This window comes from Rhizobium sp. 3T7 (assembly GCF_020166565.1).
GTDB lineage: Bacteria > Pseudomonadota > Alphaproteobacteria > Rhizobiales > Rhizobiaceae > Rhizobium.
Window position 1 is genome coordinate 57,672 of sequence record NZ_JAIQXS010000020.1, and the last position, 55,948, is coordinate 113,619.

The following is a 55,948-nucleotide window of genomic DNA, read 5'->3' on the forward strand; positions in this document are numbered from 1 at the left end:
GATCTTTGGCTGGAGTTCCTGGTCGCCGACCAGGTCCCGCACCACCTTGATGGCGAAATCCTCGGTCACCTCGGGTGCTGGCTGGTTGATGTCGTAGCCCCAGACGATCAGCCATTCGTGCCAGGGCCGGACCATGCGCACCAGCCCCATGCCGATGCCGCCGACATCGGCACCGGGCTGCAACACCCAATAGAGCACCGAGGGACGGTGGGCGACATGCCGCGACAGATCGGCCTCGAACAGGATGTTCATCGAGCCGCCGACACCCATCCTGCCCTCGAATGGCAGTTGTTCCTGTTCGGCAACCCGCGAATTGCCACCATCGGCGCCAATCAGGAACTTGGAGCGGACGGTAAATTCCTTGTCTGTCAATCGATCGAGGCAGATGGTCGTGACGCCATCGGCATCCTGCTCGTGGCTGATATACGCACATGACATGCGCGCCTGTGTGCCACGCGAACAGGCCGTCTTGAAAAGCAGCGGCTCCATGAAGGTCTGCGGCAGGTCGTTCATCAGGCTCGGCGAGGAGAGTTGATGCTCGGCGCGAGACAACGGATGCTTGCCCCAGCTTTTCATGCGGCCGATTTCTTCGCCCGTCAAAGAGGTGCAGAACACATTCTCACCCATCAGGTCCTGCTCGGCGGCAAACATGTAGGCTTCGTCCTCGACATCGCGGCCGAGATCGCGCAACACCTCCATCGTGCGCTGATTGGTGATGTGCGCTCGCGGCGTGTTGGCAAGCCACCGGTAGCGATTAATCACCATGTTCTCGACGCCGTAGGTCGACAGCAGTGCCGCGGTCGCAGAACCCGCGGGGCCGGTTCCGATGATGAGTACATCCGTTGTGATATCAGCCATTTGGCCCTCCCATTTGCTTGTGTTCAAGGGGTCCACCTTTGAGAATTCGGCGAACCGGAAAAAGCTGGATGCCGGTGCGGTCGGAAAACAGGCCCCAAAGCCCGCGCGGCGCAAACAGCATCGTGACGATGGCGACCAGGCCGAGAATCAAAAGATACCAGGAGCCATAGCCGGCAAGCAGGTTCTGCAGCAGAAAGAAGACGATGACGCCGATGATCGGCCCTTCGACCGTGCCGATGCCGCCGATGACGACGATGAAGATCACGTAGGCCGTCCAGTCGATCACCGAGAAGGCAGCATCCGGCGAGATGCGTTGCTTCTGGACATAGATCAGCGCGCCGCAGCAGCCTGTCAGAAATGCCGCGGTCAGGTAGACCATCGTCTTCATGCGCCGGGCATCGACGCCGAGCGCGCGTGCCGCCTGCTCGTTGTCGCGGACCGCGGCAAGACCCAGGCCGTTGCGCGATCGCAGCAACCAGTAGATGGCCCCGATCGTGACCAGAGCGAGTACCAGCGCGAGCCAATAGGTCAGCGCGTCGCCCGCCTCCGCCGATTTCATCCGAAACAAGGATTTCAACAGGTCGATGCCGATCATGTCGCGCGTCGCGTCACGCGGCAATGATGTGCCGGTACCGCCGCCGAGTGCCTTCCACTGGGCAAAGAGCAAGCGGCCGACCTCGGCGATCACCCATGTACCAATGGCGAAATAGGGACCGTAGAGGCGAAAAGTGAAGAACGCCGTCGGCACGGCGACGATCGTCGCAAAGACGCCGGCGACCAGGACTGCCGCGACAGGATCGAGCCCCAACAGGCTGACGAGAGCAAACATGGCATAAGCCCCGCAACCGACGAAAAGCTGCTGGCCGACCGAAATCAGGCCGGCATATCCGGCAAGAAGATTCCAGCATTGTGCCAACACCAGCATGGTGAGGATGAAGAACAGGTCCTGGACTGCGCCGCGCGACACCAGAAGCGGCGCCAGGAATGCGAGGATCACGACGATCGCAGCCATGAGGGCGAATGCCGCGGATGCGCCTGTACGGGTCTCGACTTTGAAGGTTGGTGAGAGCAACTGTTCCATGACGTTTCAATCCACTGCGCGCGGGAAGAGGCCGCGCGGCTTGAACAGGAGGACGAGAAGGAACGCGAGATGCCCGGCTAGAATCTGCCATTCCGGATTGATGGCCGCCCCGATCGTCTGCGCGACACCAAGTATGATTCCGCCAGCCAGCGTTCCCCAAAGCGAGCCCAGCCCGCCGATGATGACGGCTTCGAAGGCATAGATCAGCCGGGCCGGTCCCGACGTGGGATCAAAATTGGCACGTGTTCCGAGGAAGAGCGCCGCGATCGTCACCACCACCATGGCAAGGCCTGTTGCCATTGCGAAAATGCGTTGCGGCCGGATGCCCATCAGGCCCGCCGTGGTGACATCGTCGGATGTGGCACGAAACGCGCGGCCGATCGAGGTGCGATAGATCAACTGGTTCAGCGTAACTATGGCGAGGATCGCTGAGCCAAAGGTCAGCATCGGCATGACACCGACATTGATCGGTCCCAGCGAAATGGAGGCGGTCTCGAGCGCACCTGCCGATATCCGACGGCTGTCGGCCGTAAAGCCTTCCAGCAAACCGTTCTGGATGACGATCGAAAGACCGAACGTGACGAGCAGCGGCGGCAGGATATCCTTTCCGAGCGTGCGGTTGAGCAAGTGGTATTGAAGGACCCAGCCGGCTGCGAACATGAGAGGCGCCGCGATGAACGCCGCAACGAAAGGATGGAGCCCCAGCAATGAAACAAGCAACAGGATCACAAAGGCGGCGAAGACGATCAGGTCGCCATGGGCAAGGTTGACCAGCCGCATGATGCCGAAGACCAGGCTCAGCCCCGCGGCAAAAAGCGCATAGAGCCCGCCAAGCAGGATGCCCTGCGCTATCGTATCAAGCCAGTTCATGACCATCTGCTCCGAAATAGGCCTTGTGAATGGCATCGCGGTCGAGATCGCATGGCTTTCCGGTAAGCGTGATGCGGCCCTCTATCATGCAATAGATCCGATTGGAGACCTTGAGTGCCTGAGCGATGTCCTGCTCAACGATGATGATCGCCGCGCCGGTTTCGCGGATGCGCGGGAAAGCGGCGTAGATATCGCGTACCACGACCGGCGCCAGTCCGAGGCTGATCTCATCGCAAAGGAGCACGTCCGGGTTCGACATCAACGCCCGGCCGATCGCCACCATCTGCTGCTGCCCACCGGAAAGTGCCGTGGCAGAGTTTCGCCGACGTTCCTTAAGGACGGGAAACAGCGCATAGATGCTCTCGAGCGTCCAGGTACCCGTGGCCTTGCGACCGTAGGAACCGATCAGCAGGTTCTCCTCGACGGTCAACGATGGAAACAACCGCCGGCCCTCCGGCACCATGGCAATCCCGCGCGACATCACATCGGGGGCGTCCAGCGCGCCGATCGCCTCTCCCCGATAGCTGATGGAACCGGGCTCGTTTTTGAGGACACCCGACAGCGACCGCATCAGCGTCGTCTTGCCGGCTCCATTCGCGCCGATGATCGCCAGCGTCTCGCCCTCTTCGAGCCTGATATCGATGCCGAACAGCGCCTGGAAGTCACCGTAGGAAGCCGTCAGTGCATGGGTTTCGAGAAGTGGCATCACACATCGATCCCCAGGTAGATTTCGCGGACCTGCTTCGAGTTCATGATCTCGTCGGGCTTACCGATGCCGATCACGCGACCGAAATGCAGGACGAGCAGGCGTCCGACCACGGCGTTTAGCGCATGCAGGACATGCTCGATCCAGATCACCGTAATGCCCTTGCCGTGGAGGCCGCGGATAGTCGCCACCAGCGCCCGGCATTCGCCTTCCGTCAGCCCACCGGCAATCTCGTCGAGCAGCAGGAGCTTCGGATCGGTTGCCATCGCACGCGCCAGTTCCAACCGCTTGCGCTGCAAGAGCGTGAGGCTGCCGGCCATTGCATTGGCTTTGTCGATCAGACCTGTATCGATCAGGATTTCTGCACAGCGATCGGCGACCTCCCCTTCCCGCTTCCGCGCGCCAAACGATCCGGCCACAAGCAGGTTCTCGAACACGGTGAGCTGATCAAAGGGCTGCGGAATCTGGAATGTGCGGCCCATTCCGGCCAAGCACCGCGCCATCGGCGCGGTTTTGGTCACGTCGGAGCCCATGAAATGGATCGCGCCGCTCTCTGCCTGGATGTTGCCAGTGATCAGATTGAACAGGGTCGACTTGCCGGCGCCGTTGGGGCCGATGATGCCGAGCGCCTCGCCGTCGTCCACGGCAAAGGAAATCTGTTGCGCGACGGTCAACGCGCCGAACGTCTTCGAGACACCTTCCAGTTCCAATATTGGCATAAATCTCTCTCCCACTTAGGGAGCCGCCTCCACGGCTCCCTCATCGCCTCATCAGCGCTGACGCGCTCAGGCGATCGGCTCCATTTTCCCGCCGGTCGGTATGTTGGGTGCAGTGGCGTTCTCGACGATGACGAGATCATACCCCTTGCCGCCCTGTTTCAGCCGCCACTGGCCGCCGACAAGCGGCGTCTTGGCAACGTTCTTCTGCGCAAAGGGCGGCAGTTTCTCGTTGCCCCAGGCGATCGGGCCAACGAGCGTGTCGAGCCTTGTTTCGCCGATGACCTTGGCAACAGCCTCGCCGTCGCTTGGATCGTCAGCACGTTTCATGACATCCACGGCCAGCTCGAACAGCGCGTGCGCGAATCCGATCGGCTGTGTCCAGGGCCTCCCCGTTGCCTTGGTGAAAGCCTCGGCAACCTGCGCGGCGGTCTCACCCGTCAGCGACGATTTGAAGGGGTGGCTTGGCGTCCACCAGACTTCGGTTGAAAGATTGTGGCCGGCGTCGCCGAGCGATTCCACCGTTTGCGGGAACAGCAGCGCCTTGCCGACCGAGGCAACCTTTGGTTTGAAGCCTTGTTGCTTTGCCTGGTTCCAGAAGGTCGTAAGATCCGGTGGGATAACGACACCGGTAACGATTTCGGCGTTCGCCTGCTTGAAGGCGTTGATTTGCGCGGAGAAGTCATCCGAAAGGTTCTGGAAGCGGCCAGGATCGGTCAGCGTATAGCCGAGCTTTGCGAGCACCGGCGGGAAACCGACAACCTTGTCTCCCCAAGCATTTCCATCCCCGTCGTTGGGGAACAGCCCGCCGACCTTCTTGTTGGTCTCGACCTGGCCCCACATGCCGGTAAAGACGGCAATGATGTCCTCGAGCCCCCAAAAGAAATGATAGGCGAAATTGAATGGTTTCCAGGAGTTCGGGTCGCCGGGATTTGCCTGCTGGCCGATGAACCATGGCTGCCACGGCGCAACCGTCGAAATGCAGGGCATTTCTTCGGCTTCGCAGGTCGTCGACACCGGGTTGGTGGTTTCGGGTGTCGAGGAAACGAGGACCAGGTTTACCTCATCGGTGACGATCAGTTCCTTGGTGACCTCAGCGGCACGATTGGGATTGGACTGGCTGTCCTTGACGACAACCTCATAGTCGAGGCCCATCTTCTTGGTCGTCGCAAGAAAGTTCTCGATGACGAACTTGTCGGCCTCGCCGAAGGCGGCAAGCGGTCCGGTTTGCGGACTGACATAGCCGAGCTTGATCGAGCTTTTCTGTGCCAGCGCCGGCAAAGCCAGCCCGGATGCGGCAGCAAGCACGCCCGTGGCTGCCGTCTGTTTCAGGAATTCGCGTCTGGTTGTCATCTCATTTTCCTCCCATTCCCCCTTGTGTGACGACTAATTCTCCGGCCGGCGGCCCTCCCAGGCCTGTTGCAGCAATGCGCGGATCGATTGCCGATCGATCGATCGCGGGTTCCAATAGGGGTTCTCGACCGCGATCCGGCTTGCCTTGTCGAGGTCGGCTTCAGTGAGGCCCAGATCACGCAGCGAAAGTGGCGCACCGATCGACTTGGCGAAGTCCCAAAGCCCCCCGCCGACCGAACCTTTGAAAATCTCTGCCACAGGCTGAAGAAGCTCGGGCACCGCCACCCCATTGAAGGCGGCCGTGTGCGGCAGCATGATCGCATGCGTTTCGGCATGCGGCGTGTCGAAGGTGCCGCCGAGCGTGTGGCAAATCTTGTGGTGCAGCGCCATGCCGACCGTGCCAAGGACTGTGCCGCAAAGCCAGGCACCATAAAGACCGCCTGCCCGCGCATTTAGGTCGCCAGGCGTCGCCAGGATTTGCGGAAGTGCAGATCGGAAGGCGCGCAAACCTTCGACGGCCATGAGGGTCGAGATCGGGTTGCGGTCCTGCGCATAGAGCGCTTCGACGGCATGGGCCATGGCGTTCAGGCCCGAGGTCACAGACAAGCCAACCGGAAGGCCCGTTGTCAGCGTGGCATCGTAGATCACCACCTCGGGCAGGATTTTCGCACCTTTCACTGTCGTCTTGCGACCGCCCTCGGTCTGACCAAGGATCGGCGTGACCTCCGAGCCTGCATAGGTCGTCGGAATGACGATCTGCGGCAGGTCCGTGCGATAAGCGATGGCCTTGCCGAGACCCGTCGTCGAGCCGCCGCCGAGCGACACGACGCAATCGGCTCCGCTTTCCCCAACCACCTTCATTGCCGTCTCGGTGACATCGACAGGCGTGTGCATGACGGCGCCGCTGAATACGCCGACGGCCAGCGGCCCGATCTTCGCAGCCAGTGCCTCGGCGTCACTCTTCTGCTGTGGCGTGGAAAGAACCAAGGCTCTCCGGCAACCGATCTTCGAGATCCAGTTTGCCGCCTCTTGGCTAGCCCCTTCGCCGAAGACGATATGGGCCGGGCTGCCGGCATAGTGGAACGACAGGCTCATCGTGCTTTCTCCGGTCTTGCCCGCACCATCACGAACGTGAAATCTACCTGCCGCATCTGCGAGACATCTCCACTCACGGGGCGAAAGTCCCGGACCAACTCGGGTTTGACGCCAAACAGCGCGTCCTCGTGGAGATGCGGATCGTTTCGATCATAGACATGCGTGGTGATCGTCTCGAAACCGACCGCGCGGACCACAAAATGCAGATGCGCCGGCCGATGCAAAGGATAACCCGCCGCTGCCAGCAAATGCCCGACAGGGCCATCGTCGGGCACGCTGTATCCCTTTGGCATGACCGTGCGGTAGTTGACGCTTCCGTCGGCGTCGGCGCGAAAAAGGCCACGCAGGTTGTGCTCGGGCTGCAGGTCCGGCTGCTGGTTCTCATAAAAGCCCTGAGCGTTGGCCTGCCAGGTGATGAGCTCGGCCGACGGGATCGGGCGGCCGTCGAGATCAATGATCCGGGCCGAGACGCAAAGCGGCTCTCCCACTCCATCAAGCGAAATCGAGCTGCCCTGCGGGCGCTCCGGCACATCGCTGCGAAAGAATGGCCCGCGAATGGTGTTCGGCGTTGCCCCTTTCGGCCGCCGCGAATTGATTTCCTCCACGAGGGCCGACGCGCCAATCAGGTCGGAGAGCAACACCCACTCCTGACGGCGTTCATCGGAGGCATGGCCGACTTCCGTGAGAAACGCGATCACCCCGCGCCAATCATCCTGGGTGGGTCGGAATTCCTTGATCAGTTCATGCGCGTGCTTGGCGACCGCCGCCATGAGGCGGGGCAACTGGCCGCCCTTGCCCGAGGGCATGCGCTCAGCAAACACGTCCGAGGAAGTGGCCTCACTGAAAATAAGCGCATCGGCTGCCGGCGGCATGCGTCTCTCCCAAAACCGCATCGTTGGTAATGGCAAACTAGCAGGCCTGTCGCAGCCGATTGATGATTTGATTCAGCTTTAATATAACAGATCGTTATGAAGATAGATGAACGACACCTGATCCAGCTTGCCGCAGTGGTCAAAACCGGCGGAGTGACCGAGGGAGCGGCCCTCCTCGGGCTTGCACAGCCCGCTGTCTCGCGCACCCTGTCGATGCTTGAAATGCGTCTCGGCGAGCCACTGTTCATCAAAGGACGCAGACCGCTTCAACCCACGTCGCTTGGCCTGTCATTGGCTGAGCAAGGGCTGGTCATGCTGGCAGCATCCCGCAAGGCGTCGGATCTCGTGGAAAGCTTCCGCGTCGGCAAGAGCGGCGTCGTGCGCGTCGGAGGCACGCCCTTCTTCATGGATGCACTGATCGCAGGGTTGTGCGCCGAGTTTCAGAGCACACATCCTGATGTTCGGATCGATCAAAGCTACGGCTACTTCCCGGATCTTCGCGCCGCCTTGAAGGCCGACCAGATCGACCTTGCGATCTGCCCGATCGACATTCTGGATGAGGGTTCCGGCTTGGAATTCCAACAAATCCTTCCGGGACGCAACGTGATTGCCTGCAGGGTCACGCATCCACTGCTGCTCAAGCGTCGGCCGCAGCCAAGCCAGCTTCTCGACTATCCCTGGGTAGCGCCTCCGCCGGGCAGCCCGCTGCTCGCCGATCTTCGCGCCCTGTTGCTCTCCTTCGGCGCAACCGAAATCAAGATCCGCTATTCCGGCGGTTCGCTGATGAGTGTCATCAACTATCTCAAGGCAGCGGATGCTCTGACGGTCATACCCCATAGCGTGGTTTTCGCCTTGCGGAAGGAGAAATCGATCACCGCATTGCCGCTGACCATCCCGCATCCGGAACGGGCTCTGGCGATACTCACCCGCGCCGATTCCGCCCGATCTCCGGCAGTCAATCAGTTCGCGCAGCATATACGCTCCGGATTCGAAAGCCTGAGGCACCTGATCAAGAGGCACGAGGAAGCGGTGGTTTGGGGGCGGTAGCAGCTGCCGCCCAGGCCGCGCGCCAACTGTCAGGCGTTCACAACAACTCAGATCACTATTGGGGGAGCGGCTTCCAGTATATTGCTCCAGTGCTGGTTCTTCTACGAGAGCATCCTTTTTGGTGTCGCTCCAATTGGGGGCCGGGCAGCACGATGCACAATTCCGGCTGGGGCCGACACGTGGTAACCTCAGCGACCTGCGTTAGCAGGCCGCTTGAAATCGCGGTTCGTCCGCCTACCTACCATTGCGTTACCTACCTTGAAGGAGCGCAGCCATGGAACTTGCCGTGGTGCCCATCGTCAAGCCGGACGCCTCCAACTTCATTTTTGGCCAGTCGCATTTCATCAAGACTGTGGAAGATCTTCACGAGGCGCTGGTGGGCGCGGTTCCTGGCATTCGCTTCGGGCTGGCCTTCTGCGAGGCCTCGGGTAAGCGGCTGGTGCGTTGGTCGGGTAATGACGAAGCAGTGATCGCACTCGCACGCGACAACGCGTTGGCCATTGGCGCTGGCCACTCTTTCCTGATCTTCCTGGGGGACGGGTTCTTTCCCGTCAACGTGCTGGCTGCGGTACGTGCGGTGCCGGAGGTCTGCCGCATTTACTGCGCGACGGCCAACCCGACCCAGGTGATCGTCGCGGAAACGGAACTAGGCCGCGGTGTGCTCGGCGTGGTGGATGGCGCCTCACCGCTGGGTGTCGAAACCGACGCCGATATTGCGTGGCGGAAAAACCTGCTGCGTGAGATCGGCTACAAACTGTAGTGGCTGGATGAAGCCGAAGTCGACAGGCCTGCCTGGACAATACCGTCAAGCTCATGATCCAGACGCCCGGATTCACGAAGCGCCCGCGATGACCCCGCGCTATGGCGCGTTGCCGCAATCCCCCGCTTTCAAGGCTGGCCTGGCGGCCGGATGCCGTCAAGCCGTGTCGGATCAGGCAGCTGCCTGTGGGCGCTGTGCAAACCAGGTCTTGAAGTCCAGCTTGCCAAGCTTGGCGGATCCGAGAGGAACCAAGGACTGGTCATCGACAAGCGCGCCGAAGTACCTGGCCTGCGGGTCGACGACCACCGTTCGCTCATCACCGACAGCGGCGAGGTAGCCCTTGACGAAATCGCTCATCGGCTTCTTCTCGGGTCCTGCGATTTCGATGGTTCGGTTCTCGGGCGTACCGGCTACCGCCTCAGCGACGAAGTCTGCAACCTCGTCCGCAGCGATTGGCTGGAACGCGCCATGCGATACGTGGACCGTCCCATCGACAGTCGCGCTATCGGCAATCCCGCTCAAGAACTCCAGGAACTGGGCGGACCGAACGATCGTGTAAGGGATGCCGCCCTTCTTGATGAGGTCTTCCTGAGCGACCTTGGCCCGAAAGTAACCATTCTCAGGTGATCTCTCTATGCCAACGATAGAAAGCGCAACATGGTGGCGAACTCCGGCCGCGCGTTCCGCCTTGAGCAGGTTCGTGGTCGACGTTTGGAAGAACGAAAGAACGGCGCTCGGCTCAAATGACGGCGAGTTTGTGACGTCGAGTACGACGCTTGCACCGGCAAGTACGCCCTCGAGTCCTTCGCCCGTGAGCGTGTTGACCCCGGTGGAAGGGGATGACTGCGCTACATCGTGCCCCTGCTTGCGCAGGCGCTCTGCAACTTTCGTTCCAATGAGGCCCGTGCCTCCGATGATCACGATTCTCATGGTTCTACCCCTTGAGATTGGATGTCCCCCTAGGACATCTCAGGTTTTGCGGTTGAGGCAGTGGCAAAAGGCAGCTGCCTTCGTCTCCCGCCACCCCACGGCAACTGTTTACTTGTCGGGAATCGTCAGCTTCGTCTCGTCCGTATCGACGACGAAGACGGCAAGGATCTTTGCAGGTTTAGCTTCGCTGGCATTCGCGCTGACGCGATGGTGATCACCGGGTACTTCGATCCAGTTTTCGCCGGTGTTGTAGACCTTGACCGCGCCATCGTTGATCTGGCTCTTGATCATGCCTTCGATCACGGTCGCGTAGATAAAGGCACTTTTGGCGTGCGTGTGGGAGGGATTGGAGCCTCCCGGACCATATTCGACCAGCACAACGCGCATGCTTTTTCCGGGCACGTTCGGAAGCGCATGGTCGAACACGACAGAAACCTTGGCATTATGGGGTTTATCCGCAGCTGCGGCAGGCACAGCCATCAGCGCTGCACAAAGTAAGCCACTTGCGAGCCTTCCCATGGCATTCACCTCCTTTTGTGACGTCATTGACAGTGACGGAGCGGATCGTGCGCGACGGGCATTGGGTAAAATAGATGGACGAAGGTTTGCCGGACCGACTGCATCGGTCTGCGGTTCAAGATGTGCCCAACACCGTTCCGGCGAGTTTCGACAAGACGCGGCTGATCACCACTCCCTGGGTTCTTCGAAGACTGCTGCCACCTGCACCAGTTCCTCTTTCGCAGAGGTCATCTAGTGCCCACATGAGCGCATACATATAAACTAGAATAAGGTGGTCAATGCCACCCTTTGCTAGAACATCAGGAAGATGGGGTATGAACGGTAAATCGGTTGGTCCAACCTGCCGCCACGCGCCGCTCCTGGCGCTACGGGACCATCATCGTTGCCGATCCATATCCTCGATCACCACACAAATTGGCGAAGGCCCTAAAATCTGTTGATCCGCCCTGAGCTCCTGGACTTCCGCTATATCGCAAAAAGGCAGCGGCGCGCACGCAAATCGATGCTTTTCGCATGTCGCATAATTCCGTAATCCCTGAGGAAACCTCAACGAAGGGAACGCACGGCAATGGCGACGCCATTTTATTGGAACGAGCTCAACACCCATGACTTTGCCAGGCTCTCGGCCGACACGACCATCGCCATTTTGCCGATCGCCTCGACCGAACAGCACGGGCCACATCTACCGATCGCGACCGACGTTTCGATCGCCAACGGCATGCTGGGAGAGCTTCACCGTCAACGGCCTGATGACCTCGATATCTTGGTGCTGCCGACACAGGAAGTCGGCAAAGCAAACGAGCATATTTATGGACCGGGCACGCTTTCGCTGCCTGCCGAACTGCTGATCCCGGTTTGGACGGCAATAGGCGCCAAGGTTGCCGAAGCCGGGATCCGCAAGATGGTGATCGTCAATTCGCACGGCGGCAACGTCGACATCATGAGCATTGTTGCGCGCGAGTTGCGCGTGCGTCACCAAATGGCCGTCGTGTCGACCCAATGGGGCCGTTTCGGACATCCGCACGGCATGATCAGCGATCACGAATCCCGATATGGCATCCACGGCGGAGAGGTCGAAACGTCCTTGATGCTGCATTTCAGGCCGGATCTCGTCCGCATGGACAAGGCAGACAACTTCGTGTCCAAGGCCGAATGGATGCGCGAACAGTCGAAGTTCATCCAGCCGCTTCCGCCCCACTCGCTCGCCTGGATCGCACATGACCTCAATCCCGCCGGTGTCGTGGGCGACGCGTCGCGCGGCACGGCCGAGAAAGGGGCGGCGATCTGCCGTCATCAGGTGCTGGGCTTCATCGAACTCCTGAATGACCTGAAGCGCTATCCGCTCACAAATCTCTTCTCACGCTAGATCTCAGGCGGGCGACGACCTGTCTGGAGAAATGTGTCCCTTGGACTGCAACTCCTGAACAAGGCCGGCAAGCTCGGCCAACAGATATTCGACAAACAGGCTGGTCGCCGCATCAAGCGGCGCGCGAGCGCGGGCAAACAGTTTCATCGGCTGATGTCGGCCATGAGGCTCGGCAATCGGCCGGAACACTAGTTCGCCGGCGCGGCATTCGGTGATGACGTCGAGCGGATTGAGCAGGGTCAGCCCTGCGCCGCATTTGACGAGCTTCTTCAGCATCTCCGACGCATTGCTCTCCAGTACCGGCTCGACGGAGATATCCAGCCGCGCAAGCGCAAGGTTGATGACATCACGAAGACTGGTGCCCTGTTGCGCGAGAACCAGTCGTTCCTGGACGATGTCGCCCAGGCTGATCGGCCCCTGACCGATAAGGCGATGTCCGGGCGGCAGCACGACACCGATCGGGATGTCGAAGTTGCCGAGCGTCCGAATCCCCGGTGTTGCCGGAATATTGAAGCCAAGGCCGATATCGACATCACCTGAAAGCACGGGATTGACCGTCGTCGTGCCTGCATCGTTCCTGATCTGGAAATAGACGCGCGGATTCTCCAATTGAAACCGTGCGATGATCTCCGCAAGCGGCCCTGAGGCAAGACCGACGGTCGTCACCAATCGGACCTTGCCGGCCTGCTGCATCTTCAGGCTTTTGATCCGCCCCTCCAGCCGGTCGTAGTTTTTCAGAACCTCTCGAATATGTTCGATGCATAGTTCGCCCGCCGCCGTCAGTCGCAATCCCCGCGGCAATCGTTCAAACAGGGGTGCGCCGATTTCCTCCTCGAGTGCCAGAATCTGCCTATTGATTGCAGATGACGCGACGTTCAAGCGCGCCGCAGCCTTGCGGATCGAGCCCGTGCGGGCGATCTCGTTGATGTAGAGCAGCTTCCTGGAATGCAGCATCCGACCCCTCGTTGCATCAATTTTAAGCGCCACGCACAAATTAGGCACAGACCCGCGATGAGATGCCAAAAAGGCATCGTTGCGCACGAATTTTGATGCTTTTCAAACAGCAACGCAATCGCTCAAATGAAGAAAATCGGACGCCGAAGAGCCGTCCGAACGGCTCACAAAGGGGAACGCCGATCATGTCCAAGACTTTCAATAACATCGCATTTACCGCAGCTTTTGGACTGGGATGCATGCTCGCAGCTCCAAGTTTCGCGCTCGACAAGGTCAGCTACGGCACCAATTGGCTTGCGCAGGCCGAGCATGGCGGCTTCTATCAGGCAGTGGCCGATGGCACTTATGCCAAGCACGGGCTGGATGTCACCATCGTACAGGGCGGCCCGAACGCGGCAAACAGCGCATTGCTGATCTCCGGCAAGATCGACTTCTATATGGGCGGCCCGCAGGGCGAACTCTCGGCCGTCGAACAGGGCATTCCGCTCGTCGACGTCGCAGCGATCTTCCAGAAGGATCCGCAGGTTTTGATCGCTCATCCGGACGCCGGCATCGAGAAATTCGAAGACCTTGCCAAGCTGAAAACGCTGTTTCTCGGCAAGGACGGCTATCTGACCTACTTCGAGTGGATGAAGGCGAACTACAAGGGCTTCAAGGACGAGCAATACAAGCCATACAATTTCAACCCCGGCCCATTCCTCGCCGACAAGGAGTCCGGCCAGCAGGGTTACCTCACCTCCGAACCCTATGAAATTCAGAAGCAGACCGGCTGGGAGCCGAAAGTATTTTTGCTCGCCGACAGCGGCTATTCCCCTTACTCGACGATGATCACCACGACGCAGTCGATGATCGACAGCAAATCGGATGTCGTGCAGCGCTTTGTCGATGCTTCGATCGAGGGCTGGTACAACTACCTCTACGGCGACAACACCAAGGCAAACGCGCTGATCAAGAAGGACAATCCGGAAATGACGGATGGCCAGATCGCCTATTCGATCGCCAAGATGAAGGAGTACGGCATCGTCGAATCCGGTGAAGCCCTCGACAAGGGGATCGGCTGCATCACCGATGCACACTACAAGAAGTTCTTCGCCGAGATGGTCGGCATCAAGGTTCTCAAGGCCGAGACGGACTACACCAAGGCATACACCACGAAGTACGTGTGCAAGGGTGTCGGCATGGCTCTGAAGAAGTAAGGGACGCCGCATTGGTTTGCCGCTCCCGGCGGCAAAACCGGACCCCTCATGAAAAGAGACAGGCGATGCCCCAAGCCTCAGCAAAGATCCCGGTGAACAAGGACGCGCGCAGGAGACCGCTTGTCTCGATGCAATCGGTCTCAAAGGTCTTCTCCAGCGGCACGGTCGCCTTGTCGGACATGTCATTGACGGTCGAACGCGGCGAATTCATCAGCCTGCTCGGACCGTCCGGGTGCGGCAAATCGACGGCACTGCGCATTATCGCAGGCCTTGGCGACATCTCTTCCGGGACGATCGACTGGCCGAGTTCCCGCATCAACGCAAAAGGTCTGCCGGAAGGCGATATCAGCTTCGTCTTTCAAGAACCGACACTGATGCCGTGGAAGAATGTGTTCGGCAATGTCCATCTTCCGCTGAAGCTTCGCGGTATCTCGAAGGCTGCGGCGCGCGAAGAGATCATGAAGGCCCTGACGACAGTCGGCCTGCAGGATTTTGCCGAAGCCTATCCGCGCGAGCTTTCCGGCGGCATGAAGATGCGCGTATCCATCGCGCGCGCATTGGTCACCAAACCGAAGCTGTTGCTGATGGACGAGCCATTTGCGGCCCTCGACGAGATCACACGCCAGAAGCTCAATGACGACGTGCTTCGCCTCTGGAAGGAGACGGGCATTACGGTGATTTTCGTCACCCACTCGGTTTTCGAGTCCGCCTATCTCTCGAACCGCATCGTCGTCATGAAGGCGCGCCCAGGGCGGGTCCATGCCGATCTGCCGCTTCTCACCAGCCTCGAGCGGGACGCCTATTACCGGACGTCCGAAGAATACCGCCAGGCTTGCGAGACCGTGTCTCGCTCGCTGATCGGCGCCATCAACGCCGCAAAGGAGAATGGATGAGCACGGACATTGCCGATCAGCCGGCGCCATCGTTGTCAATTCCGATGACGGCAAAGCGGCGCGAGCTTGCACTGCGCATTGTGGTGCCGTTCGCCACCGTCGCAGTCCTCGTCATCGTCTGGGGGCTGTACGTCAAGCTTTCCGGCGTGGCACCTTACATTCTGCCTGGCCCCGGCGCAGTGGCTAGCGCCTTCGTCAGCGACTGGGCAACGCTTGCGCCCGCGCTCTGGGTAACAACGAAAATCACCTTCATGTCACTGATGCTGGCGCTTGCAGGCGGGGTCGGCTTTGCCATCTTCCTCGTGCAGTCGCGGTGGATCGAGATCGCCTTTTATCCGCTGGCCGTCATCCTGCAGGTCACGCCCATTGTCGCGATCTCGCCGCTGATCCTGATCTATGCACCGTCGACACAGGTGGCGCTGCTCATCTGCGCCTTTCTCGTCGCCTTCTTCCCGATCCTTTCCAATATGGTGCAGGGCCTGAAGAGCGTGGATCATAATCTGATCAACCTGTTCGAGCTCTATGGTGCCTCCCGCTGGCAGACGCTGCTCTACCTCAAGCTGCCGGCGGCACAGCCCTATTTCATGACGGGTCTGCGCATCGGTGGAGGTCTGGCGCTGATCGCCGCCGTCGTTGCCGAGTTTGCTGCGGGTTCGGCCGGTGCCGGCTCCGGCCTTGCCTTCCGCCTTTTGGAAGCACAGTACCGCATGAACATCCCCCGTCTCTTCGCCGCCCTGCTGATGCTCTCGCTGCTCGGGGTGGCGATCTTCGCGATCACCTCTTTCATCTCCTGGCTCAGCCTGCATCGCTGGCATGAGAGCAGCCTCAAGCGGGAAAACTGATGACATACTCCTTCATGTCGCCTCCGAACGCCGGTCGTTTCGTGCTGAGCAATGCGACGCTGCCCGCCATTGCCGTCGAAGGCTTCAATGCGCCAGCCAATGAAGGCCTTGTGCGAGCCGATATCGTCATCGAAAACGGTCTTGTTTCGACGATCCTGCCGGCCGGCAGTGCCCCACAGGAATTCGCAAAATCCGACTTGCGTGAGGGGATGGTCTGGCCATGCTTTGCCGATGTCCACACGCACCTCGACAAGGGGCATATCTGGGGACGCAGCGCCAATCCGGACGGAACATTCATGGGTGCGCTGCAGGCGGTCGGTGCCGATCGCGAGGCGCATTGGTCGGCCGATGATGTGCGCAAACGAATGGAATTCTCTCTTCGGTCTGCCTACGCGCACGGCACGAGCCTGATCCGAACGCACCTGGATTCGGCCTCCCCTCAGCATCGCGTGTCCTTCGACGTCTTTTCCGAAATGCGGGAATCCTGGAAGGACAAGATCACACTGCAGGCTGTCGCCCTCTTTCCGATGGACGATATGGTGGACGAGGCCTACTTCGCCGATCTCGTCGCGGTCGTCCGCAATTCCGGCAGCCTGATCGGCGGCGTCACCAAGATGGGGCCGAACCTCGCGTGGCAGCTCGATACGCTCCTTCATGCGGCAGCGCACAACGGCCTCGACGTCGATCTTCATGTCGACGAGACGGATGACCCCGGCGCGGAGACCTTGAAGGCGATCGCCGAGGCCGTTTTGCGGAACCGGTTTGCCGGCAAGGTGACGGCCGGCCACTGCTGCTCGCTTGCAAGACAAGACGATGGGATCGCTAAGCGCACCGTAGAGCTGGTCGCCAAAGCCGGCATCTCGATCATCTCATTGCCGATGTGCAATGCCTACCTGCAGGATCGCTATCCCAACCGCACGCCGCGCTGGCGGGGCGTGACGCTGTTCAAGGAGCTGGCAGCTGCCGGTGTCGCCACGGCAGTCGCATCCGACAATACGCGTGATCCGTTCTACGCCTATGGCGACCTCGATGCGGTCGAGGTGTTCCGCGAAGCCGTGCGCATTCTTCACCTCGACCATCCGCTCGATACGGCCGCACGCGTCGTAACCACCTCGCCCGCCGACATTGCCGGACACTCTGATATGGGCCGCATCGGTGCCGGCAGGCCTGCCGATCTCGTCCTCTTCAGTGCGCGTCGCTGGAGCGAATTTCTTTCCCGTCCGCAGTCTGACCGCGTTGTGCTTCGCCGCGGCAAGGTCATCGACCGCAGCCTGCCGGATTACCGTGAACTCGATAGCGTCGTTGGAGCCTGACATGCCGGATTATCAAAGGATCAAAAAGGAACTCGAAGGCATCGCCGTCGAGGACAATCCGGCGCTGGTGCGCCAGAAGAGTCGCGATTTCTACTGGTATTCGCCGATCCTGAAGGCGCAGCTCGATGGCGTTACCGCCGATCTCGTCGTGACACCCAAGAACGAAGCCGAGGTGATCCAGACCCTCAAGGTCGCCTTCGCGCATGGTGTTCCGGTAACGCCACGGGGCGCTGGCACCGGCAATTACGGTCAGGCCATGCCGCTCTCCGGTGGGATCGTGCTCAACCTTGCCGCCATGGACAAGATCAAGGAGATCCATCCTGGCCGGGTGATCTGCGAGCCTGGCATTGTGATCGCCCAACTCGACAAGCAGACCAAGGCCCATTCAGGCCAGGAACTTCGCTTTCATCCCTCGACAGCGCAGACGGCAACGATCGGCGGCTTCATTGCCGGCGGTTCGGGCGGCGTCGGGTCGATCACCTGGGGTGGACTTCGCGATATCGGCAACATCATCCGGCTGCGTGTCGTCACCATGGAGGCAGAGCCGCGGGTGCTCGATCTCACCGGTTGGGATCTGCAGAAGGTCAGCCACGCCTACGGCACCAACGGCATCATCACGGAAATCGAGATGCCACTTGCACCAGCATACGATTGGGTCGACGTGCTGGTCGGCTACGACGACTTCATGGCGGCAGTGCGCTACTCGGATGCTCTTGCAAAATGCAACGGCATTCTCGTCAAGGAAATCGCACCGATCGCGGCACCGATTCCACACGATTACTTTGCCCGTCATAAATCCTACATTCGCCAGGGCCAGTCGGTTGTGGTGCTGATGGTCGCCCCGCACTCGATGGATGCGTTTAACGCCTTTACCGCGGCCCAGAAGGGCGAGATCATATTCCGCTCCGATAAGGTCGAGAGCATGAAGGGCATTCCACATGCCTATGAACTCGCGTGGAACCATACGACGCTGCGAGCGCTGAAGGTCGATCCGGCCTTTACCTACTTGCAGGTCCAATACCCCGGGCCGGACCATGTAGCGAAGGTTGCCAAGATGGTCGAAATCTTCGGCGACGAGGTGCCCGGCCATCTCGAATTCATCAAGTTCGACGGTCAGATCCAGTGCTCCGGTCTCCCCTTGGTGCGCTACACGACCGAAGAGCGGCTGGAGGAGATCATCAAGATCCATCAAGACCATGGTTGCCCGATCTTCAACCCGCATCGCTACACTCTGGAGGAAGGCGGCATGAAGCAGACGGACAAGGTTCAGCTTGCCTTCAAGCATGAGACCGATCCGCAGGGGCTGCTCAACCCCGGCAAGATGATCGCCTGGGAGAATCCGAACTTCGATTTCTCATCGGGTGAGAACTATCTGTTCCCCGGACTTGCCGCCGTGATGGAGGCCACATGAGAGTTCTCATCCTTCATTCGCATCCGGTGGAGTCAAGCTATGGCAACGCGCTCTACCAGCAAACGTTGGAAAGCTTGAAGACGGCGGGACACGAGGTCGATGACTGCAATCTCTACGCGGAGAACTTCGACCCCGTGCTCTCCTGCCGTGACAGAATGGTTTACCACGACTACCCCCAGAATACGGAGCTGGTGAAGGATTATGTCGATCGGCTGAAACTAGCGGAGGGGCTGGTGATCGTCACACCGGTCTGGAACTTCGGCTTTCCCGCAATCCTGAAGGGTTATTTCGATCGCGTCTGGCTACCTGGCGTTTCCTTCGAACTCGTCAACGGCAAGGTGGAATCGCGACTGCGCCATATCCGCAAACTCGGTGCAGTGCTGACCTATGGCACAACGCCTTTCCGGGCTTTTGTTGCCGGCGATCCCCCAAAGAAGATCGTCAAGCGCGTGCTGCGTGCGCAGATCAATCCAATGAGACCGGTGACCTTTTTGGCGCATTACGACATGAACAACTGCACCGATCAGACGCGGGCGGCCTTTCTCAGCAAAGTGAAGACCGCGATGGAGCGGTTCTGATACGACGCCCGATCAAACGACCTTGGCTGCTGTTACCTCGACTTCGACCAGAAACTCCGGCCGCGTAAACCCGCCGACGATGATCAGCGTCGAAACGGGTTTGGGGTCAAGCGTATAGCGATCACGCACCGCCATATAGGCCGGGAAGTCTTCCCTCTTTGTGACAAAGCCAGAGATGCGTATGACGTCCGCGAAGGTCATGCCCGCCTCTTTCAGGATCGCATCGATCGCCTCGAAACAAAGCTCGGCCTGAGCGGTCACATCATCGGGGATCGTATCATCAACGCCGATCCCGAGCTGACCTGAGGTGACGAGAAGCGACGCGCCTGGGGGCACCAGCAGGCCATGATTATAGTTCCCGAAGGGCTTGCGGACAGACGGCGGATTGAATGCGTTCTTCATAAAACATCCATGCGAAACAACATGTTGCAATCCCGGAACGGATAGGAATCAATCTTTTTGGGTTGATGTATGAACGATGCTGGCATCGCTGACGATCGCAACGTGGGAATACGCGGCCTGGCTAACTGCCTCACCATCCCCCGCACGACCGCCATTACGATGACGTTGTGTTCATCATAGGATCGGGCAAGGCGCCCCGGCAAGCTGAATTGCGCGCGGCCAGGCCAATCGTGCACGTGTCTGCGTCACCAGCTCTAATATGTGGTCGTTGTGAGCCCCGCGATGGAGGCGCGCATGGAATTCGATATAGTAAGCGGCATCTTCTTCATCGGCACCAGCATGCATGAGTTTCGCCGATGCCGGCTGCTCGAGCTTGAGCAAACGCCGCCCCTCGACTGTCATGCGTTCGGCCGACAGGCGCCCGCAGATGGCTTCCAGTTTTGACGTCGCCACCAACATTGAGTGGAGATGCAACGACGGCGCTTCGGTTCGGCTCACGGTCAAACGCGCCATGGCGCCGACTTCGCGCAGCGTTTCCCGGATCGGTGTCCGGGAGACTTCGAAGTCTGTCCTGTACTGGTGTGCAGCGCAGCAACGATTGTCACTTGCAATGTTTATAAAAATAGCTATCACTAAACATATTGCTAAACATGAGAGTTGAGGAGTTCATGTAGGCATTCTCTGAAATGGGTGGACTTGCGCGGCCGGCGGGGAGCCGGCCTTGGTTCTGGGAGGAACGTATGCAAACGAAATCGAAAGCCCTTCTCGGGCTGGCCTCGGCATTCATCATGTCGTCAGCGCTGCCCAATCTCGCAAAAGCCGACCAACTGACACTCTGCTGGGCGGCCTGGGACCCGGCGAACGCACTTGTCGAGCTCTCGAAAGATTTCACTGCCAAGACCGGTACAGAAATGAAGTTCGAGTTCGTGCCCTGGACGAGCTATGCGGATCGGTTCCTCAACGAACTGAACTCCCACGGAAAACTCTGCGACCTGATCATCGGCGACAGCCAGTGGATCGGCGGCTCGGCGGAAAACGGCCACTACGTCAAGCTCAACGACTTCTTCGACAAGGAAGGCATCAAGATGGATGACTTCGTGCCGGCGACGGTCGTGGGCTATTCCGAATGGCCGAAGAATACGCCGAACTACTGGGCGCTGCCTGCGATGGGCGACGTCGTCGGCTGGACCTACCGCAAGGACTGGTTCGAGCGGCCGGAGTTGCAAAAAGAATTCAAGGAAAAATATGGCCGGGATCTCGCCGCGCCGAAGACCTACGACGAGCTGAAGCAGATCGCCGAGTTCTTCCAGAAGCGGGAAATCGATGGCAAGACCGTCTACGGCGCTTCGATCTACACCGAGCGCGGCTCCGAAGGCATCACGATGGGCGTGACGAACGTGCTCTATGACTGGGGTTTCCAGTACGACAACCCGGACAAACCCTATGAAATGGAAGGCTTCGTCAATTCGCCCGATGCGGTGAAAGGTCTGGAATTCTACAAGGCGCTTTATGATTGCTGCACGCCGCCTGGCAGCTCCAACGTCTACATGGTTGAGTCCGCCGACGCCTTCAAATCCGGCCAGGTCGCCATGCAGATGAACTTCGCCTTCACTTGGCCGGGCCTCTACAAGGACGAGAAGGTCGGCGGCGACAAGATCGGCTTCTTCCCCAACCCCGCTGAAAAGAAGCATTTCGCTCAGCTCGGCGGACAGGGCATCTCGGTCGTCTCCTACTCCGACAAGAAGGACGCCGCCCTTCAGTATATCAAGTGGTTCGCCCAGCCTGACGTCCAGGCCAAATGGTGGCAACTCGGCGGCTACTCCTGCCTGAAATCGGTCGTGAACGCCCCGGACTTCGCTTCCAGCCAGCCCTATGCTCAGGCGTTCCTAGACTCCATGGCAATCGTGAAAGATTTCTGGGCAGAGCCAAGCTACGCAACCCTCCTCCAGGACATGCAGAAGCGCGTTCATAACTATGTCGTGGCCGGCAACGGCACGGCTCAGGAAGCGCTTGATGGCCTGGTGAAGGATTGGACCGAGGTCTTCAAGGACGACGGCAAGATCTAGTGTCCGGCTGGACGCACAACATTCTTGCCAGAATGGCGGCCCGGATCGCCAAGACTGCCGGGCCGCCACCTGTCTCACATACGCAAAGACCAGGTGACATGTTGAACATTTCCTCTTCCTCCATCGTCGAGAAGGCAGCAGATGCGACTGCAAGAGCGACGCCAACATCGGTCGCTCACCGTGTCCGCGGACTATCCGATCGAGCGATCGCCTGGGTGTTTATCGCCCCCACCATCGTCCTGCTTCTCGCCATCAACATCTTCCCGCTCATCTGGGCGATCTATCTCTCGTTCACGAACTACCGGGCCAACCGTCCAAATGCGCCGGTCCAGAACGTCGGACTGAGCAATTACGAGCGCGTCCTTACCGACCCCGATATCTGGCAGGCCATGCAGACGACGGCACATTTCGTGTTCTGGACAATCCTGCTTCAGACGGTGATCGGCTTTACGCTTGCTTATCTTATCGACCGCAAGTTTCGCGGCCACGCGTTCTGGACGACGCTGATCCTGATCCCGATGATGCTGTCTCCGGCCGTCGTCGGCAACTTCTGGCGCTTTCTCTATGAGCCGCAGATCGGTCTTTTCGCCTACGCCGTTTCCCTCGTCACCGGCATCCCGACGGCCGACATCCAGATGCTCGGCAGCGTCTCGCTGGCGCCCTGGGCAATCATCATCGTCGATACCTGGATGTGGACGCCGTATGTCATGCTGATCTGCCTGGCAGGTTTGCGCTCGATCCCCGACTATATCTACGAGGCGGCAGAGGTCGACCGCGCCTCCGCATGGCGGCAATTCTGGTCGATCACCGTGCCGATGGCCCTGCCCTTCATCATGCTCGCCGTGCTGTTTCGCGGCATCGAGAATTTCAAGATGTTCGACATGGTCACACTGTTGACGGGTGGCGGCCCAGGCTCGACCACTGAGGTCGCCTCCATCACCTTGAAGCGGGCAGCCTTTGAGAGCTGGGCAACGGGCCGTGCGTCGGCCTTCGCCATCATCCTCTTCGTGGCCGTGTTCGGTCTTGCGAATATTTACGTCAAAGCGCTCAACAAGGTGAAGCAACGATGAGCTCGGTTACCTCAGCCCATTCGGTCGTCGAACCGAGCCCGGCCAGCAAGCGCATCGCCGGCGCCATCGTGATCCTCTACGCCCTGATCACGATGATCCCGCTCGTCTGGATCTTCCTGACCAGCATCAAATCTCCGCCGGACTCCATCAGCTATCCTCCGAAGATCGTCTTCACGCCGACGCTGGAGGGCTATTGCAACCTTCTGACGACGAGAACACGCCAGACGCCGGAATACATCGCCTCCCTGCCCGCACCGACCGGCACCTGCGATGAGGTGACCCGCAAGCGAAACATGGTGATCGCCGGCCCCTCGAATTTCCTGCCGCGTTTTGCCAATTCTCTGGTGATTGCCTTCGGCTCGACGTTTCTGGCCGTATCGTTGGGGACGCTGGCCGCCTACGGTTTTTCCCGTTTCAGGGTACCGCTCGCCGACGATCTTCTGTTCTTCATCCTGTCGACGCGCATGATGCCGCCCATTGCGGTCGCAATCCCGATCTATCTCATGTACCGCGAGCTTGGCCTTTCCGACACGGCGCTTGGCATGATCCTGCTTTACACGGCGGTCAACGTTTCGCTCGCCGTCTGGTTGCTCAAAGGCTTCATCGACGAGATCCCGCGCGAATACGAGGAAGCCGCAATGATCGACGGCTACACCCGGCTGCAAGCCTTCTGGAAGGTTGTCCTGCCGCAGGCAACCACGGGCATCGCCGCCACCGCGATTTTCTGCCTCATCTTTGCCTGGAACGAGTATGCCTTCGCAGCACTGCTGACCTCAGGGGAAGCCCAGACGGCGCCGCCGTTTATCCCGACTATCATCGGCGAAGGCGGTCAGGATTGGCCGGCGGTCGCTGCGGGAACAACGATCTTCCTGATCCCGATCCTCGTCTTTACCATTCTCCTGCGCAAGCAGCTCTTGCGTGGCATCACCTTCGGAGCGGTCCGCAAATGACCCATCTCGTCGAAACCCCGCGCCCATCCCGCCCGAAGCGCCCCTTCTTCCTGCGCCGCGGGCCGATGGAGAACATTGCGACCGCGTTGATCGCCATCGGCTTCCTGATGCTCTTCCAGCCATTCCTGCTCGTGCTCTACACCTACTCGCTGGTGACGTTGCTCGCGGGCACGGCCATGTTCATCATCGTCTCGAAGTTTCCGGAGTGAGCCATGGCGGACATCAGGATCGAAAACCTCCGCAAGCAGTTCGGCAGCTTCGTCGCTGTCGAGGATTCAAGCTTCGTCATTCATGACGGCGAGTTCCTGGCGCTGCTCGGACCGTCCGGCTGCGGCAAGACGACCACACTTCGCATGATTGCTGGACTTGAACTGCCGACCAGCGGCAAGATTTATCTTGACGGCGAAGACGTCACCTTCAATCGCGCCAGTGCCCGCGACATTGCCTTCGTGTTCCAGCTTTTTGCGCTCTATCCGCATATGAACGTGCGCAAGAACATCGGCTTCCCGCTCCTGTCGCAAGGCATGCAGAAGGCTGAGATCCGAAAGCGTGTCGAGGAAACCGCGCGGCTGCTGCAGATCGATCATATCCTTGAGCGATCCGTCTCCGGACTTGCCGGCGGTGACCGCCAGCGCGTGGCTCTCGGGCGCGCGATCGTGCGCCGCCCGAAATGCTTCCTGATGGATGAGCCGCTTGGCACGCTCGACGCGGAATTCCGCGAACTCATGGTTCACGAACTGCGCGAACTGCATAACCGCATCCATGCGACGACGGTTTACGTGACTCATGATCAGCATGAGGCAATGGCAATGGCCGACAAGATCGCAGTCATGAACCATGGTGTCATCGAGCAATTCGGCACGCCACAGGAAATCTACAGCAAGCCAGCCACCATGTATGTCGCGGATTTCATAGGCTCGCCGCCGATGAATTTCATGCGCTTCATCTCCGGCCTCCAGTCCGGCGCGCGATCGGTCTCACTTCACGGCGTCGACGTCACCATTCCCGAAGTGCACCAGGACCTGGCCGAAGCCGAACTGGCGCTCGGCGTCAGGCCCGAACATATTCGCTTCAGTGATACCTCTCCTTTGCGCGGCGCGGTCTACGGCAGCGAGTATCTCGGGACCAATCAGGTTGTGGCAATCGAGACATCGAGCGGCGTCATCAAGGCCCGCGTTCCGGCAAACCGCAATTTCCGCATCGGCGAGACGGTTGGCCTTGAGTTCAACCCGGCCAAGCTCGCACTGTTCGACTGCACGTCAGGCCGCGCCATCGCTTCGGCACTCTATTCGGAGGCACAGCATGGCTGACGTCGTTCTCAAAGGCCTCAACAAGCGCTTCGGTGAGACACAGGCCCTCGCTGATCTCAACCTCTGCATCCGCGACGGCGAATTCGTCGTCCTGCTTGGGCCGACCGGCGCTGGCAAGACGACGACGCTGCGCCTCATTGCTGGCCTGGAGCGCCCCGACAGCGGCCGCATCGAGATAGGCGGTCGCAACGTCGCAGGCGAAGCTCCGGCCGACAGGGACGTCGCATTCGTCTTCCAGCAATATTCGCTCTATCCGCATATGACGGTTTACGACAACCTTGCCTTTCCGCTGCGCGCGCCGGTGCGCAAGCTCGCAAGCGAAGAGATCGACCGCCGCGTGCGGGAAATTGCCCGCATGGTCAGGATCGACCACAAGCTGGAGAACCGTTCGACGCGTCTGTCGGGCGGCGAAATGCAGCGCGTTGCGATCGGCCGGGCGCTCGTGCGCCAACCCGCCATCTATCTGATGGACGAACCGCTCTCGTCACTCGATGCGAAACTGCGCGCGGAACTTCGCCTGGAACTGAAGCGCATCCAGAAGGAGCTCGGTTCGACCCTGCTCTACGTTACCCACGACCAGGTCGAAGCCATGACCATGGCGGATCGGATCGGCATCGTTGCGCAAGGAAGGCTGTTGCAGGTCGGAACCCCCCGCGAAATCTACGGCAATCCCGCCAGTCTTCATGTCGCTGCGCGTCTTGGCCAGCCGCACATCAACCTCTTGCCAACTGATCTTCTTCCTGGCGCCAATCCGCCACCGGGAACGAAGACGATCGGCGCGCGAACCGAGCATCTCGATATCATCATCGATCAGAACGCCAATGCGAAGATCGACTGGATCGAACACCTGGGCGACCAGAACCATCTTCACATCAGGGTCCGCGACCACAAGCTCGTCACACTTGCCGATCCATATCTCGCGATCCGGCCGGGGGATCGCGTCAGCCTGACGCTACGCGATCCACTTTATTTCGACGCCAGCGGCCAGCGCCTTGGATAAGCAACCGAACGAAACAAACGCAATGGCATAAAAGACGGGTCTTTCTCCATGAAACATTTCTTCAATCGCCGGGAAACCATTGTCACCGAAGCCCTCGATGGCCTGCTCCTGACGAGCAGTGCGGGCCGTCTTGCGCGTCTCGATACCTTCCCCGACATCAAGGTGATCCTGCGCGCGGACTGGGATAAATCGAAGGTCGCAATCATCTCCGGCGGCGGAGCCGGTCACGAGCCCTCGCATGCCGGTTTCGTCGGCAAGGGCATGCTCACAGCTGCCGTATCCGGCGAGATCTTTGCCTCGCCCAGCGTCGATGCCGTGCTGACAGCAATCCGTGCCGTAACCGGGCCCAAGGGCGCCCTGCTGGTCGTCAAGAACTATACGGGTGACCGGCTGAACTTTGGCCTCGCCGCCGAAAAGGCGCGTGCCGAAGGCTTCGCTGTCGAGATGGTGATCGTTGCCGACGATATCGCGATCCCCGGCATCAACCAGCCTCGCGGCGTTGCCGGGACGCTGTTTGTGCACAAGATCGCCGGTTATCACGCCGAAGCCGGAGCCGACCTGAAGACGGTCAGCGCACAGGCGGCGGCAGCGGCGCACGACATCGTTTCCCTCGGCATGTCGCTTTCGACCTGCAGCGTGCCCGGTCAGACACATGAAGATCGGCTCGGCGCCAACGAAGGGGAGCTCGGACTTGGCATCCACGGCGAACCCGGTGTCGAGCGCATTTCCTTGCAACCTGTTGCCGACCTCGTTGCGACGATGACCGAACGGCTGGCCGGCAAGGTCGGTGACACGGGAGATCATGCGCTGTTGATCAACAACCTCGGCGCTGTGCCGCCGCTTGAAATGGGCGTCATTGCCAACGCGGTACTATCGTCACCAATCGCCGGCCGCGTTCGGCTGATCATTGGGCCGGCCCCGATGATGACCGCACTCAACATGAACGGCTTTTCCCTGTCGCTCATCCGGCTGGACGGTGACCGCGAAGCCGCGCTGAAGGCCGCCGTCGCGCCGCATGCCTGGACGCCCGCCACCGAACGGCACGAAATTGCCATCGTTCCTGCGCCGCAAAGGCCGTCCATGCGGAACGCAGCGACATCGGCCAGTGACGACAAGCACAATCGCCGTCTGCTGACGGCCGTTTGCGAGCATCTGATTTCTCTCGAGAGCGAATTGAACCGCCTGGATAGCCGCGTCGGCGACGGCGATACGGGCTCCACCGTGGCGACCGGCGCGCGCAGTATTCTTTCCCGCATCGACACGCTGCCGCTGAAGGATCCCGCAGCCACGATGGCCTCAGTCGGTGAGATCCTGAGCACCAGCATGGGCGGCTCGAGCGGCGTGCTGCTCTCAATCTTCTTTACCGCCGCATCCAAGGCCATGGCGGAAAAGGCTGATCTCGCTGCCGCCCTGCTTGCGGGGCTCGATCGGATGACGTTCTATGGCGGAGCCGGTGTCGGCGACCGTACGATGGTCGACGCACTGGCTCCGGCGCTTGCTGTCTTAACATCAGGCAATGTGGCCGGAGCGGCAAAGGCTGCGGCGACAGGTGCCGAGTCGACAAAGGCAATGCGAAAGGCAAAGGCCGGTCGCGCCTCCTACGTCGGCGAGAGGGATCTGGAGGGCGTGCCAGATCCGGGCGCTGTCGCTGTGGCAGGCGTATTCGAAGTGGTCGCAGCGCTGGCATGAGCTGGCGCGGTGCTGGGAGGCAACAGATGCAGGCAGAACCAGTTCTCCTTGCGGGATTGATTGAAGCTTGCCGTGCGACGATTGCGGCAAACAGCGATCATCTCTGCGCCCTGGATCGCGCAATCGGTGACGGCGATCACGGAACCAACATGCGGCGTGGTTGCGAAGCGGTTAGCGCCGAAGAGGCCACGGTCGCGTGCCTCCCCTTGCCCGACGCGCTGGAGAAAATTGGTCTGACACTGGTCATGAACATAGGCGGCGCAGCCGGTCCACTCTACGGAACGTTGCTGATGGAGATGGGACGCGAGCTACGCAAATCGGATCAAGAGCAGGATTTTTCTTCAGCGTTGAAGCAGGCCATCGATGCCGTTGCCCGCCGCGGGCGTTCGCACGCAGGAGACAAGACCCTCCTCGACGTACTGTATCCGGTCCAGGATGCGCTTGCGCATCGTTCGCCACTGACGGATATCGTCCGGCAGGCAGAACTTTCCGCCGCACTTACCGCCGCCATGAAGGCCATGCGTGGCCGCGCATCCTACCTTGGAGAGCGTTCGATTGGCCACGTCGATCCGGGCGCCTCGAGCTGCGCTCTGCTGACAACCGCTATTTGCCGCTACCTTGAGGAGCACCGCCCGGCATGAGTGTGAAGACCCCAAACGTCGGGATCGTGATCGTCTCCCACTCGCCGCTGGTCGCGCGGGGCACGGCCGACATGGTCCGGCAGATGGTCGGCGACAGCGTGCCGCTCGCCTGGTCGGGCGGCAACAGTCAAGGCGAACTCGGCACGGATGCCCGCGGTATCCTGAAGGCCATCGAGGAGGCCTGGTCAGAGGCAGGTGTCGCGGTCTTCGTCGATCTTGGCGGAGCCGAAACCAACAGCGAGATGGCCATCGAAATGCTGGGTTTGTCGCGCGCGAAGCTCGTCTCAATTTGCAATGCGCCAGTGGTGGAAGGCGCCGTCATCGCCGCTGCGGAGGCCTCTGGCGGAGCATCGCTGGCCAAGGTCGTAGCGACGGCAGAGGAACTGTCACCCTGATGAGCGGCGGATTGCGCATAGGAAACCCGGAGGCCGAACAGGTGCACGCCAGTTGCCAGACGGAGGTCGAAGTGAAGCACGGCGTGGGATTGCACGCCCGGCCCTCTGTGACATTCACGCGGCTGGCAAAGTCGTTCCCCTGCTCGATCGAAGTCGCGGTCAATGGCAGCGACGTCTGGCTGAATGGCAAGAGCATCATCAAGATCATGGGCGCCAGGATCCGCAAGGGATCGATACTGAAAATCCGCGCCGACGGAATCCTCGCAGAAGAGGCAATCCGGGCATTGAAGGACCTCATCGAGCGCAACTTCGATGAAGAAAAGAAACATGGCCGCACCGCTTAGATTGAAAGCAACAGGCGCGTCGCCGGGCGTCGCGTCGGGGCCGGCCTATATCGCGGAGCCGCTCGCTGCTGCCGCGTCACTGCCATCAAGCGTTTTTGACCATGCAGAGCTCGCCGACGCGATCAAGACGGCCATCCGCGAACTACAGGACCTTGCGACCGGCACAGACCCCGAGAGCCGCGATATCATCGAATTTCAGATCGAAGTGCTGCAAGATCCGACGTTGGCGGAGATGGCCGGCGCGCGCATCGATGCGGGCGAAAACGTGGCGTTCGCCTGGGTCGGGACACTCGACGGATACATCCGCGAACTGGAGTGCTCGGCCGAACACCAATTGCGGGCGCGTGCCGTCGACATTCTCGACATCAAGAATCGCGTCCTATCGGTCCTCACTGGAACGCCGATCGACGACTTTCCTGCCGGATCCATCTATGTCGGAAAAGACATGGAGCCCAGTCGCTTCCTCGCACATGACTGGTCGGCAGGTGGCGGTATCGCTCTTTATGCCGGCAGCGCGGTCGGCCATGTCGCCCTGCTTGCCAGATCCCGGTCTGTCCCGATGGTTATTGGCGCCGGCCGTTTCGCGACAGAGGGCGGACAACACATAGGGGTTGATGGCGATTCAGGCCTCGTCATCCTTCAGACAGCCAAGGAGAAGGCAACGCCGGCCCAATTCGACCATTCCGTGACAAGCACCGTGTCGACAGTCGACAACGGCGATCTGCGCACGGCCGACGGTTCGCAGGTACTGTTGTCCATCAACGTCAACGCGCCCGATGACGTCGATGCGATCCCGGCTGCGACAACCGCTGGCATCGGGTTGATGCGCTCGGAATTCGCGGTGATGTCCCTCGGCGATGCTGCAAACGAAGAAAAGCAATTCGGGATCTACCGCCGCCTCCTGGATTGGGCAGACGGCCGGTCGGTAACCATTCGCATGCTGGATATAGGCGGCGACAAGCCGCTTTCCGGCCTCACCGAGATGTCCTCGCTGCGCGGCGTCCGCCTTCTCCTTGCCCGGCCGGAGATTGCGCGCGTTCAAGCCCGCGCACTCTTGCGCGCAGCCGTCTTCGGCAATCTCCGCATCATGCTGCCGATGGTGACTGTCCCATCCGATGTCGAAGACATCAGGCAGATCTATCGCGAAGAATCCAGCGAGCTTGCCCGCCGCAGCGTGCTGAATCGCATTCCCCCGATCGGAATGATGGTAGAGGTCCCGGCCGCAGCGCTCATGCTGGATGCGTTCGAAAGCGCGGACTTCTTCTCGTTCGGTACGAACGACCTCGCGCAATATCTCGTCGCTTCGCCACGCGAGGACGCCGACTTTGTCCTGTACCAAGCCCAGGCAGTGCCGGCCCTGCTGCGCCTGCTCACCCAGTCTGTGAAGCTTGCCGGCGGCAAGCCAGTTAGCATCTGCGGCGATATGGCTGGAGACCCGTCCCGGACCGCAGATCTGCTTGCCACAGGCATCAGGCATTTTTCCGTGGCGCCAGCTCGACTTCCCGCGATAAGATCAGCAATCGTCGGTCTGAACGCCGATGGGACAAAGGCAGCCGGAGAATAAGATGGCGCGCGAAGACACCGAAGACGCCATTATCGCCTATAAGTCCATTCTGGCGCAGATCATCGACAACAGACCTTCGGGAACACGTCAGCGACTGGCCACGGAACTCGGCAAGCATCGCAGCTTTGTCACGCAGATAACAAGCCCGACCTATGCGACGCCTCTTCCTGCCCGGCATCTCGCAACGATCGTCCGGGTGTGCCATTTCAGCGCCGCCGAACAGGAGCGCTTTCTGGACGCCTACCAGGCCGCACATCCCGGCAAACTGCCGGAGCTTGGCGCCTCGGAAAAACTGAGGCACCTTTCGCTGATGGTGCCTGATTTCGGCGACGAGCGGCGCAACCGGCTGCTGGAGGAAGCAATCGCCGATCTGGTGCAGAAGATTGCCGCAATTTCCGGGTCGCCGGATTGAACAAACGCTTGTGGCACGTGCGACAAGTTTGACACGATCATCGCCTTGGGAGGGGCTTGATGAAGAAATTCATGAACACAGCGGAGACCATGGTCGCCGAAAGCGTCGAAGGCTTTGTGCGCGCCCATGAGGAATTCGTTGTGTTCGGCACCGACCGCAAATGCATACGCCGCCGCCACTTGGTTCCCGGCAAGGTCGCGATCATCTCCGGCGGCGGCGCCGGTCACGAGCCGATGCACGTCGGCTTCGTCGGTCGCGGCATGCTTGATGCCGCTTGCGTCGGGCATATCTTCACATCTCCCACGCCGGGCCAGATCGTTAGCGCGATAGAAGAAGCCGACACTGGCGCCGGATGCCTGCTCATCGTCAAGAACTATGATGGCGACGTCATGAACTTCGAAATGGCGGCGGAGATGGCGGCGGGCCGGCATCGAATTGAAATGGTACTTGCCAGCGACGACATCGAAACGGCGAGGGCCGGCGACGGTCGCGGTCGACGCGGCGTTGCCGGCACGCTAATAACGGAAAGGCTTCTGGGAGCCGCGGCCGAGCAGGGCCAGGGCCTCGCCGAACTGAAGGCCGTGGGCGACAGCCTCTCCTCGCGCATCCGGTCTATGGGCGTTGCCCTGAGCGGTGTCGCGGTGCCGCACACACAGCGCACGACATTCGCACTTGGGCCGAACGAGATAGAAATGGGCGTCGGCATTCATGGGGAGCCTGGCCATTCAAGAGAGCTCTTCTCTGACGCCGACACCATCGTCAGCCATCTGAGTGAGGCGATCTTCGACGACATCAGCCGAAGCACGGACAAAGCACTACTCTTCGTCAACGGGCTTGGCGGCACACCACCGGCCGAACTGTACCTTGCCTACAACTCTGCTCTTCGCATCATGACGGAGCTCGGCGTGCGGATCGAGCGCTCGCTGGTTGGCACCTATGCCACCTCGCTCGACATGCAGGGCCTTTCCATCACGCTTGCTTTCCTCACGGACGAGGAGTTTTCTCTGTGGGATTCGCCCGTTGCAACCGCTGCGTTGCGCTGGGGCTGCTAGGTATCGGCACAGCGAAGCGCCTTTGCGTCACGTCCGGTTCTTTGCCCGTAGTACCGCGAAGGTCGCGTCTCGACCCAAAGCAGAAGTTCCGCTGATCCACGCAAACGCTCATTAGGGTCAAAACCCAATCATCCTGTTGAAGTGGTTTCGATTTCCTGATTCACGGTGGGCGTGAAGATGGAGATGGTGAATGGCGTTGTTCTGGCTGTCGGATGAGGCGTGGGCGGCGATCGAACCGTATCTTCCAAAGAACCAACCTGGTGCGCGGCGGGTGGACGACCGGCGGGTGATCTCTGGAATTTTGCACGTACTGAGAAGCGAGCCATCCGCTACGACAAGCTGCGATACCGCGGGCGCCACCTCATCGAGAACGCCTTCTGCCGCCTCAAGGACTTCCGCCGCCTCGCCACCCGCTACGATAAGCTCGCCGACAACTTCCTCTCAGGCGTGGCGCTCGCTACCGCTAACGCCTTCTGGCTCTGAACGAGTTTAAGCTCTAGGTACCCGACTGCCACACTGTCCTTTCGGCGACATACAGCATGTGCATTGAGCTCGGATCGGTCGGCAGCAGGTCAGGGTGAGCGAATTCGCCGCCCTCGACTTTCTTCATCCCCAACCGCTGCATGACGGCTTCGGACCGCTTATTCGCCAATGCGGTGAATGCGTAGACGCGCGGCGCATCCAGGCTACCGAATGCATAGTCGAGGGCGGCGCGAGCGGCTTCAGTCGCATAACCCTTGCCCCAATGGTCGCGAGCAAGCCGCCAGCCCACCTCCAGGGCCGGGCCGAAAGGGAAATCAGTCCCGAGGCGGTGCAGGCCGACCGCGCCGAGCAACGCCCCGTCGCCGATACGCTCGGCGGCCCAGAAAATCGGCTCGCCGACTTCGGAAAGCCGCATCAGTTGTTCGACGATGTCGCTGGTCTCAGAGGCGGTCTTCATGCCGCCGAGGAACTGCATCACCTCCGGATCGGCGTGGATAACGCCCAACAGGGGCTTATCCGCCTCTCGCCAGGCCCTGAGCTTCAAGCGGGCTGTCGCAATCATACACTCTCCAAGCGAATCGGCTCACCTTCGCTACCATAATAGTGGTCTGGCTGTGATTGAGTCTCGACCTTAACGATCCTATGCCCGTGCGTAGGAGGCAACATTCCGAGCGAAGTTCGGTAGCAGCCGTATGTTACTGTAACGTACTTGCCATTTCTCGATGCCGTGGGAAGATGGCGCTGCAAGTTCTGCGGGCAAGCTGATTGTGAGCTTCGGCCGGCAAATACTGTGCGAAAGGTATAGGTTTCCGCCCGGGTTGTTGTGGGCCTGAAACGTGCATGCGCAGTCCGTTCCAACTAGAAAAATTGATAGTGGAGGGAATGACATGGCATCGACAGCAAGCAGGCTTTCCTTTCTGGCTCTTCTCCTGGCGACAACCAGTCTCAACGGCGGGAGCATAGCCTCCGCCCAGACTGCTGCTGAAATTCCCCCGGCGATCACCACGCCGGACAAAGTCGAGACGCGCATCGGCACGCTTGACTTCAAGGACGGCATGCCGAGCAAGGAGTCCATCGCCAAGGTCTATGACAATCTGGACTTCACGCACGCTTTCGAGGCGTTTGTGAACACCTTGCAAGGGGTCAGCATACACGCACTCCACAAGGGCCTACTGAGCGCCGGTGTCAAGGATAACGAAGTCCTTGTCTTTTCCGAGCTCATGGACGCCAAGTCGCTCTTCCTGACGGCCAATGCCGACACCGTCTATTCCATGGGCATGCTCGACCTGACCAAGGGTCCCATGGTGCTCGAGGTGCCCCCCAAGGCGCTTGGTGCCATCGATGACTACTGGTTCCGTTGGGTCATCGACATCGGGCTGCCTGGGCCGGATCGCGGCGAGGGCGGGAAATACCTCATTCTGCCGCCCGGCTATGATGGTCCTTTGCCCGATGGGTTCAATATCGCCCGCGCCCGGACCAGCCTCGTCATATGGTTTGCTCGCTCGTTCCTGGAGAACAACGATCCCAAGCCCGTGGCAGAATCGATCAGAAAATTCACCAAGGTCTATCCATACGAGGCCGGCGGCGTCGGCACCCCCATCGCCGAGTTTTTGAGCGGCAAGGCTAAGCTTGGAAAAGTCACGCCACCGCCGCCGACCGTGTTCCACGAAGGTACCGGCAAGGTGATGAACACCATCCCGCCGAACGACTTCAGCTATTACGAGATGCTCAACGAGGTCGTGCAGCAGGAGCCTGCAGGGTCGCTCGATCCCGAATTGATGGGACCGATCGCCGCCATCGGCATCATCAAGGGCAAACCCTTCGCGCCGGATGCGCGGATGAAGAAGATTCTCACCGAAGCGCTGGCGCTCGCCAATGCCACTTCGCGCACCCTGTTCATGGCTCCTCGCGATCCCACTTTGTACTACTACCCCGGCTCGGGTTGGCAGAACATGCTGTTCGAAGTCGGTTACGAGTTCGAGACGCCGATTCCGCTGATTACAACCGAAGGCGTAAAGCCTTACCCGCCCACCGGTTATCGCACGCTCGATGCGCGAACGGACTTCTTCTATGGCGTCACCGGGATCACGCCCGCAATGGCCATGCGTCTGCCCGGCATTGGTTCGACGTACCTGTGGACGATGGTCGACGCAGATAAGGAGCCCTTCGACGGCGGCAAGACCTACAAGGTTACCTTGCCGAAGGACATCCCCCAGGCGAACTTCTGGTCGTTCACGCTCTACGACAACATGACACGCTCGATGCTCGACACGCCGCAGCGCTACCCACGCGCGGGCAGCCAAAGTTTTCCGTCACCCGCCGCAGAAGCGGACACCGACGGCACGACGACAATCTTCTTCGGCCCGACGCAGCCAGCGAATGTCAAACGAGGCAATTGGATTCAAACGATACCCGGAAAGGGTTTTATCCCGTGCCTGCGGCTTTACAGCCCGCTTGAACCGTTTTTCGCCAAGACCTGGCGGCCGAGCGAGGTCGAAGTCGTTAAGTGATCAGCGAGCAAACGCGATAGCAACGTGTCAGGGACGCGACCCCCCTCTTGGCCGATTCGTCCATCCTCGATTTCGAACGGCTGTTCGCGGGACCAAAACTTAGTCGAATAAACGTGTTTCGCTACCCAGGCGCCTCGGGTGTGATCGCTTCCTGATCCGATTTGCGGTCCTTGCGGGTCGGCCCTTGGGCAGCTTCGGGCCCAGGCCTCGTCTCCTTGGACCCCAAATGGTCATTGCGCTCACGCCAGAAGCGGCGGCGGTCCTCTTCCTCGGGCGTCGGCTCCCGGACCATCGCACATACCCGCTGCTCGCCCCTCTGATGGGCGTGCAGCGCCCGGACCAGCGCTTCGCCATCGATCAGATCGGTCTTGGCCCGGCGCCGTCGGCGCGAGGTTGCAATCGAGGCCGGATCGACGACGTGGCTTTCGATCCCCTCGGCCTCCAACACGCGATGGATCCAGAAGCAGTCGAGCCCAGCTCCTGGACGACAATGATCGGAAAGCACCGCCCGGTTCGCGCCCGCGCCGTCCTCCCCAGTTCGGCAAAACGCGCCAACATACCGGCGACGCCGCCGGTTTCCACCGCATGCTTAGACATCTTCTCGCCACCACCCGGCGACAGCGAGATGATTGGCCATTTCGATTGGCTGAGACCGTCGTTCTTGCAGTGAAGGTGGCTCACCCCGCGTTACAGATGGAGGTTGCTTCGGATCGGTGAGCTGCAACGGGCATGCTTCCTCCAAGGTAGGGTGTTTGTGGTTAAGCGACCTCACCTTGCCACAGCGCTGATCGCTATCCACGCTCCTCATTGGATCTGCATAGGTCCGCATTTTCAAATGGCAGCATTAACGCAGAGGTCGGCCTTCTGCCTCCTCCTTGTCCTCCTCCACGCGTTCTCGTTTCGCCTGCAGTCGGTCGAACTTTCCGAAGTCGGTCATGATGCTGACCAGAACACTTCCGGTCCAGCCGAAAGTGAACAGCCCCGACATGCCGATGATCGGCCCTAGGAGCCGCCATCGATCCGGCAGGCTGACGTTGCCCTCTCCGAGCGTCGTGTAGCTCTCCAGCACGTAGTAGTAGCTGTCGCGCATCGAGGGGATGATCTCCCTGACATAGAGCGGTACCGCCCAGATCAGTGTTTCTGCGAAATGCAGGATCGCCAGCGCAGCGATCGTCACCGCCAGCATCACGTTCAGCCGCCAATGCGGCGTGGCGCTGGTGACGTGTGCCCAAGATTTGCTGAACTGAAGGCTGATGCTCCGGATACCCACGCCATGCACGAAGATGACCACGATCAGAAACACGGTGCCGACGAGAATTTCCAGGACTGGGTTCGGGTTCGTTAGATGGTCCAATCGCGAGGTCCTCAGTCTTGTCACCTGCGGTGGGAGGCGTTTTGAAGGCCTCCCACCGGGCCGACACCAGCACGGGCATGTTGCTGCACCCAGGCGCTAGTAGCAGGGAGGATAGGGGTAATATCCGCATGCCGGAGGCGGGTAGTAGCGACGATCCTCAGCGACCGCGGCACCGATTGCTGCTCCTGCGACAACGCCGGCTCCGTAATATGCGCCAGGATGTGCGTACCATCCGCCACGCCAGACCGGAGCACGGAAACCAGCGCCCCCGACGGCAACGCCCCCGTAAGGACCACGCGCCGCAAACCAGTCGATGAACAGCGATGCAGGACCATCGGCACCCGCGAGATCGCCTTCTAGGATGGCGACCTCAAAGGTCAGGTTTGCGCCTTCGAGCTTCGGTGTCTTCAGGACGACGACGGCATCGGCGACGGTATCGCCCTTGCCGCTCAGGACCGAAATCGTCGCATTGGGCGGATCCTTGGCGAAACTGTCCGGGCCTTCATCCCACTGCTTGATGAACTCGGAAGTTAAGACATGACCTGCAGAGCGCACCGGGCGGTCGGCAAACACGATAGACACCGCCGAGATGCCGCTCATCGTCAGCTTGCCGTTCTCAAGCTTTGCGCCTCCGGAATTGAGGACGGCCAGCGACGGCACCATTTTTGACTTGGTCGCGCCGATGGTCTTTTGCGCAGGTGCCGAGATGGCGTCCTGCGCGAGAACCGGCGTTGACGATAGAAGGCCTGCTGCGATTGCGATCATGAACATATCGGAGATTTTAAGCATCTGCTTCCTCCCGTTTTTCCACTAAATGGCGTTATTTCAACAGTCCCAGATTGATCAGTTGAACACGTCGGTTGTCTGCCGCCTCCGGGTGGCCCGGATCGATCGGCCATTCCTCGCCGGCACCGACCGAAAACAAGCGATCTGGCGAAACTGCGAAGGTGGTCGACAGCGCCTCGTTGATTGCGTCGGCGCGCTTCTGGCTGAGTTCGAGATTGTGCTTGGCCGTTCCTGTCGCACTGGAATGCCCGACAATGAGGAACTTGTAGCGGAACAGATCCGGATGATGCAGTGCATCCGCGATCAGCCCCACGGTGCGGTAGGATTTCGGCTCGATGGCAGTCGAGTTGTTTTCGAAATCGATCTCGACGATCAACTGCGAGAGCTCTGACAGCTTGCTCCAGTTGGGCAGCGCTGCGACGCCTTTACCGACGTTGGCGTTCGCTTCTTCCACCAGAAGAGCGACATCGACGGCAGATGCGGCCGCCTTGACCTGTCCGAGCGTGCTCATGATCTGACTGTTGTCGAGCTGCTGGGCGGAAGCGATGCTCGGAGCCAGAAGCAGGCCGAGTGCCATTGAAATGCGAAGGCCGTGAGCGATCATGTTGTTTTCCCTCTTTCCGGTCATGGTTCACCGCCATCCGGCGTCGGTAATTGCTTGGTTGCATTCCCTGTTGTCGACGCGCTTCGTCTCGACGAGGCAGGACAGAATGTTCCCGTCGCCCTTCACGCCGTTGCAGTACTGAGAGATGTCATGCTGGCAGACCTTGAACGCCGACGCCTGCGCCTCCTGGCGCTGGGCGATCGACGACATGACGCTCGCGAGCGTCGAGGTACACGTTGGGGAAACCTTGGATGCGTTCTTCTCGAGACAGGCCTGGATGCGGCCGTTGCCGAGGTTCTCGCCATTGCAGAACTTCTTGATGTCGGCGCCGCACTCCTTGGCGAGCGTCGTCACTGCATCGGCGTAGCTGATCGTATCTGCCTTGCCGACGGCCGTCATTGAGAGGAAGGCAGCGAGCGCCGCCCCTGCGAAGATACCAACTCTGTCTCTCATCATTGTTCCTTTCCTAGAGCGATTGATCTGAAGTGGTCATTTCCGTCGTATGCGGGGTCGGCTTTATCGCCTTGGCGGTTTGAGCGGGGAGACGGCGGCTCTATTGATGGTCTGTTCGATCTCGATCCGGAGACCCACGATGAGCTCCTCGTACTCGCCGATGCGCTCGTCACGCTCCGGAGCGGAAGATCGCTCCCACTGCAGTTTCTCGTCATGCGCAGTCAGAAAGTCGTCGCACATGTCGCAAAACCCCTCGTCGCGGGCGGCGAGTTCCTCGATAACTTTGGCGTGCTCGTTGAATGAGCTCTTCACGAATTCAACACCGTTTCCCATCCGGTTTGTCCGTTCGCGTACGTCGCCTCACAACAGGCGATCTCATGCTGATGCAAATCTCTCCTACTGGGCCGGGCCGTCACTGAAGGTAACAAACGCTCGCGAAGTGCTTGGAGCGGACTCAAAACGCAGCCACGCGCTCGACGAACCAGAATGCCGACATTGCTCCGATCGCGTAGGTCGCCGTGGTGAAGGCATGGCGGCCAAGCCACGCCGGATATCTCGCCAGCCTTACCAGCGCGATCAGTCCGATCACCGCGGCGATGAACATCAACTGCCCAATCTCGACGCCCACATTGAAGAACAGCAGTGCGAGCGGAATGTCTCCGGCCGGAAGGGCCAACTCCGACAGCGCTCCTGCAAAGCCCAGCCCATGCAGCAGCCCAAAGGCGAAGGCCACCATCCAGGGTCGTTGCGCCGTCAGGCTTGTCTGGCCGTTCTGGATACGGATGATCTCGCAGGCGAGCAGCAGGATGCTGAAGGCGATCGCCGCTTCGACGGGCGGTCCGGGAACGTGAACGAACCCGAGGGTCGCCAGCGTCAGCGTGATGGAATGCGCCGCGGTGAACGCCGTCACCGTCAACAGCAACGCCCGCCAGCTTCGCGCGATGAACATCAGCGCAAGGACAAAGAGCAGGTGGTCGTAACCGAACAGGATATGGTCGATCCCGTGCATGATGAACGTCTTCGCCACGTCGAGCCGTCCCGGCCGGGAAGCGACGTCGACCCACGGCTGCGAAGGATGGATCATCGTCGTCGTGACCGCTCCATCCAGCATGTGAACGCGGACCAGCACATCGGTGATCGTCGCCTGCAGACCGACGAACTCCACACGCTCGCCCGCAAGGCTTCCATCCGCCGTCTCAACAACGCGCGTCTCGACGAGCGAATCCGGAAGATCGCGTTCGGTTGGCGTCGTCAGGTTGCGAACGCTGTCTGGAAGCCGCAGGGCTACCGGAAGGCGCATGCCCGACAGCATGGGCGTCCGCCAGACGACCTTGTAGCGGTTTGCGGCCATCTCGTCGATCTGAAGATAGGCGGGCCGTATCTCATGGGCGGTGACCGCCCCGGCAAGCCCAACGAAGACCGCAAAGATGCCGACGAACAACGTGGGCAATATCCGTAGGACGCTCATTGCGCGGACACCTCAAGCGCGAGGTTGTATCCGGGGGGAACCTGTAGGTCTTGAAAGTCGGCGGCCTCGATTGGGGGAACGATAACCGAGTAACGGGACCGCATTTCCTCCAGAGAGGTACGCTTTATCTCTTGATATTGGTCCTGAACCCAACCGGCCTTCACGTTGGGCATCACCTCTGCGTAGCTCGGAATGCGCCCCGGCTCGATGGAATCGATCCAGACGAGATGCCATCCATATCCCGATTTGACAGGGCCGACCCACTTGCCTGGCGTGAGCTGAAACAGCGCCTTGGAGAACTCCGGTCCGAATTCCTTGGCCATCTGCTCGGGCGTCGCGTCGCCATAGTGGGTCTGGAACATGAAAGGATCGCCGCTTGCGGCAACTTCGCTCGAGTCCGGCGACTTGCCTTCGACGAGAGCGAGAGCTGCCGCTGCGGCCTCCTCCGTTCCCTTCCCGTGTTTGTCCGTGGAGAAGTAGAGATGCCTGAAAGTTGCATGCGCGGGTAACGCGAAGGTCTCGGAATTCTTGTCGAACCATGCCTTCAGGTCAGCATCCGTCGGTTCTTGCATCGAGGCGACATCGGAGGCGAGAAAGTCCATCTTCTGTGCCAGCCTGCGCTTGACCACCTCGTCGTCGCGGTCAAGTCCGAGGGCCACCGCTTCCCGGAAGAGAATTTCCTCAGTCACCTTCTGATCGACGAGACCGCGTACCTGTTCCGTCGTCGGCGACGATCTTCCCTGCGCCAGCCAGCTGATGGCCAGTTGCCGAACGTCGTCCTTCGTCAAAACGATCTGGTTGGTATTCGCCTCGCCCTCCCCCTGCGGAGGCGTCGGTAGCTGGTATGCGCCGAACAGGAATCCGCCGACGACGAGGAAATGAAGCAGCGGTTCGCCGAGAGCTCTCCGCCACCTGCTCTTCGTCGCCCCCCCGGCACGCACGTCGGAGGCGTCAGGTGCGATAGGAAACAGTTTCATCGGACTGCCTCCTTTACCGGATGATGGCCTGGACTTCGTAGTTGGCGTAGCCGAATTCGTTGCTCCGAGCGGCCACGTACTTGTCGCCCGATGTGTAGACCGTCAGTTCGAACGGGGTTCCATCGATCGTCGTGACGATGTGGCCGTCCTTGATTTCATAGTCGGCGGTCGATCCTGACGTGCTTGGATGCATGATCTGCAGGACATCGTCCGCTTTGGGCGGGCCACCGTTCAGCTCGGTTATGACGCGCTGTCCATGCTCGCCGAACAGGACATCGAAATTCTGGTTGGTGACCCTGTTGCGGACTTTGAACGTCTTGCCGACGACGAGTTCCTTCAGTTGATCGTTGGTGAGCGCGACGGCTCCTGCCTTGGTCAGATCTTCGACGGTCAGACCGCGCTCGGCCTTGGCGACGGCCGCAGGCGTCGGCGTGTACCAGATTGGCGATGTCCATGCGCGCTCTTGAACCGTGGCGGCCACGCTGCTGGGTGGAAGAATGCCGAGCTTGACGGCGTCGTACGTGCTCCAGCGCGGTGTCGGGATCTGCAGGACGCGCGAGTAGTAGAAGGCGTGCAGGCTCGGGTCGAACTCGGGGTCAGTCCAGACCGCCTTCAGTTCCACCGCGCCGATATCGTTGGTGTAGGTCGCCTTGGTGATATCGACGGTGCTTCCAATCGGGGGCAGCTTGCCGGTGACCGGATCGGGCTGCCGGTTTCCTGCCCAGGCGACGTCGAAGATCTTTTCGAAGATCTGGCCTTGCTTGGTCCAACCCTTGACGATCTGGATCCGATCGAGATTACCGTCGTCGGGATCCTTCACCGCCGATACGATGAAGGAGGGAACCTTGTCGTCGGCGGCAGGCAGATCGCCTCCCATCGGGACACCCCCGGCATAGGCGGTCTTCGCCCAATCCGCGTTGGCGAGAACGCCCTTGTCGTAGTCCCAGCCGCCAAACATCCGTGCCTGGATGCGAACACCGCTGGTGGCGTAGACCTCCTTGCGCTGCATGGCATTGAAGATTGAATCGCGGGAGTTCTGTTCGGCCCAGACAACGGTCAGGCCCGAGGTTCCGGTCTCGAGGATGTTCATGCCGGATTCGACCTTTCCCGCCAGTCGTGAGGCGGGCGTCGCGTCGACGAGGCCATGATCGCCGAAAAAGTTCGATTGCGAATAAGCGGTGACGGTGTTGTGCGAGTCCCCGGCGCCGACCACCCCGAACTTGTAGGGGTTGTAGCCGCGGGTCGCCTGCATCGCCAAGCCGTTCTCATAGGCTTCCCGGGCATAGCTCCCGTGCAGCCTGGACGTGCTGTTATCGAGCCCGATCAGGTAGTTCATGATCTCGAAGTTGGCGAACTCGTCGTTCGGCGACAGGTCCGGATGAGTCTCGGAGGCACCCTTCGCCTGCTTGAGTTCCGTGAGCGGTTCGTTGGTCATGCGCTGCTGAGCCCAGCCGGCATCGAGCGGGGTGCCCTTGCTGTCGACATCGGTCGGAAACATGATGCCGTTCGAAAGGTTGGCATTATGCGAGATGGCCAGCACCTCGTTCCCGGCCTTTCGCTGACCGTCCATCCACGTCCAGAGGTCTTCGGGATGGTCGGATTGGATTGCGGAGAACGGGGCTTGCGGAATCTTCGCGCAGTCTTTGAAGAAGACGTTTCGATGCATGTTCTGGTTATTGGGCATCGACGTCCACTCGTACGAACAGAAGGTGGTGAACGTTCCCGGCTTGTTGTACCTCTCGGCGATGGCGGTGTTTTGCTTCCACACCGTGTCTGCCGTTGCCGGATCAAGGAGTTCGGTGATTGGCTGGTGTTTGGCAATGCTGCCGGCCAGGAACTCGAAGATCTTCATTGCGCTGTTGTCTTTGGTCACCTTCAGCTTCGCGGCGATCGGCAGCTTGCTGATCGGCGACGTGGGATCATTGGCAAGACGAACGACGCCGACATATTCCGAGTGATCGGTCACCCCTTGAAAATCGAGGGGTGTCTTGATCTTCACGTCGAAGCCGGCCGGATGCTTGATGGTCTGCCCCATCGAGTACTGGTAGGCCTCTTCAGGTCCGGTCACGGTGTTTCCGATGATGTAGGCATCAAGCGACCAGCTCGTGTGCTGGTGGGTCTGTCCGAAGTAGGCATGGCGCTCCTGGGCCGAGGCCGCTCCGACGCTGACCGTCAAAACCGTAGAGGATAGCAAGAGAATTGGTAGGTTCGACCTGCGCATTGCTTCGACCCTTCATGTGGGATGAATTTGCCGTCGTTATTGGAAGTTCAGCGGACAAGTTCGATTTCGGTTAGACGCCATTCCTTCGTGAAGAAGGGCTCAAGCGGGCTGTAGAGCCGCAGGATCGTAAACCATCCCTTGCCGGGAACCGTCTGTACCCAGTTGCCTCGCTTGACGTCTTTCGGCTGATCGGGGCCGAAATAGATCGTGGTGGAGCCATCCGCGGCTGCTTCCGCCGCGGGAGACGGATAGGTTTGGCTGCCCGCACGAGGATATCGTTGGGGCGTGTCGAGCATGGAGCGGGTCTGGTTGTCGTAGACCGTGAACGACCAGAAGGCCGCCTCCGGTATGCCCTTGGGCAGCGTTACCTTGTAGGTCTTGCCGCCGTCGAGGGCCTTCTTCTCACCGTCCAGGAAGCCCATGAGATACTGCGAACCGACGCGCGGCAGTCGCATGATCATACCGGGGGAGTCCAGGGTGTAGCCGTAGTAGAAGGCCGTCTTGGAGTCGAGCGTGCGCGCGCCAGTCGGCGGAAGCGGATCGAACAAACCATCCTTGGTGAGCATCGGCGGCGGCGTCTCGAAGTTCGCGCCACCCTCCCACAGCATGTTGGCCCAGGACGAGTCCGGATAGTAGGTCCATCCGAGGGAATCCTTCGGCCGCCAGTTGAGCACGCGCCCGGAGGCGTTTCCGACCGCCGCGGCGTCCACGAGAATCTTCTTCATCCTCTCGTTCGGCTTGAACTCCTTGCCCTTGGCGATCCCGATCGCCGCCAGTTGTCCGGCCAGCTCGGGATTGTAGGAGTCCGCTGGCTCCGCCTGGATGTTGTCATTGATCATCTCGAAAAACGAGAAGTCGCTTGGCGGGATCGTATTGAAGGCCTTGCCGCTGGCGTCGATGAAATTTGTTTCGGGAACCGGTGGATTGGCTTCGAGCCTGACCTTGCCTTCGAGGGCCGTCGCTATGCTCGTTCCGAAGCCGCCGGGCGTGTAGGGGTAGATCTTCAATGTCTTCTTGATCAGGTCGACGGTCGGCTTCGGATCATTTTCCGTCAAGAAGGCGCGCGCAGCGTACAGCGCACGCAATGTCCTGGAGTGCGCCACATGGAAACCGCTGTCGGGGAGCGGACCACCGTAGCCCGGCGGGATCAGCAGATATCTTCCGCCTTCGCCGCGATCCGGGCCGGGAAAGCCGATATCGATGATCCACTGGAACCACATGTCGTTGATGGTGCCTAGCCCCTTCGGCGGCTGTTCGATGACAACCGGCCCCTTGGAAAGATCGATGACGGCGAGGTAGTAGACCGTGTCTGCATTGGCCGTGAGGAACAGCGACTTGGAATCCATCAGTTCGGGAAAGATGACGACGTCGTTGTCCTTGGCGCCGATGCTTTGGAACCCGCGTTCGAGCGCGATCGCGGATGCGCCGCCATAGCTATTGAGGAAGGCGTCGAGGCCGCGCGTGAAGTCGAGCGTGTCATAGATCTTCTGGGCGGTCTCCGCAGTAGGAGCGCCGTCCTTGAAGTCTAGTGTGCCGATCCGCGTCTCGACCCTGTCGGGGGTCGTTATCGCTTTCGGGACTTCGAACGCGTTCTGGGCGAACGCCAAACTGCCCAAAGCCGACGTAGCCAAGGTAACTGCTAGTAGCGAGACCGTTCTTTTTTGCGCCGTCATGATGTTCCCTCGATCGGTAGACCTATCATTCAGCGGAGCTCTGCCCTGAAGACATGGGACACCGAGCAACTCTTAACTCGGGATCCTGACCGGGCATCGTCAAAGCGCAAGTATGTAACAGTAACATACGGGGTAGTTCTCAGGTGGCTCGGCGCATGCTGCATGATCTTGTCGACGTCTTCTTTGGGCCTCACGATATTAACCCACGGCGCAAAAACAGCTTGCGTCGTGTGCAGTATCTGCGTGGACGACGATCGATTTCTGCAGTAGGTTGCATTCGAAATGCTTCATATAATTTCTGGTACAGGCGTCCCTCAAGAGCGGGTGAGGAGAAAGTCGTGCAGAACGAATTGCCAGATGGGCGCGTCGCTGCGCCATCATCGCCGCGCCCTCCTCCCACCCTGGACGATATTCGCAACCAGCTAGCGCGCGTCGTCAACAGTCCGGAATTCCCCGGCGTTGGCCGCAGCGCCGCATTCCTTACCTATGTGACGGACGAGGTGCTTTCCGGGCGTGGAGATCGGATCAAGGGCTATTCGATCGCCGTGGAAGTGTTCAAGCGCTCGGAAGGCTTCAAGCAGGACGACCCCGTCGTTCGCATCGAGGCTGGACGCCTGCGGCGGGCGCTGGAGCGTTACTACCTGGTGGCCGGACAGAATGATCCGATTCGAATAGACATGCCCAAGGGCGGATACGTTCCGTCCTTCGTGTGGAACGATGCTTCACCGAACCCCGACGATCCAGGCTTGTCCCGGCCGCGCGCGCAATGGCGGAAGCTGATGCCGATAGGCGTGGGAGCCGCGCTGATGCTCTGCGTCATGATGAGCGCACTCGTGCTGTCTGCTTATCTGCTGCCAGGTTTGCCGAAGTCTCTGAAGGCCCCGTTGGAAGGTCCGACGCTCGTCGTCGCGCCGTTCGCCAACCTCGGGGATGGTCCCAAGGCGGCGCTCTACACCGCCGGCTTGACGGAGGAGCTTCTGACAGCGCTTCCTCGCTTCAAGGAAATCAGGGTCTTTGGCCGCGAAACGTCCACCTCCCTGCCATCGGAAGTCGAGGCGTCCCAAGTCCGGGACGAGCTCGGTGCCCGCTTCCTTCTTGCGGGCGGCGTTCGCGTTTCGGACGACCGCGTTCGTGTGACCGCGCGCCTGCTTGACACCGACACTAGCGAAATCCTCTGGTCGCAGACCTACGACGACGACATCAAGAGTGGCGATCTGTTCAGTATCCAGTCGGACGTAGCCAACAAGGTGGCGACAGCAGTGGCCCAGCCCTACGGCATCATGGCCCAGTCGGACGCAACCAATCCGCCCCCTGAGGATCTCGGCGTCTATGGTTGCACGCTGAGCTTCTATGGATACCGTGCGGAATTGAGCGCCGTCCGGCATCGTCAGGTGCGGGACTGCCTTGAGAGCGCCGTCGCCCGGTACCCGTCCTTTGCCACCGCATGGGCGATGCTCTCCATCATCTATCTTGACGAGGACCGGTTCCGGTTCAATCCGAGTACCAACGCGACGCCGGCGATCGATCGCAGCTTGCAGGCCGCCCGTCGTGCCGTACAACTGGATACGGGCAATACCCGTGCACATCAGGCGCTGATGACCGCGTTGTTCTTCAAGCAGGAGGTTGCCGAAGCGCTGCATGTGGGCGAACAGGCGTTGGCGACCAATCCGAACGACACGGAACTGCTCGGCGAATTTGGTACCCGCGTCGCGATGAGTGGCGAATGGGAGCGTGGCGCGGCGCTGCTCGACCGCGCACTTGCCCTCAACCCCGGCGGCGGCGGCTACTACCACGGCACGCGCGCGCTCGCCGCCTACATGCTGAACGACGACAAGACGTCGGTCATCGAAATCAAGCAGGCGGATCTCCAGAAGTTTCCTCTCTTCCATGCGGTCGCCGCGGTGATCTATGTCAATGCCGGGATGATGGACGAAGCGCGCCGCGAGGCTACGGGCTTCAACGAGATGAGGCCGGATTTCGTGCCCAATATCGTGGCCGAGCTGAAGGCCAGAAACTTCCAGCCAGGCGACCGCGCGAGACTGATCGCCGATCTAAAGAAGGCGGGCCTGCCGGCATCGGACGAAGTACGGGAATCGATGTTGCTGCCGCTTCACGGTTCGTCCGTGCTTGTGCCACGTTGACCGGCGCGCGGCCAGTGTCTGGAGGTCGTAACGGTACAGATGCTACCAGATGTTACGGGCGTTTTCCCTCGTCCATCTGTAGAGTTCGCCCGATTGCAACGATCCGCTCGGGAGGGCATGCGATGACCAGACCATCAGGTAGATCTCAGCATCGGTTGGCAGCCGCACTCGCGGCCGGGGCGCTCGCCATGATCGTTTCCGGATCCTTGTCGGCAACCCGTGCCGACGAAGCCGACGCCAAGAAGCTGGTGAAGGCGATGTCCGACTATCTCGCCTCCCAGAAGGCCATCTCCTTCGCCTACGACACCAACCTGGAAGTCGTCACCCCCGAGCATCAAAAGATCCTGCTGGCAAGTTCCGGCAAGGTGGAAATGGGCCGACCGGACAAGCTCCGCGTCACCCGGCACGGCGGTTTCGCCAATGTCGAGATGGTCTTCGACGGCAAGACGGCGACCCTTTTTGGCAAGGATGCCAATCTCTATGCGCAGGCCGAGGTGCCCGGAACCATCGCTCACCTGGTCGACGAGATGCGAGACAAGCTGCATCGGCCTGTTCCCGGTGCCGACCTCCTGTTGCCCGACGTCTATGGCACGTTGATGGACGGCGTGACGGACGTGAAGGATCTCGGCAGCGGCGTCATCGGCGGCACCGAGTGCGACCACCTCGCCTTCCGCGCCAAGGAGGTCGACTGGCAGATTTGGATCGCGCAGGGCGAACATCCCTACCCCTGCAGGTATGTGATCACCGCGACGCAGGTCGATCAGGGGCCGCAATACAGCATCCAGATCAGCGACTGGAAGACGGGCACCGACGTCGTGGCGGCAGACTACACGTTCAAAAACACCACGGACGCCAAGAAGGTCGATGTGTCGAAGCTCAAGGACACCGACGAGCTTCCCGATCACCTCGCAAAAGGAGCAAAGCAATGACCCTGTTCAGACGTGTGAGAGTTCTCCTGATTGCCGCGGCCGTTGGAATTTCCGGGCTTGAGGTCGCCGAGAAACTTTCAATTCCTGTGCCAGACGGCATCGTAACACCGGCCGAAGCCCGGATCGGCCGGCCGCTGACGCCGGTCAGCGTCGCCGGCGTGGCACGGCGCACGGTCCGGCGCTGCGCGGTGGGCGTCTACTACTGTTAGGACGAGGCGATCGAGGGACTGTCGGTTAGCATGTTTTTGATGAGGGCGATCTGTGGGCAGTCAAAGTAGCGTAGCGTCGGCATCGGCTCACAAGAGTTGGCGTCATTGGTTTCTTGTATGTTCAATGATCGTGGCACTACCTGGATGCGGTGGACATCCGAAGGATGTGCTGACACCCGTGGCCGACACGTCTCCGCAGTCGCCGAAGGTCGACATGCTGATCGCGACGACCCGCACCCGGTCGACCGTTCCAGGTGAGATGTTCAACGGAGAACGTGCGCTGGCGCCTGCCTTCGCCGACATGACGATCTCCATTCCGCCCAGCAAGGTTCGCAAGAAAGGACAGGTCGCCTGGCCAAAGAAACTGCCGTCCAATCCGGCGACGGATTTCGCGACCGTGAAGGCCAACGATCTCAACATCGACGAAGCCAAGAAATGGCTGAGCGCGAGCGTCAGAAAGACGCCCGACGGTAGCGTCCTCGTCTTCATTCACGGTTTCAACAACCGGTTCGAGGATGCCGTTTACCGCTTCGCGCAGATCGTCCATGACTCCGGCGCCCATAGCGCCCCCGTCCTGGTGACATGGCCCTCGCGCGGCAGCCTGCTTGCCTACGGCTATGACCGCGAAAGCACCAACTACACCCGCAACGCATTGGAGACACTCTTCCAGTATCTTGCGAAAAACCCCGAGGTGAAGGAGGTCTCGATCCTCGCGCATTCGATGGGCAACTGGCTGGCGCTGGAATCCTTGCGCCAGATGGCCATTCGCAATGGCCGCCTACCGGAGAAGTTCAAGAACGTCATGCTCGCGGCCCCTGACGTTGACGTCGACGTCTTCCGCCAGCAGATCGCGGATATGGGCAAGCAGCACCCGCAGTTCACGCTGTTTGTCTCACGTGATGACAAGGCACTGGCTTTCTCGCGCCGGGTCTGGGGCGACGTCTCCCGGCTTGGTGCGATCGATCCGGAGCAGGCCCCATATAAGAAGGAGCTAAAGGACAACAAGATCATGGTGATCGACCTCACCAAGATCAAATCCGGCGACAGCATGAACCACGGCAAATTCGCGGAGTCGCCCGAGATCGTGCAGCTCATTGGCCAGCGTATCTCCGAGGGGCAGACGTTGACTGACAGTCACGTCGGACTTGGCGACCAGATTTTGGTGGCGACCAGCGGGGCTGCGACGGCCGCTGGGAACGTTGCCGGCCTGGTTCTCGCCGCGCCGGTTGCTGTGGTCGACCAGGACACTCGCGACAACTACGCCACCCATGTCGGAACCCTGGCAGGCTCGAGCAGCGCACGGCCGGCCATGACCAACGACTGCGATCAGACCAGACCGACGCCGAGCTGCAAACGTTGATTTCGCGGACAGAGGCTACTGCAACGGACAGCGAGACGGCGATTCCGTCTCAGGAATAGGGGGAATACCTGCGGGTTTTAGTGTTACGGGCCGCCTAGGCGACACAAGGCAGAGCGTCTTCTCGCCCTCGAAACCAACGGCCAGCGGCATTGTCTGGAGCGTCGGTCCTGCCTTCCTCCTCCCGACAGGGACAGACGAATTCTCGGTACCGGCAAATGGGGAACCGGTCCCACGGCGGTCGTCCTCAAGCAGGAAGGACCCTGGACGCTCGGAATGCTCGGCAACCACATCTGGTCGCTCGCGGCTCAGAGCGATCGGCCCGACGTGAGTTCGACCTTCCTGCAGCCGTTCATCTCCTACACGGCCAAGGAGGCCTGGACGTTCTCGCTGAACACGGAATCCACCTACGATTGGGAAACCAACGACTGGTCCGTTCCGATCAATTTCACGGTGGCGAAGCTGATCACCATCGACAAGCAGCCGATCAGTCTGACGGCCGGCATTCGGTATTGGGCGGACGCCCCGGACAACGGTCCGAATTGTTGGGCTTCCGGGTGGCGTTGACGTTCCTGTTCCCGAAGTGGTTCCTGCTGTTCGGGCGCGCCCATTTGCCCTCGAATCGACAAGACTTTCGGCCGCGCAACCTCCAGCGTGCCGAGCCTGGTCGAGGGGTGGAAGAACCGCTGGCGAGTCGCCGGATGCTGGAGGTCGGCGAGCCCGAGGGCGGCGGTCGAACTGGACTTGCGGCGCAGCACGAGGCGACAGCGTCGGTACGCGCAGGTCTCGCAGCAGAACTCGATGCGCCACCAGTCTTTAAGTCTGGCGAAGAGGTTTTCGACGTTGTGGCGTTGGCGGTAGAGCCGCCGCTCGTCGTATGGCTACAGTATTTCAAACAAGCGGCCCAGCGTCCATTTCACCGCCTGCATTAAACTGCCTCACTATCGTGTGCACTGCACAAATAAGCGCTCTTATGACGGCGGGTACAGCAAGCAATTGCATAAAATGTTTGCATAATGTAGATATGCATAAAAAATACGCATCAGCGGAATTATCCGATTTCTCCTCTTGTTTCATGCTGTTACCCCGTTCCTCTTAGAACTGGCACGCTGATTGCAGGTTCCAAGACGTACCGGTCAACGGCGACCGGCGCAGACAGGCGCGGCATAAGCGCCTGCAAACGACACCGACGTCGCAAGGTTTTTGAGGTCCGGGATCATCCGATCCCGTGAACGCAATTTCCGGCGGCGTTTTTTTGTGTCCAAAATTCAGCCAGCAGAGGGAACCTGCGCATGACAAAGATTTCGACGACTGGGATTTCGACAACCGGCATGACCCGCCGCAGCATGCTCAAGATGACTGCAACGGCTGCCCTGATCGGCGCCGTCAAGGCTGCCTTCCCGTCCGGCGCCTTCGCAGCCGGGGCAGGCCCTGAAGTGAAAGGTCTCAAGCTGGGCTTTATCGCACTTACGGATTCCGCTCCGCTGATCATCGCCAAAGAAAAGGGCTTTTTCGACAAGCATGGCCTTCCGGAAACGGATGTCGCAAAACAGGCATCCTGGGGTGCGACCCGCGACAATCTGGTGTTGGGCGGCGCAGCAAACGGCATCGATGGCGCTCACATCCTTTCGCCGCTCCCGTATCTCATGCATACCGGCAAGGTAACGCAGAACAATAAGCCGGTACCGATGGCGATTCTGGCGCGGCTCAATCTCGACAGCCAGGGCATTTCCGTCGCCAAGGAATATGCCGAAACCGGCGTGCAGCTCGATGCCTCCAAACTGAAGGCCGCGTTCGAGAAAAAGAAGGCGGAAGGCAAGGAAGTCAAGGCCGCCATGACCTTCCCGGGCGGCACCCATGACCTTTGGATCCGTTACTGGCTCGCCGCCGGTGGCATCGATCCGAACAAGGACGTTTCGACCATCGTCGTGCCGCCGCCGCAGATGGTTGCCAACATGAAGGTCGGCAACATGGACGTCTTCTGTGTGGGCGAACCGTGGAATGAGCAGCTCGTCAACCAGGGCATCGGCTTCACCGCAGCCACCACCGGCGAGCTCTGGAAGGGCCATCCCGAAAAGGCGCTCGGGCTCCGTGCCGACTGGATCGAAAAAAATCCCAATGCTGCCAAGGCCCTGCTGATGGCTGTCATGGAGGCTCAGCAGTGGTGTGAGAGCATGGACAACAAGGCGGAGATGGCAGATATCCTCGGCAAGCGCCAATGGTTCAACGTCCCGACGAAGGATGTGCTCGGCCGCCTCAAGGGCGACATCAATTATGGCAACGGCCGTGAGGTCAAGGCCACTGACCTTTATATGAAGTTCTGGAAAGACGGCGCCTCCTACCCCTTCAAGAGCCACGATACCTGGTTCATGACGGAAAACATCCGCTGGGGAAATCTGCCTGCGAATACCGACATCAAGGCGCTGGTCAACCAGGTGAATCGCGAAGACATCTGGCGCGAGGCCGCCAAGGATCTCGGCGTCGCTGCAGCCGACATTCCCGCATCGTCATCCCGCGGCAAGGAGACCTTTTTCGACGGCAAGGTCTTCGATCCTGAAAATCCATTTGCCTATCTCGACAGCCTTTCGATCAAGGCTGCCTCCTGACACCCACCTCCGGCGCGCGACGGCGCGCCGGCCTTTCATTTTCCTGAGGAGCGCGTTGATGTCCGCCCTGGCAAATAAAGAAAATCCCTCCACGACCGCCTCTGCCAAGCCGGCGGCAAAGGTTCTGCCATTTTCCGGCAAGCACGGATCACGGATCGACTTTCGTCGTGCGGGATTGGCCGCACTTCGCAATGTCGTTCCGCCAGCCGTCGTGTTGGCACTCATCCTTCTCGTCTGGCAGGTGCTCTGTTCATCGACGGATGCGTCTTTGCCCTCGCCGCATCAGGTCTGGCAGGATAGCTATGACCTGATCGCCTATCCGTTCTTCAACTACGGCTCCCAGGATATCGGCCTCGGCTGGCGCGTGCTCGTTTCGCTGCAACGCGTGGTTTATGGCTTTGGGCTTGCGGCGGTCGCCGGCGTCATCATCGGCGCGATCATCGGCCAGTCGATCTGGGCGATGCGTGGCCTCGATCCGATCTTCCAGGTGCTGCGTACGGTTCCGCCGCTTGCCTGGTTGCCGCTGTCGCTCGCAGCCTTCCAGGATTCCAACCCTTCGGCAATCTTCGTCATCTTCATCACCTCGATCTGGCCGGTGATTATCAACACCGCCGTCGGTGTACGCAACATCCCGCAGGACTACCGCAACGTCGCCGAGGTGCTGCGCCTCAACCAGTTCGAATTTTTCTTCAAGATCATGCTGCCGTCGGCTGCCCCCTACATCTTCACCGGCCTCAGGATCGGCGTCGGTCTCTCCTGGCTCGCCATCGTCGCGGCCGAAATGCTGACTGGCGGCGTCGGTATCGGCTTCTTCATCTGGGACGCGTGGAACTCGTCGCGGCTTCCAGACATCATCGTCGCGCTCGCCTATATCGGCGTCGTCGGCTTCGCCCTCGACAAGCTGGTGGCCGCGCTCGGCAAACTTATCACCCGCGGCGCCATGGCCAACTGAGGAACGCACTGATGAACGCATATCTGAAGCTCGACCATATCGACAAACATTTCGATCGGGGCGGCGTGCGCGCCGAGGTCCTGAAGGACATCAACCTGACGATTTCGGAGGGCGAATTCGTCTCGATCATCGGCCATTCGGGCTGCGGCAAGTCCACCCTGCTCAACCTCATTGCCGGCCTGACCCCGGTTTCAGCGGGCGCCGTGCTTCTTGAGAACCGCGAGGTCAACGAACCCGGCCCGGAACGCGCCGTCGTCTTCCAGAACCACTCACTCCTGCCGTGGCTGACGGTCTACGAGAACGTGAACCTCGCCGTCTCCAAACTCTTCAACAGAACAAAGACCAAGGCCGAGCGGCATGACTGGGTCATGACCAATCTTGACCTTGTGCAGATGGCGCATGCCAAGGACAAGCGGCCTTCAGAAATCTCCGGGGGTATGAAACAGCGCGTCGGGATTGCCCGCGCGCTTTCAATGGAGCCGAAGATCCTGCTGCTCGACGAGCCGTTCGGCGCACTCGATGCGCTAACCCGCGCCCATCTTCAGGACGCGGTGATGGAAATCCACGCCCGGCTTGGCAACACGATGGTAATGATTACCCATGATGTCGATGAAGCAGTGCTCCTATCCGATCGCATCGTGATGATGACCAATGGCCCGGCGGCCCGCATCGGCGAAGTGCTCGATGTGACCATATTCCGTCCCCGCAATCGCATCGAACTCGCCTCCGACCGGACATACCTCAAATGCCGCGAAGCCGTGCTGAAGTTCCTCTACGAACGCCACCGTTTTATTGAAGCCGCAGAGTAGCCAAACGAATTGGCTGCGCCCGGGCATTCCGAGCGCCGGCCAGCAGGCATTGGGTGATGACCTCCTTCAGCGGCATCGCTTCGTGGCAATCCCGAGCGCCGTCTCCAGCCACCGCATTATCTGGGTTTCGCGAGAATATGCGCGAACGCAGTGGCGAGATGACAAGATCCGGAGAGGCGTTGTGCGTGCGCCCCGTGAAGGAGCACGCACAACATCGACGGATCATTAGCGAAAACCGCCGCTGGCGACCAATCGCTCGCCGGTCAGCCAGCGGGCATCGTCGGAAGCGAGGAAGACAGCGACCCCAGCGATGTCGTCCGGCTGGCCGATGCGGCCGAGCGGAGTCTGGGTCACTGCGCTGCGCTCGAAATCCGAGCCGATGAACCCCGCGGTGTGCGTACCCTCAGTCTCGACGATGCCCGGGAGGATCGCGTTCACCCGGATTTTGCGCGGGCCCAGCTCATTGGCAAGCACGCTGGTGATGCTGTCCAATGCGCCCTTGGTCCCGGTGTAGACGCTGGAAGCTGGCGGAGCCAGGCTGGTCGCCGCCGACGAGATGTTGATGACGCTGCCGCCCTCGCCGAGATGCTTGAGCGCGGCTTGGGTGCTTAGCAGAACCCCCAGAACGTTCACGTCGAACATGCGACGATATTGTTCCTCGGTCACCTGCTCGATCGGCGCGAATTCGTAGACCCCGGAGTTGTTGACCAGCACGTCGAGCTGGCCGAATTCCTTGACCGCAGCGTCCACCAGTCCCTGCGCCTGTTCGGCCTTCGAAACGTCGCCCTGGACCGCGATGGCTTTGCCACCGGCCTCCGTGATCGTCTGGACCACCGCGTCCGCTCCCGCCTTACTCGAAGCGTAGTTCACCACCACCTGCGCACCTTCCGACGCGAGTGCCTTGGCAATCGCAGCACCGATCCCTTTGGAGCCCCCCGTCACGACGGCAACTTTTCCAGCGAGCTTACCCATGGCGCATCCCTTTCAACTCGGAGTGCCGTCGGAATTGGCGGCATTGTTCCATAGTTCGGAAATTCGGAACTGTTGATCTTGGTTTCAAGCCCCCATATACAAAAAATCATGAGACCGCTCTTTCATCCAGCAATAGAGGACGTACGGCCTGAAGCGATCCTGCATGCCCTCTCCGATCCGGAACGCGCGGCGATATTCGCGCAAATTGCGGGCGGCGGCTCCGGCGGGACGTGCGCCGCGCTTGCCAACATGCGCGAGCGCGTAATCCCCAAGTCATCGCTATCAAACCATATCAAAGTGCTGCGCGAGGCCGGCCTTATCCGCTGCGAGCGTCAAGGCGTGGAAATGCACAACCATTCGCGCTGCTCGGAATTGGATGAACGCTTTCCAGGTCTCGCTATGGCCATTCTGAGTGCTTACGGATGGCTTCCCAGAGAAGCGAAGGCGGATTGACAGCTATATGACCCGTTGGGCGAACTGTCCCTCCTGAGTTTGGCGATATCTTTCGAGCGTCATAGCGACCGCTTAGGGCCCGATAGCTGACGACCCCTCGGAAGCTTCGCGCCAACACCGGACATGTGGCCTCCCTTTACGCGCGTCATCTCGCGATTATGTTTGCCAAATTCCGCGAGTGATAGAGAGATCGCCATGCAGATTGTTCTTCGACCCGCCACCATAGCCGACACGCCATATTTGCTCGAATTAGAGGAGGTCTGCATGCGTCAGTACGCAGAAGCGTTGTGGGGTACTTGGCGGCTGTCAGAAGCGGCAAATTTCGATGTCATAGGTCACGAGGTAGTCGAGCAGAATTGCCTTGAAATCGGCTGTGTCGCAACGACCTGGAACAGTGATCACCTCTTTATCGAGAAGCTCTACATCGCACCAAGATTCCAAGGCAAAGGCATTGGAGCATATGTCCTGAAGACGAAAGTTGCTCAGGCAGCTCAACGCGCGATGTCGACGAAGCTGAGCGTCCTAACGACAAACCCTGCTGATCGATTCTATCGGCGCGAAGGTTTTGTACTAGAGTCCGAGACGCCTGAGCGTCGTCTGTTCGTCAAGGCCGTGTGAGAAGCGTAAGTTTCTGTTGCCCGTTTTGGGCCGACAGCAGACGACACCTCTTCTGCTCCGCGCCATGCTGACAGCTTCCCGATTACGGCCATCCTCACGACTTGGTCTGGCTGGCGAG

57 protein-coding genes and 4 pseudogenes (1 of these 61 running past the window's edge) are annotated in these 55,948 nt (G+C 60.2%); 36 read left to right on the forward strand and 25 right to left on the reverse strand.

The window, feature by feature from the left end; all coding sequences use genetic code 11:
* The 8 genes from K9B32_RS22960 to K9B32_RS22995 form a co-directional block, all read right to left on the reverse strand.
* On the reverse strand, positions 1–858 hold the beginning of the coding sequence (locus K9B32_RS22960; protein WP_224566309.1) for an FAD-dependent oxidoreductase. 897 nt of this gene lie to the left of the window's left edge; only the first 858 of its 1,755 coding nucleotides appear in the window; the start codon lies at positions 856–858; its stop codon lies off the left edge, out of view.
* Positions 851–1,939, reverse strand: coding sequence for a branched-chain amino acid ABC transporter permease (locus K9B32_RS22965; RefSeq protein ID WP_224566311.1), 1,089 nt, complete (start codon positions 1,937–1,939; stop codon positions 851–853). The genes K9B32_RS22960 and K9B32_RS22965 overlap by 8 nt, the downstream gene beginning before the upstream one ends.
* A 6-nt stretch (positions 1,940–1,945) precedes the next feature.
* Complete coding sequence (locus K9B32_RS22970) at positions 1,946–2,809, reverse strand: branched-chain amino acid ABC transporter permease (RefSeq protein ID WP_224566313.1); 864 nt, start codon at positions 2,807–2,809, stop codon at positions 1,946–1,948.
* Complete coding sequence (locus tag K9B32_RS22975; protein WP_224566315.1) at positions 2,796–3,515, reverse strand: ABC transporter ATP-binding protein; 720 nt, start codon at positions 3,513–3,515, stop codon at positions 2,796–2,798. Before K9B32_RS22975 ends, K9B32_RS22970 begins: the two co-directional genes overlap by 14 nt.
* Positions 3,515–4,234: an ABC transporter ATP-binding protein gene (locus tag K9B32_RS22980; protein ID WP_224566317.1), complete on the reverse strand. Its 720-nt coding sequence runs from the start codon at positions 4,232–4,234 to the stop codon at positions 3,515–3,517. Before K9B32_RS22980 ends, K9B32_RS22975 begins: the two co-directional genes overlap by 1 nt.
* Before the next feature lie 66 nt (positions 4,235–4,300).
* A complete protein-coding gene (locus K9B32_RS22985; RefSeq protein ID WP_224566319.1) occupies positions 4,301–5,584 on the reverse strand; it encodes an ABC transporter substrate-binding protein in 1,284 nt (427 codons plus the stop codon).
* Between the two features lie 33 nt (positions 5,585–5,617).
* A complete protein-coding gene (locus tag K9B32_RS22990) occupies positions 5,618–6,679 on the reverse strand; it encodes a maleylacetate reductase (RefSeq protein WP_224566321.1) in 1,062 nt (353 codons plus the stop codon).
* Positions 6,676–7,551, reverse strand: coding sequence for a dioxygenase (locus tag K9B32_RS22995; protein WP_224566323.1), 876 nt, complete (start codon positions 7,549–7,551; stop codon positions 6,676–6,678). Before K9B32_RS22995 ends, K9B32_RS22990 begins: the two co-directional genes overlap by 4 nt.
* 96 nt (positions 7,552–7,647) lie before the next feature.
* Between K9B32_RS22995 and K9B32_RS23000 the strand changes: the two genes are divergently transcribed.
* Both K9B32_RS23000 and K9B32_RS23005 read left to right on the forward strand, forming a co-directional pair.
* Complete coding sequence (locus K9B32_RS23000) at positions 7,648–8,598, forward strand: LysR family transcriptional regulator (RefSeq protein WP_224566325.1); 951 nt, start codon at positions 7,648–7,650, stop codon at positions 8,596–8,598.
* A gap of 274 nt (positions 8,599–8,872) precedes the next feature.
* Positions 8,873–9,358 carry an adenosine-specific kinase gene (locus K9B32_RS23005; RefSeq protein ID WP_224566327.1) on the forward strand — a complete coding sequence of 162 codons (486 nt, stop codon included), beginning with the start codon at positions 8,873–8,875 and terminating at the stop codon, positions 9,356–9,358.
* 171 nt (positions 9,359–9,529) lie between these two features.
* Here the strand turns inward: K9B32_RS23005 and K9B32_RS23010 are convergent, their stop codons facing one another.
* Positions 9,530–10,288 carry an SDR family oxidoreductase gene (locus K9B32_RS23010; RefSeq protein ID WP_224566329.1) on the reverse strand — a complete coding sequence of 253 codons (759 nt, stop codon included), beginning with the start codon at positions 10,286–10,288 and terminating at the stop codon, positions 9,530–9,532.
* A gap of 108 nt (positions 10,289–10,396) precedes the next feature.
* On the reverse strand, positions 10,397–10,807 hold the full coding sequence (locus K9B32_RS23015) for a cupin domain-containing protein (protein WP_224566331.1): 411 nt from the start codon (positions 10,805–10,807) through the stop codon (positions 10,397–10,399).
* 568 nt (positions 10,808–11,375) lie between these two features.
* On the opposite strand from K9B32_RS23015, the gene K9B32_RS23020 reads away from it, so the two are divergent.
* Positions 11,376–12,173 (forward strand): creatininase family protein, encoded by a 798-nt coding sequence (locus K9B32_RS23020; RefSeq protein ID WP_224566333.1) that lies wholly within the window; start codon positions 11,376–11,378, stop codon positions 12,171–12,173.
* Positions 12,174–12,176: 3 nt separating this feature from the next.
* Here K9B32_RS23020 and K9B32_RS23025 read toward each other — a convergent pair whose 3' ends face one another.
* Positions 12,177–13,127: a LysR family transcriptional regulator gene (locus K9B32_RS23025; protein WP_224566335.1), complete on the reverse strand. Its 951-nt coding sequence runs from the start codon at positions 13,125–13,127 to the stop codon at positions 12,177–12,179.
* A gap of 185 nt (positions 13,128–13,312) precedes the next feature.
* Here K9B32_RS23025 and K9B32_RS23030 point away from each other — a divergent pair, with 185 nt between their 5' ends.
* The 6 genes from K9B32_RS23030 (at position 13,313) to K9B32_RS23055 (ending at position 19,360) form a co-directional block, all read left to right on the forward strand.
* Positions 13,313–14,323: an ABC transporter substrate-binding protein gene (locus tag K9B32_RS23030; protein WP_224566337.1), complete on the forward strand. Its 1,011-nt coding sequence runs from the start codon at positions 13,313–13,315 to the stop codon at positions 14,321–14,323.
* A 65-nt stretch (positions 14,324–14,388) separates the two neighbouring features.
* On the forward strand, positions 14,389–15,216 hold the full coding sequence (locus K9B32_RS23035) for an ABC transporter ATP-binding protein (RefSeq protein ID WP_224566339.1): 828 nt from the start codon (positions 14,389–14,391) through the stop codon (positions 15,214–15,216).
* Entirely contained in the window at positions 15,213–16,058 is an 846-nt protein-coding gene (locus K9B32_RS23040; protein WP_224566341.1) for an ABC transporter permease, read from the forward strand. Before K9B32_RS23035 ends, K9B32_RS23040 begins: the two co-directional genes overlap by 4 nt.
* On the forward strand, positions 16,058–17,371 hold the full coding sequence (locus tag K9B32_RS23045; RefSeq protein ID WP_224566343.1) for a cytosine deaminase: 1,314 nt from the start codon (positions 16,058–16,060) through the stop codon (positions 17,369–17,371). Before K9B32_RS23040 ends, K9B32_RS23045 begins: the two co-directional genes overlap by 1 nt.
* 1 nt (position 17,372) lies before the next feature.
* Positions 17,373–18,782 (forward strand): FAD-binding oxidoreductase, encoded by a 1,410-nt coding sequence (locus K9B32_RS23050; RefSeq protein ID WP_224566345.1) that lies wholly within the window; start codon positions 17,373–17,375, stop codon positions 18,780–18,782.
* Positions 18,779–19,360: an NAD(P)H-dependent oxidoreductase gene (locus tag K9B32_RS23055; protein WP_224566347.1), complete on the forward strand. Its 582-nt coding sequence runs from the start codon at positions 18,779–18,781 to the stop codon at positions 19,358–19,360. The genes K9B32_RS23050 and K9B32_RS23055 overlap by 4 nt, the downstream gene beginning before the upstream one ends.
* A gap of 12 nt (positions 19,361–19,372) precedes the next feature.
* Here K9B32_RS23055 and K9B32_RS23060 read toward each other — a convergent pair whose 3' ends face one another.
* On the reverse strand, positions 19,373–19,762 hold the full coding sequence (locus K9B32_RS23060) for a RidA family protein (RefSeq protein WP_224566349.1): 390 nt from the start codon (positions 19,760–19,762) through the stop codon (positions 19,373–19,375).
* A 174-nt stretch (positions 19,763–19,936) separates the two neighbouring features.
* The gene (locus tag K9B32_RS23065) at positions 19,937–20,275 is read right to left on the reverse strand and encodes an FCD domain-containing protein (protein ID WP_263491060.1); all 339 of its coding nucleotides are present in this window, start codon (positions 20,273–20,275) and stop codon (positions 19,937–19,939) included.
* A 227-nt stretch (positions 20,276–20,502) separates the two neighbouring features.
* Between K9B32_RS23065 and K9B32_RS23070 the strand changes: the two genes are divergently transcribed.
* The 15 genes and pseudogenes from K9B32_RS23070 to K9B32_RS23140 form a co-directional block, all read left to right on the forward strand.
* Entirely contained in the window at positions 20,503–21,828 is a 1,326-nt protein-coding gene (locus tag K9B32_RS23070) for an ABC transporter substrate-binding protein (protein WP_224566351.1), read from the forward strand.
* A gap of 101 nt (positions 21,829–21,929) precedes the next feature.
* On the forward strand, positions 21,930–22,898 hold the full coding sequence (locus K9B32_RS23075) for a carbohydrate ABC transporter permease (protein WP_193385379.1): 969 nt from the start codon (positions 21,930–21,932) through the stop codon (positions 22,896–22,898).
* Positions 22,895–23,848, forward strand: coding sequence for a carbohydrate ABC transporter permease (locus K9B32_RS23080; RefSeq protein ID WP_224566353.1), 954 nt, complete (start codon positions 22,895–22,897; stop codon positions 23,846–23,848). The genes K9B32_RS23075 and K9B32_RS23080 overlap by 4 nt, the downstream gene beginning before the upstream one ends.
* A complete protein-coding gene (locus K9B32_RS23085; protein WP_224566355.1) occupies positions 23,845–24,057 on the forward strand; it encodes a hypothetical protein in 213 nt (70 codons plus the stop codon). Before K9B32_RS23080 ends, K9B32_RS23085 begins: the two co-directional genes overlap by 4 nt.
* A 3-nt stretch (positions 24,058–24,060) precedes the next feature.
* Entirely contained in the window at positions 24,061–25,158 is a 1,098-nt protein-coding gene (locus K9B32_RS23090) for an ABC transporter ATP-binding protein (protein WP_224566357.1), read from the forward strand.
* Positions 25,151–26,158, forward strand: coding sequence for an ABC transporter ATP-binding protein (locus K9B32_RS23095; protein WP_224566359.1), 1,008 nt, complete (start codon positions 25,151–25,153; stop codon positions 26,156–26,158). The genes K9B32_RS23090 and K9B32_RS23095 overlap by 8 nt, the downstream gene beginning before the upstream one ends.
* Positions 26,159–26,206: 48 nt before the next feature.
* A complete protein-coding gene (locus tag K9B32_RS23100) occupies positions 26,207–27,847 on the forward strand; it encodes a dihydroxyacetone kinase subunit DhaK (protein WP_224566361.1) in 1,641 nt (546 codons plus the stop codon).
* Positions 27,848–27,873: 26 nt separating this feature from the next.
* Positions 27,874–28,488 (forward strand): dihydroxyacetone kinase subunit DhaL, encoded by a 615-nt coding sequence (gene dhaL / locus K9B32_RS23105; protein ID WP_224566364.1) that lies wholly within the window; start codon positions 27,874–27,876, stop codon positions 28,486–28,488.
* Complete coding sequence (dhaM, locus tag K9B32_RS23110; protein ID WP_224566366.1) at positions 28,485–28,883, forward strand: dihydroxyacetone kinase phosphoryl donor subunit DhaM; 399 nt, start codon at positions 28,485–28,487, stop codon at positions 28,881–28,883. The genes dhaL and dhaM overlap by 4 nt, the downstream gene beginning before the upstream one ends.
* On the forward strand, positions 28,883–29,227 hold the full coding sequence (locus tag K9B32_RS23115) for an HPr family phosphocarrier protein (protein WP_224566368.1): 345 nt from the start codon (positions 28,883–28,885) through the stop codon (positions 29,225–29,227). Before dhaM ends, K9B32_RS23115 begins: the two co-directional genes overlap by 1 nt.
* The gene (locus K9B32_RS23120) at positions 29,211–30,791 is read left to right on the forward strand and encodes a putative PEP-binding protein (RefSeq protein WP_224566370.1); all 1,581 of its coding nucleotides are present in this window, start codon (positions 29,211–29,213) and stop codon (positions 30,789–30,791) included. Before K9B32_RS23115 ends, K9B32_RS23120 begins: the two co-directional genes overlap by 17 nt.
* Position 30,792: 1 nt before the next feature.
* Positions 30,793–31,203, forward strand: coding sequence for a hypothetical protein (locus K9B32_RS23125; protein ID WP_224566372.1), 411 nt, complete (start codon positions 30,793–30,795; stop codon positions 31,201–31,203).
* Positions 31,204–31,262: 59 nt separating this feature from the next.
* Positions 31,263–32,255, forward strand: coding sequence for a dihydroxyacetone kinase subunit DhaK (locus K9B32_RS23130; RefSeq protein WP_224566374.1), 993 nt, complete (start codon positions 31,263–31,265; stop codon positions 32,253–32,255).
* A gap of 190 nt (positions 32,256–32,445) precedes the next feature.
* A pseudogene (locus K9B32_RS23135) lies at positions 32,446–32,574 on the forward strand (transposase); the annotation flags it as partial.
* An 8-nt stretch (positions 32,575–32,582) separates the two neighbouring features.
* Positions 32,583–32,738 (forward strand): annotated as a pseudogene (locus K9B32_RS23140) (IS5/IS1182 family transposase); the annotation flags it as partial.
* 13 nt (positions 32,739–32,751) lie between these two features.
* Here K9B32_RS23140 and K9B32_RS23145 read toward each other — a convergent pair.
* Positions 32,752–33,300, reverse strand: coding sequence for a GNAT family N-acetyltransferase (locus tag K9B32_RS23145; protein WP_224566377.1), 549 nt, complete (start codon positions 33,298–33,300; stop codon positions 32,752–32,754).
* A 325-nt stretch (positions 33,301–33,625) separates the two neighbouring features.
* Between K9B32_RS23145 and K9B32_RS23150 the strand changes: the two genes are divergently transcribed.
* Positions 33,626–35,248: a DUF1254 domain-containing protein gene (locus K9B32_RS23150; RefSeq protein ID WP_224566379.1), complete on the forward strand. Its 1,623-nt coding sequence runs from the start codon at positions 33,626–33,628 to the stop codon at positions 35,246–35,248.
* Positions 35,249–35,462: 214 nt separating this feature from the next.
* Here the strand turns inward: K9B32_RS23150 and K9B32_RS23155 are convergent.
* The 10 genes and pseudogenes from K9B32_RS23155 to K9B32_RS23200 form a co-directional block, all read right to left on the reverse strand.
* Positions 35,463–35,845: pseudogene (locus tag K9B32_RS23155) on the reverse strand (IS110 family transposase); the annotation flags it as partial.
* A gap of 247 nt (positions 35,846–36,092) precedes the next feature.
* Positions 36,093–36,602, reverse strand: coding sequence for an ion channel (locus tag K9B32_RS23160; protein WP_224566381.1), 510 nt, complete (start codon positions 36,600–36,602; stop codon positions 36,093–36,095).
* A gap of 96 nt (positions 36,603–36,698) precedes the next feature.
* Entirely contained in the window at positions 36,699–37,391 is a 693-nt protein-coding gene (locus tag K9B32_RS23165; RefSeq protein WP_224566382.1) for a hypothetical protein, read from the reverse strand.
* 31 nt (positions 37,392–37,422) lie between these two features.
* Entirely contained in the window at positions 37,423–37,992 is a 570-nt protein-coding gene (locus K9B32_RS23170) for an OmpA family protein (RefSeq protein WP_224566445.1), read from the reverse strand.
* 27 nt (positions 37,993–38,019) lie between these two features.
* Positions 38,020–38,448, reverse strand: a complete 429-nt coding sequence (locus K9B32_RS23175) for a cysteine rich repeat-containing protein (protein WP_224566384.1) — start codon at positions 38,446–38,448, stop codon at positions 38,020–38,022.
* A 60-nt stretch (positions 38,449–38,508) separates the two neighbouring features.
* Positions 38,509–38,778, reverse strand: a complete 270-nt coding sequence (locus tag K9B32_RS23180) for a hypothetical protein (protein ID WP_224566386.1) — start codon at positions 38,776–38,778, stop codon at positions 38,509–38,511.
* A gap of 121 nt (positions 38,779–38,899) precedes the next feature.
* A complete protein-coding gene (locus K9B32_RS23185) occupies positions 38,900–39,913 on the reverse strand; it encodes a HupE/UreJ family protein (protein WP_224566405.1) in 1,014 nt (337 codons plus the stop codon).
* Complete coding sequence (locus K9B32_RS23190) at positions 39,910–40,890, reverse strand: peptidyl-prolyl cis-trans isomerase (RefSeq protein ID WP_224566408.1); 981 nt, start codon at positions 40,888–40,890, stop codon at positions 39,910–39,912. Before K9B32_RS23190 ends, K9B32_RS23185 begins: the two co-directional genes overlap by 4 nt.
* 13 nt (positions 40,891–40,903) lie before the next feature.
* Positions 40,904–43,111 carry a DUF3604 domain-containing protein gene (locus K9B32_RS23195; protein WP_224566410.1) on the reverse strand — a complete coding sequence of 736 codons (2,208 nt, stop codon included), beginning with the start codon at positions 43,109–43,111 and terminating at the stop codon, positions 40,904–40,906.
* Positions 43,112–43,158: 47 nt separating this feature from the next.
* Entirely contained in the window at positions 43,159–44,784 is a 1,626-nt protein-coding gene (locus tag K9B32_RS23200) for a DUF1254 domain-containing protein (protein ID WP_224566412.1), read from the reverse strand.
* Positions 44,785–45,122: 338 nt separating this feature from the next.
* On the opposite strand from K9B32_RS23200, the gene K9B32_RS23205 reads away from it, so the two are divergent.
* From K9B32_RS23205 to K9B32_RS23245, 9 genes and pseudogenes are all read left to right on the forward strand, one after another.
* A complete protein-coding gene (locus K9B32_RS23205) occupies positions 45,123–46,925 on the forward strand; it encodes an adenylate cyclase (protein ID WP_224566414.1) in 1,803 nt (600 codons plus the stop codon).
* Positions 46,926–47,113: 188 nt separating this feature from the next.
* On the forward strand, positions 47,114–47,854 hold the full coding sequence (locus tag K9B32_RS23210; protein ID WP_411969742.1) for a DUF2092 domain-containing protein: 741 nt from the start codon (positions 47,114–47,116) through the stop codon (positions 47,852–47,854).
* Positions 47,851–48,063 carry a hypothetical protein gene (locus K9B32_RS23215; RefSeq protein ID WP_224566418.1) on the forward strand — a complete coding sequence of 71 codons (213 nt, stop codon included), beginning with the start codon at positions 47,851–47,853 and terminating at the stop codon, positions 48,061–48,063. The genes K9B32_RS23210 and K9B32_RS23215 overlap by 4 nt, the downstream gene beginning before the upstream one ends.
* 124 nt (positions 48,064–48,187) lie before the next feature.
* On the forward strand, positions 48,188–49,423 hold the full coding sequence (locus K9B32_RS23220; protein ID WP_224566419.1) for an alpha/beta hydrolase: 1,236 nt from the start codon (positions 48,188–48,190) through the stop codon (positions 49,421–49,423).
* 94 nt (positions 49,424–49,517) lie between these two features.
* Positions 49,518–50,004, forward strand: a pseudogene (locus K9B32_RS23225) (transporter); the annotation flags it as partial.
* Between the two features lie 117 nt (positions 50,005–50,121).
* Positions 50,122–50,352 carry a hypothetical protein gene (locus K9B32_RS23230; RefSeq protein ID WP_224566450.1) on the forward strand — a complete coding sequence of 77 codons (231 nt, stop codon included), beginning with the start codon at positions 50,122–50,124 and terminating at the stop codon, positions 50,350–50,352.
* 360 nt (positions 50,353–50,712) lie between these two features.
* Positions 50,713–52,026 (forward strand): CmpA/NrtA family ABC transporter substrate-binding protein, encoded by a 1,314-nt coding sequence (locus K9B32_RS23235; RefSeq protein WP_224566421.1) that lies wholly within the window; start codon positions 50,713–50,715, stop codon positions 52,024–52,026.
* Between the two features lie 58 nt (positions 52,027–52,084).
* The gene (gene ntrB / locus K9B32_RS23240) at positions 52,085–52,978 is read left to right on the forward strand and encodes a nitrate ABC transporter permease (protein WP_224566423.1); all 894 of its coding nucleotides are present in this window, start codon (positions 52,085–52,087) and stop codon (positions 52,976–52,978) included.
* An 11-nt stretch (positions 52,979–52,989) separates the two neighbouring features.
* Entirely contained in the window at positions 52,990–53,787 is a 798-nt protein-coding gene (locus tag K9B32_RS23245) for an ABC transporter ATP-binding protein (protein WP_224566425.1), read from the forward strand.
* A 225-nt stretch (positions 53,788–54,012) separates the two neighbouring features.
* Here the strand turns inward: K9B32_RS23245 and K9B32_RS23250 are convergent, their stop codons facing one another.
* Positions 54,013–54,759, reverse strand: coding sequence for a glucose 1-dehydrogenase (locus K9B32_RS23250; RefSeq protein ID WP_007797323.1), 747 nt, complete (start codon positions 54,757–54,759; stop codon positions 54,013–54,015).
* 108 nt (positions 54,760–54,867) lie between these two features.
* Between K9B32_RS23250 and K9B32_RS23255 the strand changes: the two genes are divergently transcribed.
* Entirely contained in the window at positions 54,868–55,212 is a 345-nt protein-coding gene (locus K9B32_RS23255) for an ArsR/SmtB family transcription factor (RefSeq protein ID WP_224566447.1), read from the forward strand.
* Positions 55,213–55,407: 195 nt separating this feature from the next.
* Entirely contained in the window at positions 55,408–55,830 is a 423-nt protein-coding gene (locus K9B32_RS23260; protein WP_224566427.1) for a GNAT family N-acetyltransferase, read from the forward strand.
* Positions 55,831–55,948: the final 118 nt, after the last annotated feature.

What these genes read in the sequence shown, in the direction of transcription:
- K9B32_RS22965 (WP_224566311.1), bottom strand. Translation starts at nt 1,939, where the DNA reads ATGGAACAGTTGCTCTCACCAACCTTCAAAGTCGAGACCCGTACAGGC.
- K9B32_RS22970 (WP_224566313.1), bottom strand. Translation starts at nt 2,809, where the DNA reads ATGAACTGGCTTGATACGATAGCGCAGGGCATCCTGCTTGGCGGGCTC.
- K9B32_RS22975 (WP_224566315.1), bottom strand. Translation starts at nt 3,515, where the DNA reads ATGCCACTTCTCGAAACCCATGCACTGACGGCTTCCTACGGTGACTTC.
- K9B32_RS22980 (WP_224566317.1), bottom strand. Translation starts at nt 4,234, where the DNA reads ATGCCAATATTGGAACTGGAAGGTGTCTCGAAGACGTTCGGCGCGTTG.
- K9B32_RS22985 (WP_224566319.1), bottom strand. Translation starts at nt 5,584, where the DNA reads ATGACAACCAGACGCGAATTCCTGAAACAGACGGCAGCCACGGGCGTG.
- K9B32_RS22990 (WP_224566321.1), bottom strand. Translation starts at nt 6,679, where the DNA reads ATGAGCCTGTCGTTCCACTATGCCGGCAGCCCGGCCCATATCGTCTTC.
- K9B32_RS22995 (WP_224566323.1), bottom strand. Translation starts at nt 7,551, where the DNA reads ATGCCGCCGGCAGCCGATGCGCTTATTTTCAGTGAGGCCACTTCCTCG.
- K9B32_RS23000 (WP_224566325.1), top strand. Translation starts at nt 7,648, where the DNA reads ATGAAGATAGATGAACGACACCTGATCCAGCTTGCCGCAGTGGTCAAA.
- K9B32_RS23005 (WP_224566327.1), top strand. Translation starts at nt 8,873, where the DNA reads ATGGAACTTGCCGTGGTGCCCATCGTCAAGCCGGACGCCTCCAACTTC.
- K9B32_RS23010 (WP_224566329.1), bottom strand. Translation starts at nt 10,288, where the DNA reads ATGAGAATCGTGATCATCGGAGGCACGGGCCTCATTGGAACGAAAGTT.
- K9B32_RS23015 (WP_224566331.1), bottom strand. Translation starts at nt 10,807, where the DNA reads ATGGGAAGGCTCGCAAGTGGCTTACTTTGTGCAGCGCTGATGGCTGTG.
- K9B32_RS23020 (WP_224566333.1), top strand. Translation starts at nt 11,376, where the DNA reads ATGGCGACGCCATTTTATTGGAACGAGCTCAACACCCATGACTTTGCC.
- K9B32_RS23025 (WP_224566335.1), bottom strand. Translation starts at nt 13,127, where the DNA reads ATGCTGCATTCCAGGAAGCTGCTCTACATCAACGAGATCGCCCGCACG.
- K9B32_RS23030 (WP_224566337.1), top strand. Translation starts at nt 13,313, where the DNA reads ATGTCCAAGACTTTCAATAACATCGCATTTACCGCAGCTTTTGGACTG.
- K9B32_RS23035 (WP_224566339.1), top strand. Translation starts at nt 14,389, where the DNA reads ATGCCCCAAGCCTCAGCAAAGATCCCGGTGAACAAGGACGCGCGCAGG.
- K9B32_RS23040 (WP_224566341.1), top strand. Translation starts at nt 15,213, where the DNA reads ATGAGCACGGACATTGCCGATCAGCCGGCGCCATCGTTGTCAATTCCG.
- K9B32_RS23045 (WP_224566343.1), top strand. Translation starts at nt 16,058, where the DNA reads ATGACATACTCCTTCATGTCGCCTCCGAACGCCGGTCGTTTCGTGCTG.
- K9B32_RS23050 (WP_224566345.1), top strand. Translation starts at nt 17,373, where the DNA reads ATGCCGGATTATCAAAGGATCAAAAAGGAACTCGAAGGCATCGCCGTC.
- K9B32_RS23055 (WP_224566347.1), top strand. Translation starts at nt 18,779, where the DNA reads ATGAGAGTTCTCATCCTTCATTCGCATCCGGTGGAGTCAAGCTATGGC.
- K9B32_RS23060 (WP_224566349.1), bottom strand. Translation starts at nt 19,762, where the DNA reads ATGAAGAACGCATTCAATCCGCCGTCTGTCCGCAAGCCCTTCGGGAAC.
- K9B32_RS23065 (WP_263491060.1), bottom strand. Translation starts at nt 20,275, where the DNA reads ATGGCGCGTTTGACCGTGAGCCGAACCGAAGCGCCGTCGTTGCATCTC.
- K9B32_RS23070 (WP_224566351.1), top strand. Translation starts at nt 20,503, where the DNA reads ATGCAAACGAAATCGAAAGCCCTTCTCGGGCTGGCCTCGGCATTCATC.
- K9B32_RS23080 (WP_224566353.1), top strand. Translation starts at nt 22,895, where the DNA reads ATGAGCTCGGTTACCTCAGCCCATTCGGTCGTCGAACCGAGCCCGGCC.
- K9B32_RS23085 (WP_224566355.1), top strand. Translation starts at nt 23,845, where the DNA reads ATGACCCATCTCGTCGAAACCCCGCGCCCATCCCGCCCGAAGCGCCCC.
- K9B32_RS23090 (WP_224566357.1), top strand. Translation starts at nt 24,061, where the DNA reads ATGGCGGACATCAGGATCGAAAACCTCCGCAAGCAGTTCGGCAGCTTC.
- K9B32_RS23095 (WP_224566359.1), top strand. Translation starts at nt 25,151, where the DNA reads ATGGCTGACGTCGTTCTCAAAGGCCTCAACAAGCGCTTCGGTGAGACA.
- K9B32_RS23100 (WP_224566361.1), top strand. Translation starts at nt 26,207, where the DNA reads ATGAAACATTTCTTCAATCGCCGGGAAACCATTGTCACCGAAGCCCTC.
- dhaL (WP_224566364.1), top strand. Translation starts at nt 27,874, where the DNA reads ATGCAGGCAGAACCAGTTCTCCTTGCGGGATTGATTGAAGCTTGCCGT.
- dhaM (WP_224566366.1), top strand. Translation starts at nt 28,485, where the DNA reads ATGAGTGTGAAGACCCCAAACGTCGGGATCGTGATCGTCTCCCACTCG.
- K9B32_RS23115 (WP_224566368.1), top strand. Translation starts at nt 28,883, where the DNA reads ATGAGCGGCGGATTGCGCATAGGAAACCCGGAGGCCGAACAGGTGCAC.
- K9B32_RS23120 (WP_224566370.1), top strand. Translation starts at nt 29,211, where the DNA reads ATGGCCGCACCGCTTAGATTGAAAGCAACAGGCGCGTCGCCGGGCGTC.
- K9B32_RS23125 (WP_224566372.1), top strand. Translation starts at nt 30,793, where the DNA reads ATGGCGCGCGAAGACACCGAAGACGCCATTATCGCCTATAAGTCCATT.
- K9B32_RS23130 (WP_224566374.1), top strand. Translation starts at nt 31,263, where the DNA reads ATGAAGAAATTCATGAACACAGCGGAGACCATGGTCGCCGAAAGCGTC.
- K9B32_RS23145 (WP_224566377.1), bottom strand. Translation starts at nt 33,300, where the DNA reads ATGATTGCGACAGCCCGCTTGAAGCTCAGGGCCTGGCGAGAGGCGGAT.
- K9B32_RS23150 (WP_224566379.1), top strand. Translation starts at nt 33,626, where the DNA reads ATGGCATCGACAGCAAGCAGGCTTTCCTTTCTGGCTCTTCTCCTGGCG.
- K9B32_RS23165 (WP_224566382.1), bottom strand. Translation starts at nt 37,391, where the DNA reads ATGCTTAAAATCTCCGATATGTTCATGATCGCAATCGCAGCAGGCCTT.
- K9B32_RS23170 (WP_224566445.1), bottom strand. Translation starts at nt 37,992, where the DNA reads ATGATCGCTCACGGCCTTCGCATTTCAATGGCACTCGGCCTGCTTCTG.
- K9B32_RS23175 (WP_224566384.1), bottom strand. Translation starts at nt 38,448, where the DNA reads ATGATGAGAGACAGAGTTGGTATCTTCGCAGGGGCGGCGCTCGCTGCC.
- K9B32_RS23180 (WP_224566386.1), bottom strand. Translation starts at nt 38,778, where the DNA reads ATGGGAAACGGTGTTGAATTCGTGAAGAGCTCATTCAACGAGCACGCC.
- K9B32_RS23185 (WP_224566405.1), bottom strand. Translation starts at nt 39,913, where the DNA reads ATGAGCGTCCTACGGATATTGCCCACGTTGTTCGTCGGCATCTTTGCG.
- K9B32_RS23190 (WP_224566408.1), bottom strand. Translation starts at nt 40,890, where the DNA reads ATGAAACTGTTTCCTATCGCACCTGACGCCTCCGACGTGCGTGCCGGG.
- K9B32_RS23195 (WP_224566410.1), bottom strand. Translation starts at nt 43,111, where the DNA reads ATGCGCAGGTCGAACCTACCAATTCTCTTGCTATCCTCTACGGTTTTG.
- K9B32_RS23200 (WP_224566412.1), bottom strand. Translation starts at nt 44,784, where the DNA reads ATGACGGCGCAAAAAAGAACGGTCTCGCTACTAGCAGTTACCTTGGCT.
- K9B32_RS23210 (WP_411969742.1), top strand. Translation starts at nt 47,114, where the DNA reads ATGATCGTTTCCGGATCCTTGTCGGCAACCCGTGCCGACGAAGCCGAC.
- K9B32_RS23215 (WP_224566418.1), top strand. Translation starts at nt 47,851, where the DNA reads ATGACCCTGTTCAGACGTGTGAGAGTTCTCCTGATTGCCGCGGCCGTT.
- K9B32_RS23220 (WP_224566419.1), top strand. Translation starts at nt 48,188, where the DNA reads ATGATCGTGGCACTACCTGGATGCGGTGGACATCCGAAGGATGTGCTG.
- K9B32_RS23230 (WP_224566450.1), top strand. Translation starts at nt 50,122, where the DNA reads ATGCTGGAGGTCGGCGAGCCCGAGGGCGGCGGTCGAACTGGACTTGCG.
- K9B32_RS23235 (WP_224566421.1), top strand. Translation starts at nt 50,713, where the DNA reads ATGACAAAGATTTCGACGACTGGGATTTCGACAACCGGCATGACCCGC.
- ntrB (WP_224566423.1), top strand. Translation starts at nt 52,085, where the DNA reads ATGTCCGCCCTGGCAAATAAAGAAAATCCCTCCACGACCGCCTCTGCC.
- K9B32_RS23245 (WP_224566425.1), top strand. Translation starts at nt 52,990, where the DNA reads ATGAACGCATATCTGAAGCTCGACCATATCGACAAACATTTCGATCGG.
- K9B32_RS23250 (WP_007797323.1), bottom strand. Translation starts at nt 54,759, where the DNA reads ATGGGTAAGCTCGCTGGAAAAGTTGCCGTCGTGACGGGGGGCTCCAAA.
- K9B32_RS23255 (WP_224566447.1), top strand. Translation starts at nt 54,868, where the DNA reads ATGAGACCGCTCTTTCATCCAGCAATAGAGGACGTACGGCCTGAAGCG.
- K9B32_RS23260 (WP_224566427.1), top strand. Translation starts at nt 55,408, where the DNA reads ATGCAGATTGTTCTTCGACCCGCCACCATAGCCGACACGCCATATTTG.